Origin of the sequence: Paenibacillus cymbidii (assembly GCF_004764705.1) — a bacterium.
Classification (GTDB): Bacteria; Bacillota; Bacilli; order Paenibacillales; family NBRC-103111; genus Paenibacillus_AN; species Paenibacillus_AN cymbidii.
In genome coordinates this window covers 115,344-164,241 of sequence record NZ_SHLX01000018.1, presented here as the reverse complement: position 1 = coordinate 164,241, position 48,898 = coordinate 115,344, and the positions used below count along the sequence as shown (strand labels likewise).

Annotated in this window: 46 protein-coding genes and 1 tRNA gene (1 of these 47 running past the window's edge); 35 read left to right on the top strand and 12 right to left on the bottom strand. The window is 55.4% G+C overall.

Annotated features, from left to right (window positions below):
* On the top strand, window positions 1-224 hold a 224-nt coding region (locus EXY20_RS39545; RefSeq protein ID WP_207671327.1), incomplete at its 5' end, for a hypothetical protein.
* 529 nt (window positions 225-753) lie between these two features.
* Here the strand turns inward: EXY20_RS39545 and EXY20_RS23860 are convergent.
* The 9 genes from EXY20_RS23860 to dnaA all read right to left on the bottom strand — a co-directional run bounded on the left by EXY20_RS23860 (window position 754) and on the right by dnaA (window position 13,001).
* Window positions 754-1,824, bottom strand: a complete 1,071-nt coding sequence (locus EXY20_RS23860) for an HD-GYP domain-containing protein (protein WP_135554629.1) — start codon at window positions 1,822-1,824, stop codon at window positions 754-756.
* Window positions 1,825-2,002: 178 nt separating this feature from the next.
* On the bottom strand, window positions 2,003-4,471 hold the full coding sequence (gene gyrA, locus EXY20_RS23855) for a DNA gyrase subunit A (RefSeq protein ID WP_135554628.1): 2,469 nt from the start codon (window positions 4,469-4,471) through the stop codon (window positions 2,003-2,005).
* 161 nt (window positions 4,472-4,632) lie between these two features.
* Window positions 4,633-6,537 (bottom strand): stalk domain-containing protein, encoded by a 1,905-nt coding sequence (locus EXY20_RS23850; protein ID WP_135554627.1) that lies wholly within the window; start codon window positions 6,535-6,537, stop codon window positions 4,633-4,635.
* Between the two features lie 177 nt (window positions 6,538-6,714).
* Complete coding sequence (gene gyrB, locus EXY20_RS23845) at window positions 6,715-8,625, bottom strand: DNA topoisomerase (ATP-hydrolyzing) subunit B (RefSeq protein WP_135554626.1); 1,911 nt, start codon at window positions 8,623-8,625, stop codon at window positions 6,715-6,717.
* Between the two features lie 35 nt (window positions 8,626-8,660).
* Window positions 8,661-8,909, bottom strand: a complete 249-nt coding sequence (remB, locus tag EXY20_RS23840; protein ID WP_135554625.1) for an extracellular matrix regulator RemB — start codon at window positions 8,907-8,909, stop codon at window positions 8,661-8,663.
* Between the two features lie 49 nt (window positions 8,910-8,958).
* A complete protein-coding gene (recF, locus tag EXY20_RS23835; protein WP_135554624.1) occupies window positions 8,959-10,074 on the bottom strand; it encodes a DNA replication/repair protein RecF in 1,116 nt (371 codons plus the stop codon).
* Window positions 10,074-10,289, bottom strand: coding sequence for a S4 domain-containing protein YaaA (gene yaaA, locus EXY20_RS23830; RefSeq protein ID WP_135554623.1), 216 nt, complete (start codon window positions 10,287-10,289; stop codon window positions 10,074-10,076). Before yaaA ends, recF begins: the two co-directional genes overlap by 1 nt.
* 14 nt (window positions 10,290-10,303) lie before the next feature.
* Window positions 10,304-11,446 (bottom strand): DNA polymerase III subunit beta, encoded by a 1,143-nt coding sequence (gene dnaN / locus EXY20_RS23825; RefSeq protein WP_135554622.1) that lies wholly within the window; start codon window positions 11,444-11,446, stop codon window positions 10,304-10,306.
* Window positions 11,447-11,648: 202 nt separating this feature from the next.
* Window positions 11,649-13,001, bottom strand: a complete 1,353-nt coding sequence (gene dnaA / locus EXY20_RS23820) for a chromosomal replication initiator protein DnaA (RefSeq protein WP_135554621.1) — start codon at window positions 12,999-13,001, stop codon at window positions 11,649-11,651.
* Window positions 13,002-13,661: 660 nt separating this feature from the next.
* On the opposite strand from dnaA, the gene rpmH reads away from it, so the two are divergent.
* The 12 genes from rpmH (at window position 13,662) to EXY20_RS23760 (ending at window position 24,880) form a co-directional block, all read left to right on the top strand.
* Window positions 13,662-13,796, top strand: a complete 135-nt coding sequence (gene rpmH, locus EXY20_RS23815) for a 50S ribosomal protein L34 (RefSeq protein WP_135554620.1) — start codon at window positions 13,662-13,664, stop codon at window positions 13,794-13,796.
* 246 nt (window positions 13,797-14,042) lie between these two features.
* On the top strand, window positions 14,043-14,411 hold the full coding sequence (gene rnpA / locus EXY20_RS23810; protein ID WP_135554619.1) for a ribonuclease P protein component: 369 nt from the start codon (window positions 14,043-14,045) through the stop codon (window positions 14,409-14,411).
* Window positions 14,412-14,505: 94 nt separating this feature from the next.
* On the top strand, window positions 14,506-15,234 hold the full coding sequence (locus EXY20_RS23805) for a YidC/Oxa1 family membrane protein insertase (RefSeq protein ID WP_135554618.1): 729 nt from the start codon (window positions 14,506-14,508) through the stop codon (window positions 15,232-15,234).
* 15 nt (window positions 15,235-15,249) lie between these two features.
* Window positions 15,250-15,876, top strand: a complete 627-nt coding sequence (gene jag / locus EXY20_RS23800; protein ID WP_135554617.1) for an RNA-binding cell elongation regulator Jag/EloR — start codon at window positions 15,250-15,252, stop codon at window positions 15,874-15,876.
* A gap of 47 nt (window positions 15,877-15,923) precedes the next feature.
* Window positions 15,924-17,294: a tRNA uridine-5-carboxymethylaminomethyl(34) synthesis GTPase MnmE gene (gene mnmE, locus EXY20_RS23795; RefSeq protein WP_135554616.1), complete on the top strand. Its 1,371-nt coding sequence runs from the start codon at window positions 15,924-15,926 to the stop codon at window positions 17,292-17,294.
* 118 nt (window positions 17,295-17,412) lie between these two features.
* Window positions 17,413-19,302 carry a tRNA uridine-5-carboxymethylaminomethyl(34) synthesis enzyme MnmG gene (mnmG, locus tag EXY20_RS23790; RefSeq protein WP_135554615.1) on the top strand — a complete coding sequence of 630 codons (1,890 nt, stop codon included), beginning with the start codon at window positions 17,413-17,415 and terminating at the stop codon, window positions 19,300-19,302.
* Between the two features lie 5 nt (window positions 19,303-19,307).
* Window positions 19,308-20,048, top strand: coding sequence for a 16S rRNA (guanine(527)-N(7))-methyltransferase RsmG (rsmG, locus tag EXY20_RS23785; protein WP_135554614.1), 741 nt, complete (start codon window positions 19,308-19,310; stop codon window positions 20,046-20,048).
* A 441-nt stretch (window positions 20,049-20,489) separates the two neighbouring features.
* Window positions 20,490-21,317: a nucleoid occlusion protein gene (noc, locus tag EXY20_RS23780; protein ID WP_135554613.1), complete on the top strand. Its 828-nt coding sequence runs from the start codon at window positions 20,490-20,492 to the stop codon at window positions 21,315-21,317.
* Between the two features lie 133 nt (window positions 21,318-21,450).
* Window positions 21,451-22,224, top strand: coding sequence for a ParA family protein (locus EXY20_RS23775; RefSeq protein ID WP_135554637.1), 774 nt, complete (start codon window positions 21,451-21,453; stop codon window positions 22,222-22,224).
* Entirely contained in the window at window positions 22,205-23,065 is an 861-nt protein-coding gene (locus tag EXY20_RS23770) for a ParB/RepB/Spo0J family partition protein (RefSeq protein WP_135554612.1), read from the top strand. The genes EXY20_RS23775 and EXY20_RS23770 overlap by 20 nt, the downstream gene beginning before the upstream one ends.
* A 117-nt stretch (window positions 23,066-23,182) precedes the next feature.
* A complete protein-coding gene (locus EXY20_RS23765) occupies window positions 23,183-24,355 on the top strand; it encodes an aminotransferase class V-fold PLP-dependent enzyme (RefSeq protein ID WP_135554611.1) in 1,173 nt (390 codons plus the stop codon).
* 9 nt (window positions 24,356-24,364) lie between these two features.
* Window positions 24,365-24,880 carry a DUF4446 family protein gene (locus EXY20_RS23760; RefSeq protein WP_135554610.1) on the top strand — a complete coding sequence of 172 codons (516 nt, stop codon included), beginning with the start codon at window positions 24,365-24,367 and terminating at the stop codon, window positions 24,878-24,880.
* Here EXY20_RS23760 and yyaC read toward each other — a convergent pair.
* The gene (gene yyaC, locus EXY20_RS23755) at window positions 24,840-25,466 is read right to left on the bottom strand and encodes a spore protease YyaC (RefSeq protein WP_135554609.1); all 627 of its coding nucleotides are present in this window, start codon (window positions 25,464-25,466) and stop codon (window positions 24,840-24,842) included. The two genes, EXY20_RS23760 and yyaC, sit on opposite strands and share 41 nt — an antisense overlap.
* A gap of 187 nt (window positions 25,467-25,653) precedes the next feature.
* Here yyaC and EXY20_RS23750 point away from each other — a divergent pair, with 187 nt between their 5' ends.
* From EXY20_RS23750 to EXY20_RS23725, 6 genes are all read left to right on the top strand, one after another.
* Window positions 25,654-25,905, top strand: a complete 252-nt coding sequence (locus tag EXY20_RS23750) for a DUF3343 domain-containing protein (RefSeq protein WP_135554608.1) — start codon at window positions 25,654-25,656, stop codon at window positions 25,903-25,905.
* A gap of 44 nt (window positions 25,906-25,949) precedes the next feature.
* Window positions 25,950-26,831: a mechanosensitive ion channel family protein gene (locus EXY20_RS23745; RefSeq protein WP_135554607.1), complete on the top strand. Its 882-nt coding sequence runs from the start codon at window positions 25,950-25,952 to the stop codon at window positions 26,829-26,831.
* A 27-nt stretch (window positions 26,832-26,858) separates the two neighbouring features.
* Window positions 26,859-27,086, top strand: coding sequence for a DUF951 domain-containing protein (locus EXY20_RS23740; protein ID WP_135554606.1), 228 nt, complete (start codon window positions 26,859-26,861; stop codon window positions 27,084-27,086).
* A 107-nt stretch (window positions 27,087-27,193) separates the two neighbouring features.
* Window positions 27,194-27,284 (top strand) — tRNA-Ser (locus EXY20_RS23735).
* A gap of 229 nt (window positions 27,285-27,513) precedes the next feature.
* Entirely contained in the window at window positions 27,514-28,152 is a 639-nt protein-coding gene (locus EXY20_RS23730) for an RNA polymerase sigma factor (RefSeq protein ID WP_135554605.1), read from the top strand.
* A complete protein-coding gene (locus tag EXY20_RS23725) occupies window positions 28,097-28,978 on the top strand; it encodes a hypothetical protein (protein ID WP_135554604.1) in 882 nt (293 codons plus the stop codon). The genes EXY20_RS23730 and EXY20_RS23725 overlap by 56 nt, the downstream gene beginning before the upstream one ends.
* A 66-nt stretch (window positions 28,979-29,044) precedes the next feature.
* Here the strand turns inward: EXY20_RS23725 and EXY20_RS23720 are convergent, their stop codons facing one another.
* Entirely contained in the window at window positions 29,045-29,296 is a 252-nt protein-coding gene (locus EXY20_RS23720) for a hypothetical protein (protein ID WP_135554603.1), read from the bottom strand.
* A gap of 39 nt (window positions 29,297-29,335) precedes the next feature.
* A complete protein-coding gene (locus EXY20_RS23715; RefSeq protein WP_407944935.1) occupies window positions 29,336-29,533 on the bottom strand; it encodes a YjzC family protein in 198 nt (65 codons plus the stop codon).
* A gap of 274 nt (window positions 29,534-29,807) precedes the next feature.
* Between EXY20_RS23715 and rpsF the strand changes: the two genes are divergently transcribed.
* From rpsF to EXY20_RS23635, 16 genes are all read left to right on the top strand, one after another.
* On the top strand, window positions 29,808-30,095 hold the full coding sequence (gene rpsF / locus EXY20_RS23710; RefSeq protein ID WP_135554601.1) for a 30S ribosomal protein S6: 288 nt from the start codon (window positions 29,808-29,810) through the stop codon (window positions 30,093-30,095).
* Between the two features lie 44 nt (window positions 30,096-30,139).
* Window positions 30,140-30,655, top strand: a complete 516-nt coding sequence (gene ssb, locus EXY20_RS23705) for a single-stranded DNA-binding protein (RefSeq protein ID WP_135554600.1) — start codon at window positions 30,140-30,142, stop codon at window positions 30,653-30,655.
* Window positions 30,656-30,680: 25 nt separating this feature from the next.
* Entirely contained in the window at window positions 30,681-30,971 is a 291-nt protein-coding gene (gene rpsR, locus EXY20_RS23700; RefSeq protein WP_135554599.1) for a 30S ribosomal protein S18, read from the top strand.
* A 186-nt stretch (window positions 30,972-31,157) separates the two neighbouring features.
* Window positions 31,158-32,174 carry a LacI family DNA-binding transcriptional regulator gene (locus tag EXY20_RS23695; RefSeq protein ID WP_167859467.1) on the top strand — a complete coding sequence of 339 codons (1,017 nt, stop codon included), beginning with the start codon at window positions 31,158-31,160 and terminating at the stop codon, window positions 32,172-32,174.
* Window positions 32,175-32,231: 57 nt separating this feature from the next.
* Window positions 32,232-34,706, top strand: coding sequence for a GH116 family glycosyl hydrolase (locus EXY20_RS23690; protein ID WP_135554597.1), 2,475 nt, complete (start codon window positions 32,232-32,234; stop codon window positions 34,704-34,706).
* Window positions 34,707-34,873: 167 nt separating this feature from the next.
* Window positions 34,874-36,676, top strand: coding sequence for a cache domain-containing sensor histidine kinase (locus EXY20_RS23685; protein WP_135554596.1), 1,803 nt, complete (start codon window positions 34,874-34,876; stop codon window positions 36,674-36,676).
* A gap of 212 nt (window positions 36,677-36,888) precedes the next feature.
* The gene (locus EXY20_RS23680) at window positions 36,889-37,866 is read left to right on the top strand and encodes a Gfo/Idh/MocA family protein (RefSeq protein ID WP_167859466.1); all 978 of its coding nucleotides are present in this window, start codon (window positions 36,889-36,891) and stop codon (window positions 37,864-37,866) included.
* Between the two features lie 33 nt (window positions 37,867-37,899).
* Window positions 37,900-39,297 carry an ABC transporter substrate-binding protein gene (locus EXY20_RS23675; RefSeq protein ID WP_167859465.1) on the top strand — a complete coding sequence of 466 codons (1,398 nt, stop codon included), beginning with the start codon at window positions 37,900-37,902 and terminating at the stop codon, window positions 39,295-39,297.
* 117 nt (window positions 39,298-39,414) lie between these two features.
* Window positions 39,415-40,341 carry a carbohydrate ABC transporter permease gene (locus EXY20_RS23670; RefSeq protein WP_235886166.1) on the top strand — a complete coding sequence of 309 codons (927 nt, stop codon included), beginning with the start codon at window positions 39,415-39,417 and terminating at the stop codon, window positions 40,339-40,341.
* 6 nt (window positions 40,342-40,347) lie between these two features.
* Window positions 40,348-41,166, top strand: a complete 819-nt coding sequence (locus EXY20_RS23665; RefSeq protein WP_135554592.1) for a carbohydrate ABC transporter permease — start codon at window positions 40,348-40,350, stop codon at window positions 41,164-41,166.
* 11 nt (window positions 41,167-41,177) lie between these two features.
* Complete coding sequence (locus EXY20_RS23660) at window positions 41,178-42,791, top strand: response regulator (RefSeq protein WP_328592586.1); 1,614 nt, start codon at window positions 41,178-41,180, stop codon at window positions 42,789-42,791.
* Window positions 42,792-42,991: 200 nt separating this feature from the next.
* Entirely contained in the window at window positions 42,992-43,894 is a 903-nt protein-coding gene (locus EXY20_RS23655; protein ID WP_135554590.1) for a DUF2232 domain-containing protein, read from the top strand.
* Window positions 43,895-44,001: 107 nt separating this feature from the next.
* Window positions 44,002-45,963 (top strand): DHH family phosphoesterase, encoded by a 1,962-nt coding sequence (locus tag EXY20_RS23650; protein ID WP_135554589.1) that lies wholly within the window; start codon window positions 44,002-44,004, stop codon window positions 45,961-45,963.
* Window positions 45,960-46,406: a 50S ribosomal protein L9 gene (gene rplI / locus EXY20_RS23645; RefSeq protein ID WP_135554588.1), complete on the top strand. Its 447-nt coding sequence runs from the start codon at window positions 45,960-45,962 to the stop codon at window positions 46,404-46,406. Before EXY20_RS23650 ends, rplI begins: the two co-directional genes overlap by 4 nt.
* A 564-nt stretch (window positions 46,407-46,970) precedes the next feature.
* Window positions 46,971-48,323, top strand: a complete 1,353-nt coding sequence (gene dnaB, locus EXY20_RS23640) for a replicative DNA helicase (protein WP_135554587.1) — start codon at window positions 46,971-46,973, stop codon at window positions 48,321-48,323.
* Between the two features lie 143 nt (window positions 48,324-48,466).
* Window positions 48,467-48,898: the 5' end (the start) of an adenylosuccinate synthase gene (locus EXY20_RS23635; protein WP_135554586.1), read on the top strand. The gene runs 855 nt beyond the window's last position; the window shows 432 of its 1,287 coding nt (coding positions 1-432); the start codon lies at window positions 48,467-48,469; its stop codon lies off the right edge, out of view.

Genomic DNA, 48,898 nt, shown 5'->3' with positions numbered 1-48,898 from the left:
CGTTCGTCCTGAGCCAGGATCAAACTCTCCATAAAGGTAGTTCGAACTTGCTCTTCAAAACACTAGCTTACGATCCGAAGATCGCTGTTGCTTGCTCACTCGTTGTTCAGTTTTCAAAGGGCAATGATAAAGCTTGGTGTCGCCCGAAAAGTCAAGCCGCGCAAGACATTGTCGTGATGTTGCCATCTTGTTGCGAAGCGTCTTGCCGGTGGGCTGTCGTTTAACGGCGACTTTTATATCATACCACATCGCCGATCACGATTGCAAGCTTTATTTTTTTCTTCTTCTTTCGTCCGCCGCGCTTCCGGACAAGCCTTCCAAGCGGCGAGTACTAATGTATCACAGATGCAAAAATGAAGTCAAGCAATTTTTTTAATTTTTTTTCTCGCGAGAAACAAGGACGATAAGCTTCACTTGGCTCCGTTCCGACGAAGCGTTTTGCAGAATAAGCCATGTTTGATTGCCTATTTCTCCAAAAACAGATGGCCCTCCAAAATAACCAGTAAAATCACTGGCTATTTTGGCTAAAACACCTGATTTTGAGTCCTGTCAAAGCGAATAAGCCATGTTTTGGCTGGCTATTTTCGACGAGGCACCCCAAATCGGGCAAATAAGCCATTTTTCACTGGTTATTTCCGTTACCCGGTCCGTCATGATGATGCCGCGGCCGCAGCAAGCGGTTCAAGCCAGACACATAAAAAAAGAACGGCGCCGCAGCGCCGCTCCGGGCATGATGCCCATCGTCAAACCCGACTAATTGAAATTAAACAACACTTCCTGGATGTAAAGATTGCGCTCCATCGACAAATTGACGATTTTGCCGTTGACATTGACCCAGGGCCGCGTCGGGTTGGCGCGGTCGGAGAAGACGATTTCGCCGATCCGCTCGTCGCTCAGTCTGACAACCGTACCGTTATGAAAGGCAGTAACACGGTAAACGAACGTCTGCACCAGCAGCGGGTCGAGCTTGCCGAACGATTCCTTGACAAGCTGCTCGAGCACAAGGTAAGGGGATTCCGCCTTCTTGTAATGCCGATTGCTGGTCATGGCGTGAAAAATATCGGCCACGGCAATAATTTTGGCGTACAGATGGATCTTGTCGCCCTTCACGCCGAGCGGATAACCGGAGCCGTCTTCGCGCTCGTGATGCTGCAATGCGCAAAGCTTCGCCCCCTCGTTGATAGCGGGTACATTTTTTAAAATGTTATAGCCGAATATCGTATGCTTCCGCATCTCCTCGAGCTCGAGATCGGTGAGGCGCGTCTTCTTCTCGAAAACGACGTCGTCGATCTTAACGTTACCGAGATCATGAAACAGGCCGCCGAGCGCGATCTGCATCAAATCTTTCTGCGGCAGTCCATGCCACTTGGCGAGCTGGTAAGCCGTCAAGCTGACCAGCACACTGTTATGGATCAAATACTCCTTTACATTCGTGTTCTTGCTTGTGACGGACAAAATATTGTAATGGTCGATCAGCTTAAGCAGCGACTCCAGCCGCATCCGGATATCGAGAATCGGAATCGTCTGGTTCGTTTGCGCCAAATTAAACACACGTTTGAGCAGGGACGTCATTTTGTCGAGCTCAAGATAGAACGGCAGTACGGATTGCGAGGGATCCTCGGGCGAATTGTCGCCGTCTTCCTCCGTTTCCGTTCCGGCTTTCGACTCGATGGCAACAATCGGAATCAGGAAAGCCCGCAATATTTCGATTTCCCGGGCGGTGAGCTGCCTTCCCTTCTCAAACAGGAGACTGCCTCTCTTGGTAATCACCTGTTCGGCAAGCTTCTCGCCGGTCTTCAGCTGTGAGACGGAAACGTTAAGCATACGATCCCTCATTCCCGTAAGAGGTTGTTCAAAAAGTCGGCTTTTGATCACGAAGATTGGGCAGGAAGCGCAAGCCCGTCTTTTTGAACTCGCACCGTAAGTAAGTCTGCCGCCGATCAAGAGGCTCGAAAGCTCCTGCCGGCTTGCCATTCCCGAACGCGGACTTCATAAGCGAAGCCTATTCGTTCGCGTCCTCGCCCGATTCGCCCGATTCGGCGGACTCTTCGCTCTTCTCCACGCGCGTCAGTGTGGCGACTTCGTCGTCGTCCTTGATATTGATCAAACGGACGCCCTGCGTATTCCGGCCCATCATGGAGATTCCCTCCATGCTCATCCGAATAATCGTGCCTTGCGCCGTAATAATCATCAAATCTTCGTCTTCGCGCACTACCTTAAGCCCGACGACCGGTCCGTTCTTCGGCGTAATATGGAGCGTCTTGATCCCTTTGCCGCCGCGGGATTGCACGCGATAATCGTCGACCGGCGTTCGTTTGCCGAAGCCTTTGGACGTAACGATCAACACGCTGTTGTCCGGCTGGATGACGTCCATATCGATTACCGCATCGTCATCGGTAATTTGGATGCCTTTGACGCCGGTTGCGGAACGGCCCATCGGGCGAACGTCCGTTTCCGGGTAGTGAATGGACATCCCCGTGCGCGTCCCCATAATAATCCCTTGCTTGCCGTCCGTCAGCTTCACGCCGATCAATTCGTCGTCCTCGCGCAAATTGATGGCGATCAAACCGACTTTGCGGATGTTGTTGTAGTCTTCGAGCGGTGTTTTCTTAACGATGCCGCTCTTGGTAGCGAAGAACAAATACTTGTCCGGATCGAAGCCTTGGACGGTAATGACCGCGTTGATCGTCTCGCCCTGCTCGATCTGAATCAGATTAATGATTGGCGTCCCTCGCGACGTACGACTCAAATCCGGCACTTCGTATGCCTTCAGCCGATACACCTTGCCACGGTCGGTAAAGAACAGCAAATAATGATGAGAGTTTGTTACGAACAAATGTTCGACAAAGTCATCCGTCTTCGTATCCATGCCGATGACGCCTTTGCCACCGCGCTTCTGCGACCGGTACGTGGTGACAGGCAGCCGCTTGACATAGCCGGAATGGGTGATCGTAATAATCACTTCTTCCTGCGGAATCAAATCTTCGTCGTCGATGCTTTCCTCGCCGATCGTAATTTCCGTCCGGCGCTCATCGCCATACTTGTCTTTGATCTCCTGCAGCTCTTCGCCGATAATGGCCAGAATGCGCTGTTCGTCGGCCAGAATGGCTTTATATTCGGCGATCTTCACCATCAGCTCGTTGTATTCTTCTTCGATCTTCTCGCGCTCCAAGCCGGTAAGGCGCTGCAGCCGCATATCGAGAATCGCCTGCGCCTGTTCCAGCGACAAGCTGAACCGCGTCATCAACCCTTCGCGCGCTTCTTCCGTCGTCCGCGACGCGCGGATGAGTGCGATGACTTCGTCCAGATGATCGAGCGCGATGCGCAAGCCTTCGAGAATATGCGCCCGGGCTTCCGCCTTGCGCAGATCGAACTCCGTGCGCCGGCGCACGACTTCCTGCTGATGCAGCAAGTAGTGGCGCAGCACCTCCTTCAGGTTGAGCACCTTCGGTTCCTTGTTGACGATCGCCAGCATGTTCACGCCAAAATTGGACTGCATTGCCGTCTGCTTGTACAAATTGTTGAGCACGACGTTCGCGTTGACGTCGCGGCGCAGCTCGATGACGACGCGCATGCCGTTGCGGTCCGACTCGTCGCGCAAGTCGGTGATGCCGTCGATCTTCTTCTCGCGAACGAGATCGGCAATGCTGACGATCAGCCGCGCCTTGATCACCTGATAAGGCAGCTCGGTAACGATAATGCGCGCCCGTCCGTTCGTCTCTTCGATCTCCGCTTTAGCCCGCATGGTGATGGAGCCGCGCCCCGTCGTATACGCCGAACGGATGCCCGAGCGGCCGAGAATGTAGCCGTAGGTCGGAAAATCGGGCCCCTTGATGTACTGCATCAGTTCAAGGGATGTAAGCTCGGGATCGCGAATCAGCGCCTGAATGCCGTCGATCACTTCGCCCAGATTATGCGGCGGAATGTTCGTCGCCATGCCGACGGCAATGCCGGTGACACCGTTCACAAGCAAATTCGGAAAACGCGACGGAAGCACGACCGGTTCCTGCTCTTCGCCGTCGTAGTTGGGAGCGAAATCGATCGTTTCTTTGTTGATGTCGCGCAGCATCTCCATGGCGATCTTCGACAGTCGGGCTTCCGTATACCGCATCGCCGCCGGCATGTCTCCGTCGATCGAGCCGAAATTGCCGTGGCCGTCCACAAGCATATAACGCATCGAAAAATCCTGCGCCATCCGCACCATCGTTTCATAAACGGCGGAATCCCCGTGCGGGTGATATTTGCCGATGACTTCGCCGACGATCCGGGCAGATTTCTTATAAGGTTTATCGGGAGCCATCCCGAGTTCCGACATCGCAAACAAAATCCGGCGGTGAACCGGTTTCAACCCGTCTCTTACATCGGGGAGCGCCCGGCTGACGATAATGCTCATGGCGTAATCCATGAACGACTCGCGCATTTCCGAGCCGATATCGCGTTCTTTGATCTGATCTCGCATTTCTTCTGCCATTGTTAACCCCCCAAGGATGGACGCCTTTCGGCTTGGGCGCGCTGCCCCAGGCATAAAACAACTGCGGAAACTTGACTTCCCGCCGGCGTTCCGGCAAGATTCGCATCAAATTCTATTATATTACTTTCACATCATCAGTACAATTTAAACCTTGGCGCACGTTAATTGATCCGCTCTCCGTTGCGATAAACCGCATCCTCCACATAAGTGCCGTCGAGCCGATAAATGACGCCTCTCCCGTCCGGCTTGCCGTTCGAGAAATCGCCGACGAACTTATAGCCGTTGCTGAAGTAAAGCGTGCCTTTACCCGAAAACTTGTCGCTCGCGAAGTCGCCTTCGTAGAGCAGGAAACGGTCCGCCAGCGTATACTTGCCCCGCTTGAACGATCCGGCCTCGCTTACTCCTTCGAATGTGTCGCCATTGGGTAAATAATAGGTGCCTGGCCCGTCTATCTTGCCGTCCGCAAACGAGCCTTCGTATCGCAGTTTGTCGTCGGTGCCGTATTGTTTGCCGCTGCCGTTCAGCTTGTCGTCTTTAAAGGTGCCGACCGCTTTGCCGCCGTTGCTGTAATACAACGTGCCTTCCCCGTTCATTTTGCCGCCTTCCAATTCCCCGGTGTAAATAAGCTTGTAATCGCTATAGATGTTGCCTTGGCCGCCCGCCTCGCCGTACACGACTTCCCCGACGTAACGGTTTCCTCTGCCGGCATACGTAACGATGCCTTGTCTGCGCGGCGTCGCGGCTCCATACTGCCGGCCCAGGTCGGCGCGCCAGGTCGACTCCAGCTCGTCGGGCGTCTTCCCGGTCAACGTCAGGAGCGCGTTCGCAAAAGGAGCTTTGGCGTAATACAATTCATTCGTCTTGCTTTCGCCGTAAGTATCGACCAGATAACGATAGAACGATTGCGCTTCCGCATAAATGAGCTGTACGTTGCTGTCGTCCCAATCCGCGTTGCTCTCGGGAATCTCTTTCCACGCCAGCAATTTGTTTTCTTTCCAGGCCGCATACAGCACCTTCTCCCGGCTCAGGTCGAGATAAGGACCGATCGTTTCGTAGTAGCCGGCTACCGCTTCGGGAAACCAGCTCGGTTCGCCGTATAACCCGGACTCCGTAGTGGAAAGCGTCAGCGCGTGCGTCATTTCATGCCGGAATGTCTCCAGCAGCGAATCGAGACTCCGATCGGGAGCGATCCGAACGAACATCGTTTGTTCTCCCAGGTTCCAATGCGCCGCGCTGAACGAAATATCTTTGTGACTGGCCTTATAATCTTCTTCGTTCATGAAATAGACCGGCACCCGATAAAACAGCTGCCGTCCGAACACCCCGGCCAAGTGCCGGTAAATGTCGTCAAATCGGGTGGCAATCGTCATGACATCCGCTTCGTCCTCGTAATAATACACTTGAAAATACGAGGTGGTGAACGTTTTCCACTGCCTTCGCATGTCGAACCAGTGCGGCGTGTTGTAGGCGCTCTTCACGGCCGGATAAACGGCCGGCGGCTTGGCAGGCGTTATGGCCGTCCGGTCCGGTTCGGCCACCGGCTCCAACAGCGGATAGGACCGATCCTGGCCTTTCGGGCCAATGCCCGGCAAACCGGTTCGAATCGATACCGTCCGGGTTTCGCCATCCCAGCCGACTTCGGCGCCGAACGCCGTGCTCACGAAACGAAGCGGCACCATCGTGCTCCCGTTCACCAACATGGCCGGTTGGTCGAGCGTTTTTTCCGTGGAGTCGATGAATGCCTGCGTCTTGCCGATCGTCAGCGTCACTTGCTTGAATTCCTTGCGCGCGATTACGGTGCTCGTCTGTGTATCCCATTCGATGCGGGCGCCCAGCGCTTCGAATATCGCGCGCAGCGGCACCATCGTCGTGCCGTCGACGATGACCGGCGTCTGCTCGTAGCGTTGCACGATGCCGTCGATCGTCACCGTGGCGGTGTCGTCGTCGGCCGCCTGTACGGCAGACAGCTTCCAGCATGCGGCGAACAACAGCGCCAGCCCGATCAAGACGAACCGGATTCGCCGGAAGCGCCCCGGCATCTGCACCGCCATTGCGTCTTTGCCCATAAACGGATCTCCCTTTCTCCGCGATAACGTTCAACCCGGCTTGCTTCCCCGTCATTTCCTGCGGCGGTAAACATATCCAATCCCGAAGAGGAAAAAAAGAACCGCGAGCGCCTGAATTCCTAACGTTCGGGTTCTTCGTTTCTTTCTCATGTTCGTGAATCGAAGCTGCGGCAGAAACTATACATCAAGATTTTTCACATATTTGGCGTGTTGTTGGATGAAATCGCGCCGCGGCTCGACGTTGTCGCCCATCAGCGTGTCGAACACCAGGTCCGCCTCGATCGCATCCTGAATGCTGACCTGCAGGAACGTGCGTACCGCCGGATCCATCGTCGTGTCCCACAGCTGCGCCGCGTTCATTTCGCCAAGTCCTTTGTACCGCTGGATGTTCACTTTGGCTCCCTCGCCGAACTCCTGCATGTACTCGTCACGCTGGCGCTCGTTATAGGCGTAACGGACGACTTTGTTGCGCTCGAGCTTGAACAGCGGCGGCTGAGCGATATAGACGAACCCGCTCTCGATCAGCTTGCGCATGTAGCGGTAGAAGAACGTCAGCAGCAGCGTGCGAATATGCGCTCCATCGACGTCGGCGTCCGTCATGATCACGATCTTGTGATAACGCGCCCGCGCAATGTCGAAGTCGTCGCCAATCCCGGTGCCGAGCGCCGTAATGATCGCCCGAATTTCCGTGTTGGCCAAAATTTTGTCCAGCCGCGACTTCTCGACGTTCAATATTTTCCCCCGCAGCGGCAAAATCGCCTGGAAATGGCGATCGCGGCCCTGTTTGGCCGATCCGCCTGCGGAGTCGCCTTCGACAATGTAAATTTCGCTGATCGAAGCGTCCTTGGAGGAGCAATCGGCCAGCTTGCCCGGCAGTGAACCGACGTCGAGCGCACTCTTGCGCCGCGTCAGTTCTCTCGCCTTGCGCGCCGCTTCGCGGGCACGGGCTGCCTGGATGCCCTTCTCCATGATCTTCTTGGAGACGGCGGGATGCTCGTCGAGAAACTCCTGCAGCTTCTCGGCGAACAACGATTCGACAATCCCGCGCACCTCGCTGTTGCCGAGCTTCGTCTTCGTCTGTCCTTCGAATTGCGGTTCCGGAATTTTGACCGAAATGATGGCGGTCAGCCCTTCGCGCACGTCGTCGCCGGACAAATTGGCGTCGTTCTCCTTGATGGCCCCCGACTTGCGCGCATATTCGTTCAGAATGCGCGTGAGCGCGCTTTTGAAACCGGATTCGTGGGTGCCGCCTTCATGCGTGTTGATATTGTTCGCAAACGAATAAATATTGTCGGTGTAGCTGTCGTTATATTGCAGCGCGATTTCGACGGAGATGTTCTCCCTCGTCGCTTCCACGTAGATTGGCGTTTCATGAAGCGCTTCCCGGTTGCGGTTCAAATATTCGACGAAGGAGACGATGCCGCCCTCGTAAATATAAGTGGCCGACAGGTCGGTGCGCTCGTCGAGCAGCGTAATTTCGATGCCCTTGTTCAGGAACGCCAACTCGCGCAGGCGCGATTGCAAAATATCGAAATCGTATTCCGTCGTTTCGGTGAAAATTTGTTCGTCCGGCTTGAACGTAATGATCGTTCCCGTCTCCTCGGACTCGCCGACTACGCGAAGTTCGTACTGCGGCACGCCGCGGTGGAACTCCATCTGGAACACTTTGCCTTCCCGGCGCACTTCGGCAATCAGCTTCTCGGACAGCGCATTGACGACGGAAACGCCGACGCCGTGCAAGCCGCCGGACACCTTGTAGCCTTCGCCGCCGAACTTGCCGCCGGCGTGAAGCACCGTCAGCACAACTTCGAGCGTCGATTTCTTCAGCTTGGCGTTCTCCCCGACCGGAATGCCGCGGCCGTTGTCGATTACGGTAACGCTGTTGTCCTTGTGCACGATGATATCAACGCGCGTGCAGAAGCCGGCCAGCGCTTCGTCAATGCTGTTGTCCACAACTTCCCAGACGAGATGGTGAAGCCCGCGGCCGCTCGTCGAACCGATGTACATCCCCGGCCGCTTGCGGACCGCTTCCAATCCTTCAAGCACCTGTATCTGACTTTCGTCGTACGTATTCGAATTGACTGACATTGCGAGTTCACCCACTTTTCATAATGAAAACGATACTAATTCACCATCAGCTGGTTGGCCCTTTTCTTGAGCGTCGAGGACGAGATCGGCGAATAGATCAGCTTGCCCACCGTTACGACGAGCGATTTGCTTTCTTCTTCGCCGATGACCTCGACCTTCTTCTCTTTGGCCATATGGGCGATGAATTGTTTGGATATTTTTGAATGGTTCTCGATGGAAATGTCGAAGATGGCGACCAGCTCCGCCGCACGAATGATCTTTTCCCCGCCTACATGGATAAACATACTCTCATCCCCTGTCTCCGTCTCGATTCCAATCGTTAGCCCCATCCGCTCAATCGGAACGGACGGCACCGTCGCTGACATGAAAGATGGCCGCGTTGCGCAGCCGGCTTGCATTGACATTCTCCATCCCCGTGGACGTAATGAATGTCTGCACTTTATCCTGAAACGTCTCGATCAGCTGGGTTTGGCGGTACTGATCGAGCTCGGAGAGCACATCGTCGAGCAGAAGCACCGGGTATTCGCCTACCTCTTCGCGAATCAGTTCCAATTCGGCCAGCTTCAGCGACAGCGCCGTCGTGCGCTGCTGGCCTTGCGAGCCATAGGTTTGCACTTCCCGGCCGTTGATCGTGAACCGCATATCGTCCCGGTGCGGTCCGACGAGCGTCGTGCCCCGGCGCAGCTCCTGATCTTTGTTCTGTGATAACTTTACCATAAATCGGTCGAATATAACAGATTCCTCATCCGTTTCGTCGACGGCGAAGGAAGGGTCGTAATCGATGACTACCTGTTCGCTTCCGTTCGTGATGCCGGCATGGATGTGCGACGCCCAATTTTGCAGCTTATGGATAAAGCTTTGACGCTTTCGCATGATTTTAACACCGAAGCCGGCGAGTTGTTCGTTCCACACTTCCAGCATCGGCGCGTTCGAAGCCGAGTTGGCCGAAGGCTGCTTGAGGAAATTGTTCCGCTGCGCGAGCACTTTCTGGTACTGCGCCACATCGTACAAATAGCCGGGATTCACCTGGCCGATCTCCATGTCGAGAAACCGCCTGCGCATGCCCGGCGAACCTTTGACGATTTCCAAATCCTCGGGCGCGAACATGACCACATTAAGCGCGCCGATGAAGCCGCTCAGCTTGCGCTGCTCGAGCCCGTTCAGCCTGGCCTTCTTGCCTTGCGGCGAAATCGTCAGCTGAAGCTTGCATTCCCCGTATTTCTTCGTCACTTCTCCGTACAGCTGGGCTTGATCGCCGTTCCAGCCGATCAGTTCCTTGTCCTGATGGGTGCGATGCGACTTGGTCAGCGCCAGCACGAAAATCGATTCGAGCAAATTCGTTTTGCCCTGCGCGTTCGGTCCGAGGAACAAGTTCACCATGCCCGCGGTGGTGAGCTCTTGCTGCCCGTAGTTACGGAAATTGGTCAAGTGCAGCTTGTGTACGAACATCAGTTCCGCTCCACGCGAAAATCGCCACAGCCGGCGACTCGGACGAGATCGCCTGCATACAGCTTGCGGCCGCGGCGGTTCTCAGGCGCGCCGTTGACGGTAATTTCCGTCTCCTGCAGGAACGATTTGGCCTGTCCGCCGGTCGCAATGCAATCCGCCAGCTTCAGGAATTGACCGAGCGCAATGTACTCCGTTTGGATGGAAATGGTTTTCAACGTATCGACGCTCCTTAGCCTGTCGTGCGGTAAGGAAGAATGAGCTGCAGCAAGCTGGTGCCGTCTTCCGGCCGAATAATGATCGGGCTCATCGCGCCCGTAAAGCCGAACCGGATGTAGTCGCACTCGAATACTTTAAGCGCGTCGAGCATATATTTGGAGTTGAACGAAATGCGCAGCAGATCGCCGTTCAATTCGGTGGTCGGCAGCGTCTCCGTCACTTTGCCGAGCTCGGACGAAGTAGACGAAATTTCTACGGTGCCGTTCTCTTTCATGATCATTTTCACGATATTCGACTTGTCCTCGCGGGACAACAAGTAGGCGCGGTCGATCGCGTCGGCAAGCATTTTCGCGGCGATGACCAGCTCGGTCGAGTGCGATTCCGGAATAAGCTTCGCCGTGTCCGGGTACGTTCCGTCGAGGACACGTGTGTAAAATAAAATATTTTCCAATCGAAACAGAACTTGGTTGTCAGAAACAATGACATCGACGAGCATGTTTTCGTCGGGAAGGATTTTGTTCAATTCGCCGAGCGTTTTGCCGGAAATGACGGCGTTGGGCAGCCGCTGGTCTTCCGCCAGCTGCATGTCGATGTCGCGCGACGCGAGCCGGTGGCGGTCACAGCCGACCAGCTTTATCTTCTGCCCGGTAAAGTTCCACAACACGCCGGTCAAAACAGGGGTCGTTTCGCTCGTGCTGACGGCAAACGACGTTTGGCGAATCATCGTTTTGAGCAGATCGCTGGCAATGGAGATGCGGCTGTTCTCATCGACGACGGGCAACATCGGGTATTCCTCCGGATCGAGACCGACCATCTGAATTTCCGACGTTCCGGAGCGGATCGTTGCCTGGAAGGAGCCTGACGTTTCGATCTCCACTTCGTTCGATGGGAGCTTGCGCACCATTTCGGACAAAAATTTGGCCGGAAGTACGGCGCTTCCCGCCCGCTGGAGCTGCATCGTTTGAATTTCCGCCCGTTCGGCCGGAACAAACGATTGAATCGTGACTTCCGTATCGCTAGCGGTTAAAGTCAGTCCTTTCTCCGTCGCATCGAACTTGATGCCGCTGAGAATCGGAATCGTCGCCCGGCTGGAGATCGCTTTCGAGACGTGCTGAATCGCTTCGTTGAATGCGTCTTTCAATATCGTAAATTTCATCGGATTCACTCCCGTTGCCCTTCATTGTTGCCGTTTGCGGGTTGAAGTTGGTTCTGATTGTCCGGGTTGCCGCATACGGTATATTATAGGTTTTTTTAAACAGTAGTAATAGTAGGCGCGCTGAATATGTGGATATGTGGACGAAACCCGCAAAAGAGCAAGCCTATCCACATGTGTATAAAGTGTGCATAGGCTGCCTTGTCTATTGTGGGGTTTTGATTTTCTCCATGATGTTGCGGATGATCTTGGACAGCTCCTGGTCGCTCTTGAGCGAGTTCGTAATTTTGTCGTGCGCGTGGATCACGGTCGTATGGTCACGGCCGCCGAACGCTTCGCCGATCTTGGGAAGCGAGAAGTCGGTCATTTCCCGGGAAAGGAACATCGCCACCTGGCGGGGGAAGGCGACTGCCTTGGTCCGCTTGCGCGCTTTGAAGTCCTCGAGCCGCAGCCCGTAAAACTCGCCGACTTTCTGTTGAATATCCTGAATCGTGATGACGCGCGGCCGGCTTGACGGAATGATGTCCTTGAGCGCTTCCGAAGCGAGATGGGCCGATACGTCTTCGTTGATGAGCGAGGAATAGGCGACAACGCGGATCAGCGCGCCTTCCAGCTCGCGAATGTTCGTATCGATCTGGTTGGCTATGTAGACCATCGCTTCGTTCGGAATGTCGAGATTTTCGGCCTTTGCTTTCTTGCGGAGAATGGCGATGCGCGTTTCCAGATCGGGCGGCTGAATGTCGGTGATCAGTCCCCATTCGAACCGCGAGCGCAGCCGTTCCTCCAGGGTAGGAATTTCTTTGGGAGGCCGGTCGCTGGAAATGATGATTTGTTTGCCTTCTTCGTGCAAGGCGTTGAAGGTATGGAAAAATTCTTCCTGCGTCCCGTCTTTGCCGGCGAGGAACTGAATGTCGTCGATCAGCAGCACGTCGATATTGCGGTACTTGTTGCGGAAGCTTTCGCCGCGGTTGTCGCGGATCGCGTTGATGAATTCGTTCGTAAATTTCTCGGACGAAATGTACAGCACACGGGCGCTCGGATTCTGCTCCTGAACGAAATGGCCGATCGCATGCATGAGGTGCGTCTTGCCAAGCCCGACGCCGCCGTACAGAAATAGCGGATTGTATGCCTTGGCCGGCGCTTCGGCTACCGCCAGCGAGGCCGCATGGGCAAAGCGGTTTCCGGCGCCGATGACGAACGTGTCGAAAGTGTATTTTGGATTCATGACGCTGACGATCGGATCTTCAAGCGGTTTCGGAACCGGGGCCGGCGGTTTCTTGGCGGTTTCGGCCGCTGCAGCCGCTGCAGGATCCCGGATGATGACCTTTACTTCCACTTCACGATCGAGGCATTCGTAAACAGTTGTTGCTATAAAATCCAAATATTTACCCTCGAGCCATTCCTGGGTAAAGTCATTGGGGGCTGCGAGCACGAGTTGGTGTTCATTGAAAACGATTGCTTTGGTCGGTTTCATCCAGGTATCGTAGCTGGGACGGCTGAGTTTCTTCTCAATGGCAGCAAGAACACGCTGCCACAGTTGTTCCACGTGGCTCTCCACAAACGGTCACTCCTTCTATAAGAGGTAGTTCAAAAAGTCGGCTTTTGATCACGATGCTTAACCAGGAAGCGTATTCGGCATCGAATCTTGCGTTCACCCTCGAAGTCCGTTGCTCATTTAGGTATCGCCTAAACTCCGCTACTCCTTCTTCAGGTTCTCGCAACCTTCTCGGTGCTGAAAAGCCGTCTTTTTGAACCCTCACTATAACGCTTCCGTAGCAGAAGCCAAGAACGTTGTTCGGTGTGCAAAAGTGATGAAAACGGGCTGGTTATTCACATTAATCAGAAAATAAGTGGAGGAGTTAAACAGAAATGAGGATTTTGTTAACAAAGATACCCACAAATTGTTGATAACTCGGTGGTTTGAGGAATCTATCCACAAACGAAAACACTATAAATATATCAAAACGGGTCTGTCATTTCAATTGAATTATTGATTCTATCCACAATTTCAACTGCTTGTGTACAGATCCTGTGCACAACACTAGATATTGTTCATAATTTGTTTACATTCGGATTCGAGGAGCGATTTTGCCGATTTGTGCATCCACAGCCCTGTCCGAAATTTTGCGGCACGCGGGTTTGCCTTGACTTTTGCGCTTGAAAATGATTCAATATACAAAGGTATTTTTCGGTGTAATCCGCAGGGAGGTGCAAAGAGATGGGTCCGACGTACAAACCAAATGTAAGAAAACATAAGAAGGTGCATGGCTTCCGCGCCAGAATGAGCACGAAGAACGGTCGCAAGGTGTTGAAAGCCCGCCGCCAGAAGGGCAGAAAAGTACTGTCCGCTTAATCGCAGGAAACGGCCAGCCGCTGGATCGTCGAAACGGCTTGGCCGTTTTTAGGGACGGCGCCGTTTCTTCGTAGAATGTAAGATCGCGAACCGTTCTTATATTTCCGGACGAAACCACTTGCGAGTGGTTTTTTTTCTTTTCCGTGGGAAGGCAGATTCATTGGCGCGGGGGAGTACGGGCAGGTTTTAAAAGCCAGTGAAATGTGAACGCTGGAGATTAGCATGTCATGCGATGGAGCGTTGGCGGTGCAAAAGGAAAACCGTTTGGCCAGAAGAGAAGATTTCAATAAAGTATACCGGTACGGCAAATCGGTTGCGAACATGCAATTGGTGCTGTACACACTGCCGCGGCCGCAGCAGACGCAATTCCGGCTGGGCGTGTCCGTCAGCAAGAAACTCGGCAACGCCGTAGTCCGCAACCGGATCCGCCGGCTGCTCAAGGAAATCGTCCGGCACCATGGCGACTCGTTGCCTGGCGGCATCGACCTGATTTTGATCGCGCGCAAGCCGGCTGTCGATCTGACTTATCAGGAGCTGGAGAAATGTGTGCTGCATGTGATGAAACGGGCATCGTTGCTGTCGAAACGGCCGATTCGGGCCGAGGTCAAAAGTTGACCGGTTTGGTTTCTTTGTCTTGGAAGTTGTGATATATTTTAAGATGTATATCTGCATGCATATTTTGGGCTGGAATTTAAGGAGGATATGAATTTTGAGTCGTCGCTTGCTTCGCTTTGGGCCGCTGCTTCTGCTTGTTCTGTTCTTGTCCGGGTGCTCTTCGGTGATGAGCGAGCTTCCGCCGGCGGGGGAGCGTCACGGATTCTGGGTCACGTATTGCGTCGGGCCGCTGTCCGACTTGCTCGATTGGTTCGCCGAGATTTTGTTCGATCAATATGGCCTCGCCATTTTGCTGCTGACGCTGATTGTTCGGTTCCTGATTTTGCCGCTTACGCTGAAGCAGTATCGCAGCTCGAAGCAAATGCAACTGCTGCAGCCGGAACTGAAGAAGATGAAAGAGAAGTACAAGGACGACGTCAAGAAGCAGCAGGAAGAAACGATGAAGCTGTTTCAACAGCACGGTGTCAATCCTCTTGCCGGCTGTTTCCCGCTGATCGTGCAGATGCCGATTCTGATCGCGTTGTACCAGGCCATTATGCGGAACGAAACGATCAAGGAGCACGCGTTCTTGTGGCTTAAGCTGGGCGAGCCCGATCATTTGTATATTTTGCCGGTCGTTGCCGCGCTGACCACGTACTTGCAGCAGAAGGTCATGGCGACGCAGATGAATCCGCAGATGAAAGCGCTCATGTTCATTTTCCCGATTATGATTTTCTTTATGTCGCTTAACTTTGCCTCGGCATTGCCGCTTTATTGGGTATACACGAATACGTTTACCGTTGTTCAATCCTATCTTCTCTATCGTCGTCCATCTAAAAAGTAGGGGTGGCCATATCCAATGAAAAAAATCGTGGTTACGGCGAAATCGATTGAGGAAGCGATAAAAAACGGACTGGCGCAATTGAATGTGACGGAAGATCGAGTAACGATCCAAGTGCTTGAGCAGCCGGCGAAAGGCTTATTCGGCCTGATTGGGGTCAAGGAAGCCAAAGTCGAACTGGAGCTCAAGATGGATGCGGTAGACATTGCGGAACAATTCCTGGGGGAAGTGTTTCAGACGATGGCGCTGCAAGTGGCGATTGGACGGGAGCAGGATCAGGACGGCGTGTTGCTCAATTTGACCGGTCAAGACCTGGGGATTCTCATTGGACGAAGAGGGCAAACGCTCGATTCGCTGCAATATTTGGTCAATATTGTGGCGAATCGTCATCGGGACACGCCGACGCGCATCGTCATCGATGCGGAGCAGTTCCGCGTGCGCAGAAGAAGGACGCTCGAGCAGCTCGCCGATCGCTTGGCGGGCCGTGTCATCAAGTACAAGAAGGAAGTCATCCTGGAGCCGATGTCGCCGCAGGAGCGGAAGATCATTCACTCCTATTTGCAGAATCATGCGGTAGTGCGCACGTTCAGCAAGGGCGACGAACCGAACCGCCGCGTTGTCATTGCAATGCGGTCGCAAGGTTAAACTAAGCTGCAGGACTGAATGATAGCAGTTTGATTGCGAGGTAGATCATGGATACGATTGCTGCGATATCGACACCAATGGGCGAGGGTGGCATTTCGGTGATCCGCGTCAGCGGTCCGGAGGCGATAACGGCAGCGGATCGTATTTTCGCGTCCAAATCGAAGCTGGTCGACGTACCTTCCCATACCGTACATTATGGCCATATTCGCGATGCTTCGAGCGGGGAACGGATTGATGAAGTACTGGTGACCGTTATGCGGGCGCCGCGGTCTTTTACGATGGAAGATGTCGTGGAAATTGGGTGCCATGGCGGTATGGTGTCGGTGAAGAAGACGCTTGATGCGTTGTTGTCGCACGAAGTGCGATTGGCCGAACCCGGCGAATTTACGAAGCGGGCGTTTCTGAACGGGAGAATTGATCTTGCGCAGGCGGAAGCGGTCATCGACTTGATCCGGGCCAAATCGGACAAGGCGTTTTCGATTGCACTCAAGCAAGTGGAAGGAACCTTATCGAAGAAAATTGGGCGAATTCGGTTTGCGTTGATCGAGTTGATGGCGCATATCGAAGTAAATATCGACTATCCGGAGCATGACGTCGAGTCATTGACGAATGCCTTTATTAAAGATAAATGCGCCGCGGCGATCCTGGAAGTCGGAGGATTGTTGAAGGCGGCTAACCAAGGAAAGCTGATTCGGGAAGGGATCGAGACGGCGATCGTCGGCAGTCCGAATGTCGGCAAGTCGTCGCTGCTTAACACGCTTGCCCAGATGAACCGGGCGATTGTGACGGATATTCCGGGAACGACGCGCGATGTGATTGAAGAATATGTCACGATTGCGGGTATTCCGTTGAAATTGCTCGACACAGCCGGGATTCGGGAAACGTCGGATGTTGTCGAACGGATCGGCGTGGAGCGGTCCAAAGCGGCGTTGGCGGAAGCGGATCTTGTTTTGTTGGTGTTGGATGGAAGTCGGGCGATGCTGCCGGAAGAGAAGGAACTGCTGGAGCGGCTTCGCGAGCGACAGTTGATTGTGATCGTCAACAAGTCGGACCTGACCCAGGAGCTCGATCTTGCCGAGGTGCGGGAGTTGGCATCCGCTGCACAGGTGGTTGAATTGTCGGCGCTTACGGAGAACGGGCTAGAATCGCTTGAGAAAGCGATAGCGGATTTATTTTTCAGCGGCAGTCTGGAAGCGGCGGATTTCACTTACGTCAGCAATGTAAGGCATATTCAGCTATTGAAAGCGGCGCTCGCTTCGCTGGAGGAAGCGGTGCAAGCGGCTGAGTTATTTACGCCGATCGACATGATTCAGATTGATATTCGGACAGCATGGGAGAAGTTGGGCGAAGTGATCGGCGATTCGGCTCCGGATTCACTGTTGGACCAGATTTTTTCCCAGTTTTGTCTCGGTAAATGATGAAGGAGCGGAAGGTTTGGCAGGCAAAGTTTGTGGTTTAAAAACGACTTATGAACTGCCTCTAATTGATTTTTTATAAAGCCGGCTTTTTTGAATTAACGTTAAAGGAGGGAAAGTGATGAGTTACGTTGCGGGAGAATACGATGTGATCGTGATCGGCGCCGGCCATGCCGGGTGTGAGGCAGCGCTTGCCGCTGCACGGATGGGCTGCGAAACGCTGCTGCTGACGATCAATCTGGATATGGTGGCGTTCATGCCGTGCAACCCGTCGATTGGCGGCCCTGCCAAAGGGCATGTCGTTCGGGAAATCGATGCGCTTGGCGGCGAGATGGGACGCAACATCGACAAAACCTACATTCAATTGCGGATGCTGAATACGGGCAAAGGTCCGGCCGTTCATGCGCTGCGTGCGCAGGCGGACAAATTTCTTTATCAACATACGATGAAGGAAACGATCGAACGCCAGCCGAAGCTTACCTTGCGCCAGGGGATGGCGGAGGAATTGATTGTGGAGGACGGCGTATGCCGCGGCGTGATAACGAAGACGGGCGCCAGGTATTTGGGGAAAGCGATTGTGCTTACGACCGGTACGTATTTGCGCGGTAAAGTTATTATCGGCGAACTGATGTACGAAAGCGGTCCGAACAACCAGCAGCCTTCGGTCAAACTTTCGAGCCATTTGAAAGAATTGGGGTTTGAACTGGTGCGATTCAAAACCGGGACGCCTCCGCGCGTGCATAAGGATTCGATTGATTTCAGCAAAACGGAAATCCAACCGGGCGACGAAAAACCGAAGTTTTTCTCTTACGAAACAACGGAGGAAGTACCGAATCAAATTCCTTGTTGGCTGACGTACACGACAGGGGAGACGCATCAAATTATTCAAGACAACCTGCATCGGGCGCCAATGTTTTCGGGGGCGATCGAAGGCACGGGACCGCGTTATTGCCCGTCGATTGAAGATAAAATCGTTCGCTTCAGCGACAAGCCGAAGCATCAAATTTTTCTGGAGCCGGAAGGGCGCAATACGTCGGAGTATTACGTCCAGGGCTTGTCGACGAGTATGCCGGAGGACGTGCAACTGTCGATCCTGCGATCGGTTACCGGTCTGGAAAAGGTAGAAATGATGCGCACCGGTTATGCCATCGAGTACGACGCCGTGGTGCCGACACAACTGTGGCCGACGCTCGAAACGAAACGGTTGCCGGGGCTGTTCACCGCCGGTCAAATCAATGGCACCTCGGGATACGAGGAAGCGGCGGGGCAGGGCATCATGGCCGGTATTAATGCAGCACGCAAAGTGCTGGGCAAAGAGCCTGTCATTTTGGACCGTTCGCAAGGATATATCGGGGTGTTGATCGACGATCTGGTGACGAAAGGGACGAGCGAACCGTATCGTTTGCTGACGTCCCGTGCCGAATATCGGTTGCTTCTTCGCCATGACAATGCCGACTTGCGATTGACGCCAATCGGTTACGAAATCGGATTGATTTCCGACGAACGTTATGAGCGGTTTTTGACGAAGAAATCGCTCGTTGAGCAGGAGATTGAACGTTTGCAGACGGTTAAGGTGCGTCCGGAGCCATGGATCCAGCAGTTGCTGAAGGATGCGGGTACGGTCGAATTGAACAACGCCGTCGAAGCCTTGTCGTTGCTCCGCAGACCGGAGCTCGACTATCGCCACATCGAACAGATGTCGCCATCTCCATTTGGACTGACGGACGAGATGAAAGAGCAAGTGGAAATTCAGATCAAGTATCAGGGCTATATCGAAAAGCAACTGCTCCAAGTGGAACGGTTGAAGAAGATGGAGCAGAAAAAAATTCCGGCGGATATCGATTACAATGCCATTCACGGCATTGCCAATGAAGCAAAGACGAGACTGGCAAACGTCCGCCCGATCTCGATCGGGCAAGCGTCGCGCGTATCGGGCGTGAATCCGGCTGACATCTCCATCTTGCTTGTTTATTTGGAGCACTACAATAAAGCTGTTGCGGCTCGAGGATAATGGAGATGGACAAGGTTCACGAATCATTCGCCAAGTTATTGTCCCAACATTCGCTTGCTATCGAGACGCAACAACTTGCTCAATTTGAAACTTATTACCGGGAGCTTGTTGCCTGGAATGAGAAAATGAATTTAACAGGGATTACGGAAAGGGAGCAGGTGTACATCAAACACTTTTATGACTCCCTTTCGGTTTCTTTTTTCATGTCTTTCTACCCGATTTATTCGGTTGCCGACATTGGATCAGGCGCCGGCTTTCCCGGCATTCCCCTCAAGATTATGTTTCCGCATTTGCAACTGACCATCGTTGATTCTTTGAAGAAGAGAATCGGTTTTCTGCAGCATATCGTTCAAGAGCTGGGCTTGCATGGCGTGACGTGTGTGCACGGAAGGGCGGAGGACGCTGCCCGACTGCCGCAACTGCGCGACAATTTCGATCTCGTTACCGCGAGAGCGGTTGCGAAGCTGCAAGTGTTGAATGAGTTGTGCTTGCCGTTCGCGAAGAAGGACGGCATGTTTGTTGCCATGAAAGGCGCCGATCCGTCACAGGAGATTGACGCGGCTGCCTTCAGTTTGCGAGAGCTGCGTGCGGAACTGACGAAGGTTGTACCGCTGCAACTGCCTATGGATGAGGGGGAGCGCCATTTGATCGTCATTCGCAAAACGGGCAGCACTCCTGCTCGTTACCCTCGAAAAGCCGGGCTTCCGCTGAAAGAACCGCTTGAAGTGAAAGTGAAATCATTTTGAACGTTTGTTTCACGTGGAACAAAATAGTTCGTTCGACAGGCAAGTTGTGCAGGAATATGGAACGCATATGGAGAATTTTAATAAGAGTAAGAACGGCGTTTTATTCGTTTTAGTGACTATCGGAAGATATGTCTGGAACGGAGCCATGCTTTACGGAATAGTTGAATTCTAATTGACGATAGAGGTTACGGACCACTGCCGAAGTCTCCGCCGGGCTAAAAACTTCAATTCTTTACGGAGGAGCCATTCGCGATGTTCGGCCCACGTACAGCGGAAGAAGTAGCAACGATCGAGTTCAACTTGATGCGGACAAATTTTGCTCCAAAGTTCCCCGTCACTTTGTGGGATAGGATAGCGGTCGCTCATTTGAGATGCTTCGATTGAGTTTTTTCGTTTCTTACTTACAGCAAGAACATTGTCATTTAGGGTGGATAAAGGCGTATGAAGGAACAAATTTCGCGCATATTTGGCTTTTCCGAACGAATCAACAATGATGAAGTGAAGCAAATTCCGGTATCCGAAATCGTTCCGAGTCCTTATCAGCCTCGTACGATATTCGATGAAGACCGAATCGATGAGTTGTGCCAAACGATCAAAACGCATGGGGTCATTCAACCGATCATTGTGCGTATGCGTGATGATCGGTATGAAATCATTGCCGGCGAACGGCGTTGGCGTGCCACTAAGAAGTTGGGCTATGAAACGATCCCGGGAATCGTTCGGGAAATCAACGACTCGCAGGCAGCTTCAATCGCTTTAATAGAAAATTTGCAACGAGAAGGACTTACTGCTATTGAAGAAGCCGCGGCCTATCAACAATTGATGGAATTGCATCAGCTAACACAGGAGAGCTTGGCACAGCGGCTGGGCAAAAGCCAATCGACGATTGCAAATAAGATTCGACTGCTGCAGCTGGGCGAAAATGTGCGTCTGGCGTTGATGGAGCGGTCGATCACGGAACGTCACGCAAGAGCTTTGCTTTCTCTTGATAGTGAGGAACTGCAAACGAAAGTGCTGGAAGAAATCATCGCCAAAGAACTGAACGTCAAACAAACCGAGACGCGCATTCGCTACTACTTGGAAGCCGCGAAACTGAAACGCTCGAAGCGGCTTTCGTTTACGAAAGATGTGCGATTGGCTTTGAACACAATACGGCAGTCCGTCGAAATGATTACCAACACCGGGATGCAAGTAAGCACGAATGAAGTTGATCATGCCGATCGATATGAAATCATTATTACGATCCCCAAGAACAAATCGGCGCAATAATACGACCAGGTTGAATACATCGTCAATCAGGCATAAGGGCAGTTCCTTGGGACAACTGGGGACTGCCCGCAACATTTTTTGTTGGACGGTATTGCCGTCAGAGGGATTTTCATTTTTTACTGAGGTGAATTCGGTGACCAAAATTATTGCAGTAACGAATCAAAAAGGCGGTGTCGGCAAGACAACAACATCCGTAAATTTAGGTGCATCTTTATCGCAATTGGGCAAGCGTGTCTTGCTGGTCGATATTGATCCACAAGGAAATACGACGAGCGGAATCGGCATTAATAAAGCGGATGTCGTATACTGTATTTACGATGTTATTATCAATGATATTCACCCGAAAGATGCGATCATGGATACGAATTTGCCCAATCTGAAAATTATTCCGGCGACGATTCAATTGGCTGGTGCGGAGATTGAGCTTGTTCCTACTATTTCGCGGGAAGTCCGATTGAAAAAGTCGTTGCACCTGGTTAAGCATATGTTTGATTATATTTTGATTGACTGTCCGCCATCATTGGGCATTCTTACCGTCAATTCATTGACTGCAGCGGATTCCGTGATTATTCCGATTCAATGCGAGTATTATGCATTGGAAGGGCTTAGCCAGTTGTTGAATACGGTGCGGCTGGTGCAAAAGCATCTAAACACTTCATTGCAAATCGAAGGTGTTTTGCTTACGATGTTCGATGCAAGAACGAATTTGGGCATCCAAGTAATAGAAGAAGTGAAGAAATATTTTCAGCAGAAAGTTTACCAGACGATTATCCCTCGTAACGTTCGTCTGAGCGAAGCGCCAAGCCATGGCCAATCGATCATCACCTACGATCCGAAATCGAAAGGTGCCGAAGTGTATATGGAACTTGCGAAGGAAGTGATCAGTTATGAGCAAGCGGCTAGGTAGAGGTCTTGATGCCCTGATTCCATCGCTGAACATTAACGAAGACGACAAGGTTGTGGAAATCCCTCTTGCACAATTGCGGGCGAATCCGTATCAGCCCCGCAAGTCGTTTCATGAAGAGAGCATTCACGAGCTTGCCGCATCGATAAAAGAACATGGCGTTATTCAACCGATTATTGTAAGAAGCGTTTTGAAAGGTTTTGAGATTATTGCCGGTGAACGCCGGTTTCGCGCCTCGCAAGAAGCAGGTTTGGCTACAATTCCAGCAGTTGTGCGGAAATTTTCCGATCGTCAAGTAATGGAAATTGCGCTGATTGAAAACATTCAACGGGAAGATTTGAATGCGATGGAGCTTGCCGTGGCATATCAATCGTTGATGGATTCATTTTCTTTGACACAAGAGGAACTTTCGGTTAAAGTCGGGAAAAGCCGCTCTCACATCGCAAATTTTCTCCGACTGCTGCAGCTGCCGGAAGAAATCAAACACCATGTTTCACGTGGAACAATTTCGATGGGACATGCCCGGGCGATTGTGGGTGTCAAAAGCGACAAGCTGAAGAAAGAGTTGGCCGATCAAACGATCCAATCGCAGTGGAGCGTACGCGATTTGGAAGAGGCGATTAAGAAAGCCGAAGAAAGCGGCGGAAAGCCGATCGCGGGCAAACAAAAAACGAAGAAAAAATCAGATCCGTACATTGTGCAGATAGAAGAAACGCTGCGCAATCATTATCACACAACCGTCAAAATCAAACACGGCAACAATCGGGGCAAGATAGAGTTGGCGTATTATTCCAAGGATGATTTGGAACGGCTGCTTGAATTGCTGCAAGGAAAAATATCGTGAACCGAACGAATTGTTTGCAGGGAACAATAAGCATGCCGGTTGTTTCGAGCAAACAGCCGGCATGCTTTGTTTTCGCCTGAACGATACGGAAGGCGAGTGGAAAGGGGAGAGGACAAGGTGGAGCGCATCTATTATTTCGATCATGCGGCAACATCGTGGCCCAAGCCTCCGGAAGTAACGGAAGCGATGAGCGCATGCATGCAGGAGTACGCGGCAAACCCGGGGCGTGGCAGCCATCGAATGGCGGTTAAATCGGGACGCGTCATTATGGAAACGAGAATGCGGTTGGCCAAGCTTTTCGGTATAGCGAACCCCAACGATATTTCGTTTCAGGCCAGCACAACGGCGGCGTTGAATACGGCAATCAAAGGGTTCGTCAAAAGCGGCGACCATGTCATTTGCACAGGCGTAGAGCATAATTCCGTTCGCCGGCCGTTGGAATATGTCAAACGAACCCGCGGCGTGGAATTGACTTATGCCAAAACAGATGCGTATGGAAACGTCGATCTGGAGGACCTGAAAGCTCAACTCAAATCGAACACCAGGCTGGTTGTGTGCAACCACGGATCGAACCTGCTCGGAACGATTGCGCCAATTCGTGATATTGCGGCCATATGCCGCCGCGCAAGCTCAGCATGCAAGTTGCTTGTCGACGCTGCGCAGACGGCGGGAACGGTGCCGATCCATGTGGGGGAAATGGGCATCGATATGTTGGCGTTTCCCGGGCATAAAGGCTTGCTCGGGCCGCAAGGAACAGGCGGGCTGTATATTGCCCCCGATCTTGAAGTGGAACCGCTGCTGCACGGAGGCACCGGCAGTCAGTCGGAAGCCGTGGATCAACCGACGATTCGGCCGGATCGTTATGAGTCGGGGACGTTGAACACACCCGGAATTGCAGGGCTGGGCGCGGGGGTCAAATTCATTTTGGCGGAAACGGTGGAAGCTATCGAACGTAAGGAAAGGGAAATGATTGCGAAGCTGCATGAGGGGCTGCAGGGAATTGCAGGGGTGCAAGTACTGGGTCCGCCGTTAGGGAAACCTAGAACCGGATTGATTTCCTTCCTTATGAATGGCATCGATGCATCGGAGCTTGCCTTCATTCTCGATCAATCGTTTCGTATCGCCGTACGCGCAGGCTTCCACTGTACGCCGCTGGCGCACCAAACGGCAGGGACGCTGGAAACGGGCGCCGTGCGGGCGAGCATTGGTTATTATACAACCTCGGCGGATATCGACGTCTTTATCCAAGCCATCCAACAAATCGCAGATCAATACCAGACGCAAGGGTGAACGAAAAAGATGGATCAGGGAACGTCGGAACTTGTGTTCGGCATGGAGATGGAAAGTGTGTTTGCGATCGTCATTCTTGTTATCGCTGTTATGGCGATCGCTGTCATCGTATTATTCATTCTGTTGGCGCGCATGCGCGGGCGTTATAAACGGATGATGGCGGGAGCGCAAGGGAATGTGGAAGAGATGCTGATCGCCATGCAAGCGAATGTAACGAACTTGAAGGAACAAGCTTATGTCAACAACAGTAGGCTCGAAGAGATTCGCAAAACGATGAAAAAAATGAAAGCGAGAATCGGCATTGAACGATACAATGCGTTCTCGCAGCATGGAAGCGATATGAGCTTTTCGATCGCCATTCTGGATGAGGAACAGAACGGCATCGTACTAACGGGAATCCATAGCAGGGAAGAGACGTATATTTACGCCAAACCGGTTGAGCAAGGACAGTCGTCCTATGCATTGTCTCCCGAAGAACGAAAGGTCATTGATCAAACCGCGGCACAGGCGAAGACGACGGTTTAGCGAATACGGCAATTCGTTTCGCATTGATTAAGGCGGCATAAATCGATTTGGCCATCATATCGGCCATATTCATGACCAGACTGAGCCGGGTATTCTGCAGCACGAAATATTCCATGAAGCCGCCCACATTCACGATACCGGTCAAGTGAATGTCCCCAACGGGAGGGAGTTCCTTGTTCACGCCGGCTCCTGGCTTCAGCGGGCCAAGCCCGAGTTGGACGCTGCCGACGCTCGTCAGTTGACCCAGACAAGCATCGACGCCGACAATATAGGGATTAAAATAGTCCCGCTGCACATCGCGAAGCGAATCGCCGAGGTTTACGGCATGAACCGGTTCGTCCAGCGTGCCCGAAACGAAAATATCGGAATACGTATATTTTTTCAGTTTCGAACCGACTAGCGGCCCAAGCGCGTCGCCTGTCGAACGATCGGTGCCGATGCACACGAACACGATGGGGCGATGGTCGGGAATTTCGAGGAAGATGGATTGCAGTTGCCTGGACAGCAGATAAACGGCATTCGAATCATTATGGCGAATCTTGAAGGGTGTAGCCTCAGCAGCTTGCAAGCCAAAAGACAGTTTCATCGAAATTCCCCCAACCCGAGCTTAGGATGAAACAACCCTATCGACGGCTAGCAATGTATCAAAATGTATCGATAGATTGTTTTTTACTAGTATATGAACCAACCCGAAATTTTATACATCCTGGGTGTTAATTCCCGTCACCTATTTTCGAAAAAAATGTCGGGTGTCGGTTGCAAAGGGGCTTGCCATGACAGGGAATTGGCTGCTGGCATTCGATTCGACGCAGCAGGCGCTGCGGGCGGAAATGCTGCTGGAGTACGCGGATATTGACATTGACTTGTGCCCGACTCCCAAAGAAATTACAGCCGGGTGCGCGCTTTCGATCGGTTTTCCCGAAGAAACGCTTGAACTCGTGAAACAAATCGTATCGAACGAACGTGTGGAATTGCGCGGCATCTTCGTTCGCCAAGAGGGCAAGTACGTGCCGTACGAAGGATAACGAAACTAACGAGCAGCCGGAAAAGAAGGGAAGGTGAGCCTGCCATGCACCTTACGGCAACACTGGCCGACAGTTTGATGGAATCGGAACAAGTGCAGGCGGGAATCGGGTATTGGACGAAAGTGGAGAATTACGTCACCGATCCGGAGTTATGGAGCAGTATCATTACGGTTGTCATTAAAATCATCGTCATCTGGGTTGTCGGCCGCCTGGTAATCAAGTTGTCGAACAAGGCCATCGACCATATGTCAAGGGAACGCGAGCGCAATCTGCTCAAGATCGATCAGCGGCGTTCGAAAACGATCAGCCGGCTTGTCGGCAATGTGGTCTCGTGGACGGTCAATTTTATTACGCTGCTGCTGGTGCTGAGCCAGATGGGATTCAATTTGGGACCGTTGCTCGCTGGTGCCGGCGTGCTTGGACTGGCTATCGGTTTCGGGGCGCAAAGTTTGGTCAAAGATGTGATTACCGGATTTTTCATCATCTTCGAAGATCAATTTGCCGTCGGAGACGTGATCCAGATCGGGGCGCAGAAGGGAACGGTCGAGCAGATCGGATTGCGCGTCACCCGCATCCGCAGTGCCCTCGGAGAAGAGTATATTATTCCGAACGGCTCGATCGGACAGGTGACCAACTTTTCCGTTCATAATGCGACAGCCTTGATCGATATACTGGTGCCATACAAGGAAGATGCGGAACGGGTCGTCGGCATTATCAACGAAACGCTCAAAGGCTCCGATACCCGCATTCCCCACCTGGTAGCCGAACCGAAGGTGTTGGGCGTGCAAACGATGGCAGCGGCCGATATTTCGATTCGGGTGGAGGCAGAATGCGAGCCGAATACGGACGCCATGGTAGCGCGTATGCTGAACGCGGAAATCAAACAAGCGCTTGACGCGCACGGCATCAGAAAGGCGCCGGCTTAGCGCGAGGGGAGAGGGGGAGCACGAAGCATGGAACGCAAACAATTTCAATTGGGCGATATCGTCATGATGAAGAAGCCGCACCCATGCGGAACGAATGAAATGGAAATCATCCGGATGGGAATGGATATCCGGATTCGCTGCGTCGGCTGCAAGCACAGTGTGCTGGTGCCGCGGGCGAAGTTCGAGAGCAAGCTGAAGAAGGTGCTTCGTTCCAACCCGGATGCCGCAACGGAAAAGAAGATTTACGAACCTTAACAGGCTGCGATAACGGGTAAAAAATTTTTGGCCAAGTTATTGCGCTGGTCCCATGGGGTATGGTATTATAGTTTTTGTCGGCTCAAGGCTGACCGGGCCAGGATCAAGGAGAGGTACCCAAGAGGCCCAAGGGGGCTGACTCGAAATCAGCTAGGCGTGTCAAAGCGTGCGTGGGTTCGAATCCCACCCTCTCCGCCACTTATACAAACGACAAGCGGTTCCCATCGGGAGCCGCTTTTTTGTTTACAGAATCAGAAAGTATAAGCTTCGGAGTGGAACTTCCTGATTCGGCATAAAAAGTTACCGCTAAAGCCGGGCCAACTTCTTCGAATTGCTTCGATAGAAGCTTTTCTTATTACGGCTTGAAAGGCCGTCACAAACGATCAGTTGGGGTGTTATATAGATAAATCGGAAAGGAGGGAGAGCGATGGAGCAGGAACGGACAGACGAAGTGTCCGACGAAGTGTTGGTCCGTGCCGTCAGGGACGGGCAAGTCGAGCTGTACGCGGCACTGATTGAAAAGTATCAGCAGCGGTTGTACGTCTATTGCTATCATCTGCTCATGCAGCGGGAGGAAGCGGAGGATGCGATGCAAGACGTGCTGATCAAAGCATACGAGAAGCTGTCGCTGTATGCGTACCATCAGTCTTTTTCGGCGTGGCTGTACAAGATGGCCTATCATCACTGCCTGAACCTGCTCAAGAAACGGAAGAGGGCGGCGCTGTTGACCAAACTGCTCAAGCCGCTCGGTTGCGAAAACACGGCTGAAGGGGTTGAGACAACGATCCGCAAGGAAGATTTGGCCCGAAGCTTGCTGGCTCTCCGGCGGCTAACGGCTGCCGAACGATCGTTGATTGTGCTTCGCGTAATGGAAGGAAGATCGTATGAGGAAATCGGACAAGCTTTTCCCCAGTCCCCCGCGGCATTGCGCAAAAGAGTGGAACGAGCCACAGCGAAGCTAAAGAAAATCTGGGGCGAAATGGAGATGGACGAGGAGGAGGAGGTAGCCTATGGATTGGCGCGAGAATCTGAAATTGTGGGAAGATCGGTTGCCCCGCATCGATAGAACGGAACGAATCATGGACGCCATTCGAAGCCAAAGCGAGATCGCTCCCAAACAAGAGGCGCAGCAACCGGCAGCGAAGTCAAAGCGGGCCAAAGCGGGGTACGCTGCCTTGATGACGGCGACCGTCATTTTTGCATGCGGCTTCGGTTTTGCGGCGGATTCGTGGAAACTGTTTGCCCCTGACGGATCGCTTGCCTTGGAATACAGAAGCTTCATGCCGGGCGACGAACCGGTTGCCGGAGTCGACACTGCGGCGCTGCAGCGGATGCTCGCCGAAGGACAGGCGGCTATCTTTTATTTGAAGCGTCAGGATCGTTATATCGGCCTTGCAAATGAGCGGCAGTATGCCGATTATTCGCAGTTTGCCGCCGAAGCCGGCAACTATGCCCCGCGGAACGAAATCGGGCAGGGGTTCGCGTTTCAATCGGGATCGTTCATACATGAGTTGAACGGCGGGATAGCGGGAGAGTATCACGCGGAAGATTCGAAGACAACGGAAGAGATCAGCTACCGGACGGTACCGCTTGGCCGGACGGTTGGCTATTCCGCAAGCTATAAGGACGAACGCGGCTATGAAGTAGCCTTAACTGTGTGGTTTCATCTGCCGGGCCAGACGATTTATACCAACGAAATGAATGAATTGAACATGGAAAAAGTCCGCGTCGACGAGGCGGTGGAAGCATTTTATTTGAAGGGAAAAGACAGCGATGTACAACGAATTTCTTGGGGTGAAGGCGATAGTTACTATCGCTTGGACGATCTTACCGGCGGGCAGTTGTCGCGCGAGCGTATGGTCGAATTGGCATTATCGCTGATCGGAGGGTAGACGGGGGCTGCGACAGGCTTGCCGGGAGGCAGGCTGAGGCAGCCCGCCCGGGTCGGAACGTGCCGATTACCGGCTCGTACGGCGCATACGGCTGCGTTCGACGAGCCGGTCGACAATATAGCCCATCACGAACCAGGACGCCACTGTCAGGGCGTAGGCAAGGAATATGTTGATGCTGTTGATATCGGCGAAGAGCGGCGCGAACCAGAGCGGCACGCTGAACGAGAACAGCAGCATATTCTTCGGATCGAGGCCGGCATAATGGATCAAGCTCAGGACGGCTCCAATCACGGTAAACAGGGATGCGAACAAGCGCATAGGTTTTCACCTCTTCCGGATACGGCTTGCGGCTCGGGATCAGTGCGGCGTCGATTTTTTGGTCCACTTGCGATTGTGGTTGCTTGTGTTCGGAAACGAACTGCCCTTCTTCAACTTGACGGATTGAGGGTTCATAATGCCCATGTGAAAATCGTTTTCGCCAATCTCCACGTATGTCCCATCCGTGGGCACTTCTTCACCGGGACGAAATTCGGTACGCTCTCCCAAACGATTCACCTCCTGGTCGTATTAGGGTTAATATGAACCGGGATGACCGAAAGCATGTAATCGCGCCAAAAGGCAAATATAGGAGCCCCGCCCGCCCGTCCGCACGCGGCTGCCGCGAAGACTTCGACTTGTTATTTGACACTCAGTTTGATATAGTATTTGGGTGCGAGTTTTTTGAACCTATGCAAAGCCTCGCTCCTTGCTCCCTTTCATGCCCGTCCGGCATGCGGTGCTGCACCGTCCGTGAAGGGGGCCGCTCAGACCAAAAGGAGGTGAATCGAACATGCGTAAATACGAAGTGATGTACATCATTCGTACGGATGTGGAACAGGAAGTTGTTCAGGCCACTATCGAGAAATTTCAAGCCATCATTAATAACGGCGGCGAAATTACGAAATCCGACGTGATGGGCAAGCGTCGTCTTGCGTATGAGATCGACAAGTTTCGCGACGGGATTTATGTCCTGGTTAACTTCAATGGAACACCTGAAGTTGTTGCCGAGCTTGAACGGGTGATGAAGATTTCCGACGAAATCATCCGTTATCTCATCGTCAATGATGTCGTTGCTTAATCGATGCTAGCTTTCAGAAGGAAGCCAGTGGGGGAGGATGTCGTATGTTAAACCGTGTGATTCTGATCGGCAGACTGACTCGCGATCCGGAGCTGCGCTATACGCCGGCCGGTGTTGCGGTGACCCAGTTTACGATCGCCGTAGACCGTCCGTTCAACCGGGAGCAAAAGGAACAACGGGAAGCCGATTTCATACCGATCGTGACGTGGCGGCAACTGGCCGAAACGTGTGCGAACTACTTGCGCAAGGGACGACTGACCGCGGTAGAAGGCAGAATTCAAGTACGCAACTACGACAACAACGAAGGTCGCCGCGTCTATGTGACCGAAGTCATTGCCGATAACGTACGGTTCCTCGAGTCACCCAACGCTCAAGGCGGAGGCGGAAACGTCGCCAATCGCGACGATGTACCGCCGCCATCTTACGGAGGCGGTGGAAGCGGTAACGGCAGCGGAGGCCGCGGCAATAGCGGCGGCGGAGGCTCTCAGCGGGACAACTACGATCCTTTCGCGGATGACGGAAAGCCGATCGATATTTCCGATGATGACTTGCCATTTTAACGAGAGAAAGGACTGAAACAACAGCATGGCTTTCAAACCGAGAGAGAACAACGATCGCGAAGACCGCGGCGAGCGCAAGTTCGGCGGACGCGGCAAAGGCGGACGCAACAAGCGCCGCAAGGTTTGCTACTTCACGGTAAACAAGATCACTCACATTGACTATAAAGACATCGACACGCTGAAGAAATTCATCAGCGAGCGCGGCAAAATTTTGCCCCGTCGTGTCACAGGTACTTCCGCGAAGTACCAACGCGCGCTGACGATTGCGATCAAACGCGCTCGTCAAATCGCATTGCTGCCTTACACGACAGAATAAGTCGACGTATCGCAAAAGTAAAGCCAGTCGCCCGGATGCGAGTCCGGATCGGCTGGCTTTTTGACTTTTCAGAGAGGAGGGGCGGCTGCTTCTTAAATCGGAAATTGAATAAACATTTAATAAATATTTACTAAATCTATTTACAAGAAAGCGATGGCGATTTATGATGATTCCAGAGGTGAGTGCATGACGGAAATGAAGGGACGGAAAAAGAAACCGACGGTCAAAGCGATCGCCGATCGTACCGGGTTCTCGCCGGCCACGGTGTCGCTGGTGCTCAACGGGAAAGGTTCGTTCATGGAGGAAACGAGGCAAGCGATTGTAGCGGCGCTGTCCGAGCTCGGGGGAGTCCAGCCGGATTCAGGTGAACGCGCCGCCGCAGGAAAGAGCGACCGGCCGTTTGTGCGGTTGTTGATTGAAGAGACGGATGCGTTGTTCACGACCGATCCGTACAATAGCGAAATCATCATGGGGATCGAGCAGGAATGCAGAGCGGCCGGCATCGACATGATGCTGTCGTTCGTGCGGGCGGACAGCGATCCGCTGCAGGCGGCGGCAGGCGCGTCCGGGCTGATTGCGATCGGAGGCGGGTTAATCACCGACTCGTTCGTGGAGCGTCTGCAGCATACGGGCGTGCCGCTGGTGCTCGTCGACAACTACACGCACCGCGGGCACGCCGCATCGGTTCACGCCGATCACTACGGCGCCGGGTTCCTGGCGACGCAACATCTGATCGCGCTGGGCCACCGCCGCATCGGCTTCATCAGCGGGCCGGCCAAATACAAGCCGCTCGTGGACCGGTTTGCCGGCTACTGCGCCGCGTTGGCCGGACACGGGCTGCCGCTGGAGCCGTCGCTGATCGCGACTAATGTGGATCGGCGGTTCGTCAAAGGCTACGAGGAAATGAAAGCGCTGATGTCGCTAGAGGAGCGGCCGACGGCGGTGTTTGCCGTCAGTGACCGCTCGGCGCTCGGCGCCGTCGAAGCCTTGAAAGACATGGGCCTCGCGCATGGCCAAGATGTGGTGTTGGTCGGCTGCGACGACATCGCGGCCATTCGCGACGTCGAGCCCCCCATCGCCACCGTGCATGTTCCCCGTCAAGAGGTGGGGCAGATGGCGGTACGGTTTTTGCTGGAAGGGCTCAAGGGCAATATGATGAGCGGCCGGTTCGTCATTCCCGGCTGGCTGGTGGACCATCCATAGATTAGTAGAGAGAGTTTAGCAAGCTAAACTTCCTATATTAGGAGGAACGGATCGCTTATGGGGACATCGTCACTGCAATCGCCTCAATCGCCTTACAACGCCGTCTACCGGGACGGCCGCAATGAAAGAATCGCGTACCCGCTCGGCGGGCTTGGCGCGGGGATGATCGCTCTGGAAGGGACGGGCGGCTTCTCGCACGTGTCGCTGCGCCATACGCCCGACGTTGCGCACGAGCCGCTGATGTTCGCGGCTGTCTGCGTCAAGGGCATGGAAGGCGCCGCCGTCGCCCGCGTGCTGGAAAGCCAGGTGCCGCGCTGGAAGGTGCTCGGCAAGACGGCGCCCGGCTTCGGCGGCGCCAGCAACGGGCATTCCGGCAAGCACTACGGGCTGCCGCGTTTTGCCGCGAGCGCCTTCACGGCGCGCTTTCCGTTCGGCACCGTTGCGCTGAGCGATCCGCAACTGCCGATCACGGCGGCGATTACCGGCTGGAGCCCGTTGATTCCGCTGCAGCTCGACGATTCCAGCTTGCCGGCGGCAGCGCTTGAATATACGTTTACGAACGTGACGAACGAACCGGTCGAGCTCGTCTTCTCGTTCCATGCCGCCAACTTCATGTCGGCCGGCGCAAAGTCGCACGGCACGCTGCCGATTGAAGGCGGCTTCGTGCTGCATCAGCCGGCGACCGTGGAGAAGCCGTGGGAGGAAGGTTCCTTCGCCGTTCGCACGAGCGAGCCGGCGGTGCGCGTCGACCACGCCTGGTTCCGCGGCGGCTGGTTCGATCCGGTGACGATGGTTTGGAATACAGTCGAGTCGGGAGAGTCCCAGGCGAAGCCGCCGATTGCCGAAGGCGATCCCAGCCCGGGCGGCAGTCTGTACGTTCCGCTGTCGCTGGCGCCCCGGGAGAGCCGCACGGTGAAGCTGCAGCTCTCCTGGTATGTGCCGCGAACCCGTCTGGCCGCGGGTCAACCGGCCGATCCGGTCAGAGCGGCGGGCGTCAAAGAGAACGCGCCGTATGAAGCCGACCATTTCTACGTGCCCTGGTACGCGCGACGATTTGCGGATGTGCAGGAGGCTGCGGGCCACTGGAACCGCGAGTACGACCGGCTGCGCGCCGAAAGCGCCGCGTTCGCGGACACGATGTACGGAACGACGATGCCGCCGGAGCTGACGGAAGCGGTGACGGCGAATCTCGCCATACTCAAGTCGCCGACGATTCTGCGGCAGCACGACGGGCGCATGTGGGCATGGGAGGGCTGCCACGATAAGGGCGGCTCTTGCCACGGCACGTGTACGCACGTATGGAATTACGCGCAAGCGATCGCGCATTTGTTTCCGGAGCTGGAGCGCGGGCTGCGCGAGACCGAACATCACGAAGGCCAGGACGAGCGCGGGCACCAAAACTTCCGCGTGCCGCTGCCGATCTCGCCGGCGACGCACGGGTTCCATGCCGCCAGCGACGGTCAGCTCGGCGGTATCATGAAGGTATACCGGGAGTGGCGGATCGGCGGCGACGACGAGTGGGTGCAGCGGCTGTGGCCGAAGGTGAAGGCGAGCCTCGACTATTGCATTGAGTCGTGGGATCCGCAGCGCCAAGGCGTGCTGGTCGAACCGCATCATAATACGTACGACATCGAGTTTTGGGGCGCGGACGGCATGTGTTCGTCGGTGTACCTTGGCGCCTTGAAGGCGGCCGCGCGAATGGCGAACGCCCGGGGCGAAGCGGAAACCGCAGCGGCTTACGAAACGCTTTATCAGCGCGGCCGAACGTATCTGGAGACGGAGCTGTTCAACGGCGATTATTTCGACCAGCATGTCGTTTGGGAAGGGCTGCGTACGCCTGCCCCAACAGACGCCGGCTACTCGCCGGAAGCGCTGGAGCTGCTGCGCCGCGAAGGGCCGAAGTACCAGTACGGCAAAGGCTGCCTGTCCGACGGCTTGTTCGGCGCCTGGTTGGCCGAGATGTGCGGCCTCGGCGACATCCTCGACCGCGACAAGGTACGCCGCCATCTGCTCAGCGTGTACAAGTACAACTTGAAACGCGACTTGTCCGAGCATGCCAATCCCCAGCGCCCCGGTTATGCGTTCGGCCGGGAAGGCGGGCTGCTGTTGTGCACATGGCCGAAGGGCGGGCAGCTGTCGCTGCCGTTCGTCTACTCGAACGAAGTGTGGACCGGCATCGAATACGAAGTGGCGTCGCACCTGATCGCCATCGGCTGCGTTGAAGAAGGGCTCGACATCGTGCGCGTCTGCCGCGACCGTTACGACGGAAGCGACCGCAACCCGTTCGACGAGTACGAATGCGGCCACTGGTATGCGCGCGCGCTTGCCTCCTACGGACTCATCCAGGCGTGGAGCGGCATTCGCTACGACGCTTGCGAGCGCACGTTGTACATCAAGCCGCAGGCCGACGGCGATTTCCGCAGCTTCCTGTCCACGGCCGCCGGCTATGGGATCGCCGGCATCCGCGACGGCGAGCCGTTCGTCGAAACGACCGCCGGCCGCATCGAGGTCGACCGCATCATTTTCGGCTAACGCACCGCCATGCACCGCCATGTACAACCGCCAAACCAACTGAAGCTGCCCTCGCGGGCGGCTTTTTTCATGTAGCCATACGCCAAAAAAATGCCGATGTTCAACAGTGTTGAATCGTTGTATGATGAGGATGCCGACTTGCGAGAGCAGCGAAGGGGGACGCATCCATGCTGGGCCGATTCGCCTGGAACCGACTGTACGGGACGAGCATCAAGACGAAAATTTTCGTCTATTATGCGTCGCTGATTGTCATTATTTTTATCGCGTGCAGCTTCTTTCTCTATACGTACATGCAGTCCTACACCAGAAACCTCGTCGGCGACTATACCAGCTCGGCCACGCAGCAAACGAGCGCCAAGCTGGACGCCTGGATGCAGGAAATCGAAACGCTGTCGAAGGCGATCATGTGGAACGCGAACGTGCGCAACATCATGGTGTACTACGAGCAGAACGGCGTCGACTCGAAGGACCGGTCGGAGCTGTACAACTACCTCACGCTGCTGATGACGCCCCGCGACGATATTTATTCCATCCAATTCGTGGAGAACAACTCGTTTCCGATCCGGTTCGGGAACTATTTTGACGATATGAACGGCATGCTGCCGACGCTGGAAGCGCTGGACCGCAGCAACAAGGACTACCAGGGGGGAAGCATGGTGTTCACCGGCTCCGTCCTCCGCCACGCCGCCGACAACGGCAAGATGACGTTCTTCGCCGCCCGCAAAATATACGACAAATTCACCTTCACCACGATCGGCGATATGGTGATCGAAGTCGATTACAGCAAGCTGCGGCAAGTGATGCGGCAGCTCGACAATGGGAAGAGCAAGGCGCACTATTTGCTTGATCCGACCGGGCGCGTCATCTACAGCGACAACGAAAAGGAAATCGGCCAGCAAGCCGCGCCCGAATACGCCCAATTTCTGGCCGAGCCAGGGGCTCCGGCCAACTTCACCCGCACGATCAGCGCCAACGTCCTCGCCGCGTTCAGCCAATCCGACTATACCGGCTGGTATGTCGTTTCCGCTACGCCGCTCAGCGAAATCGTTTCGCCGTTTCAGCGCATCCAGCAGATGTTCCTGCTGGTCAATCTGATCGGCATCTCGATCGCGCTCATTCTCGCCGCCATGCTGTCGCGCAGCATCACCCGGCCGCTGACCAAACTCGTCGGCAAAATGAAAGGCATCCGCATCGGCAATATCAAGCTCGACAGCAGCCAAAGCTTGCTGCCCGTGCAGCAAGGCTACAACGAAATCCAGAAAATCAACGATACGTTCAACGACATGATCGCCAGCATCAACCGGATGATTCAGGAGAGCTACGAGGCCGAATTGAAGCAGAAGGAAACCGAGCTGAAGGTGCTGCGGGCGCAGATCAACCCTCACTTTTTATACAACACGCTTGACGTGATCAACTGGAAGCTGGTCATCAACAACCAGAACGACATCAGCAAGCTCGTGCGCGCGCTGACGTCGATTCTGCGCTACAACATCGCCGAAAGCGGCAAGCCGGTGCGGCTGCGCGAAGAAATTGCCCAGATCGACAACTATTTGAAAATCCAGCAAGCCCGCTTCGAGGACCGCATCGAGCTGGTCGTCGACATCGATCCGGAGGTGATGGAGCTTGTCGTCTGCAAGTTTCTGCTGCAGCCGATCGTGGAGAACGCCGTCATGCACGGCTTCAAGCAGCGGGAGGAAGGCACGATCACGATCCGCGGGCAGGTGCGGGACGGCACGCTGACGCTGGAAGTCGGCGACAACGGCGGCGGCATCGACCGGCAGACGCTGGACAGCCTGCAGCGGAGCCAATCTTTCAGCTCGAGCAACAGCACGGGCATCGGCATCCATAACATCAGCCAGCGCATGGCGCTATATTACGGCAACGAATACGGCATCCGCTTCGCCAGCGAACCCGGGCTCGGCACAACCGTCACCTTGACGCTGCCGGCTGCGGCAGGGGCGGACGAATAAGTCCCAATGCAAGCGAACCTTTTCCAATTCAAGTGTCATTCCCCCGGATTGGTCCGGCTCCTACAATGGAAGCAAGGGCAAGTCATCCGCAAAGGGGGATCGCGCAACACCAATCACGCCCGGAAGGCAGCTTGCCGCAACAAGATTTGGTCCGCAACAGCGGGTGTTAAATGCAGCAAGCGCCATAAATGGCGGCACAGGGGGAACCGGATATGAACGGATTGAACATTGCTGTAGTCGGCTGCGGCGCTTTGGCGTCCAAACGCATTTATCCGTATCTCGCGGCGGCGGGAGGCAAGCTGGTGGGCGTATGCGACCTCGATCTGGACAAGGCGAAGGAAAAAGCGTACTTGTACGGAGGCACTCCCTACGGCGACGCGGAGGAAATGGCGGAGCGGGAGCGGCCCGACGCCGTTATCGTATGTATCGGTCCGGAGCAGCATCACGCGCTGGCGACTGTCCTGATGCGGAGCGGCATTCCCGTCTACACGGAGAAGCCGCCGGCGCCCAGCGCGCAAGAGGCGCTGGAGCTGGCGCGATTGTCGCGGGAGACGGGCGTGCTGTGCACGACGGCGTTCAAGAAGCGCTACAACCACGCGTACAGCCGGGCGAAGCAATGGCTGGGCGGATTCGACGCCGGCCAGTATGTATCGTTATCCGTCGACTATGCGTCGGATTTCTATCACAACACGGTGCCGCGCAACGAGTTTCTGCTCGATTTTGCCATCCATCTGATCGATGTAACCGCTTACCTGTTCGGAGACGCGGAGCAGGTATGCAGTTTCGCCAAAGGCAAGGACGCGTACGCGGTGAGCGTGAAGTTCCGCAGCGGCGCGGTCGGTTCGCTCAGCTTCAACGACGCGCGTTCGTTTACGGTGCCGACGGAGGAAGTGGAGCTGTCGGTAGCGGGCGGCAATTTCATGACAATCCACAATTCGTCCGTCTGGCGCATTACGGAGAACGGCAAACCGTCCGAATGGCGCGAGCCCCCAACGTTCGTCAGCGGCGGCGACAGCGGGTACGACACGGGACATTTTGCCGAAATCGCCGATTTCTTCGCCGCGGTGAAGGAAGGGCGGACGACGCGCTCCAACATTTACGAAAGCTACAAAACGATGGTGCTGTACGAGGCGATCAAACGCTCCGCGGAGACGGGGGCCATCGAAGCCGTTTCCTACGAGTCGTTGTAAGTTGTAATGCCGATCACAATAGGAGGGATTCGCATGATTCGCAACTATCGCAAGTATCGGATGAGCTTGCTGCTTCTCATAACCGCCATCGTCTGGGCGATGACGGGCTGCTCCTCGAAGGACAACAAGACGGGCGGCGCGTCGGCATCGCCGGCGGCTACGCAAGCGGCTTCGAGCCCAAGCGCCGCCGCATCGGTGAAGCCCAGTGCGGCTCCGAGCACCGGCGCCAAAACAAAAGTGACCTACTGGACGATCCGCACGCAAGACCAGGTCGATCTGATCAAGTCGAAGATGCTCGGCGAGCTGCTGAAAGAAATCGACCTCGACATCGTTCCGGTGCCGGCGGCCGATTACGAGAACAAGCTGCGCATCGCGATCAGCGGCGGCAATGCGCCCGACATGTTCGACGTCGACGGCGTGTACACGTCCAACTACGCCTACAGCGGCGCGCTGCTGGCGCTCGACAAGTATTGGGATAAAGCCGATTACGACGATTATGTGCAGCCAGCCAAGGACAAGACGGGCTACAACGGCAAAATTTACGCCGCATCGCTGCACGACTCGAGCCTCGTGCTCTATTACAACAAGGATTTGTTCGCCAAGGCGGGCATTACGAACGTGCCGACGAAGGTGTCCGACGCCTGGACGTACGCCCAGTTCCTGGACGCCGCGAAGAAGCTGACCGTTACCGACGCATCGGGCAAAATCACGCAATACGGCGCGATCCCGGACGGCTGGCTGGCTCCCGACAACAGCACGGAAGGCGCTTCGTTCACGCGTTTCCTCTGGGTGTGGAACCACGGCGGCGAGGTGCTCGATCCGCAGAACAAGACGGCAAACGGCTATCTGAACAGCGACAAAACGCTTGCCGCGCTTCAGGAGTATCAGGATTTCTACCAGAAATACAAAGTGTCGCCGCTCGAAGCGATTACGAAAGACCAGTCCGGCTTCGAGAACGGCAAGCTGGCGATGTACATTTCGAACATCGGCACTACGGCAACGTTGAACACGAAATACCCGGATATCAAATACGGCGTCATGCCGCTGCCGAAAGGCGAGAAGCAGTACGGCTCGTCGGGCGGCTGGAACGTGGGCATCTACGCGAAGTCGAAAAACCCGGACGCCGCCTGGAAAGTCATCAACGCCATCACCGGCAAGGCCGGCCACAAGCAGTTCACGGAGCTGTTCAACTTCATCCCGTCGCGCAAGAGCACGCTGGAAGCGCGCACCGATCTGGCGCAATATCCGCTCAGCATGGCGAAAGAAGAGATGAACAACGCCCGCGCCCGTCCGGTTACGCCGGCATACGCCGAGGTGTCGCCGATTTTTGCGGAAATGATGAGCTCGATCGCCTACGGCGGCAACGTCAAGGATTTGGCCAACAAGGCGGTCGACAACATCGACAAGGCGCTCAAGAAGTACGCGCAGTAAACGCCGGCACGGCAAGAGGGATATAAGCAAAGCCGACCATATCGGACGATGGGGAAAAGCGGGCCGCCCGCTTTTTCCCGTCTGCCGGCGCGCGGCAAGGAAGGAGACGCCTGGGTGATGGAAGCGGGAATCGGTCAAGCGGCAAACAGCGGAAAAAGGCGGCTTCCGTCGCGTCATCGACTGGCGCAGTATCGCGACGGGTATTTGTTTATTTTGCCGGCCATGATCGTGATGTTCCTCTTTACGGTATACCCTTCGATTCGCGTGTTCTGGATGAGCATGAACCGGTATCGCATGATCGAAGGCGTGCAGCATACGAAATTCATCGGACTCGAAAACTACAGCGGCGCGTTCGACGATCACCTGTTTCTGAAAACATTGTGGAATTCGTTCTACTTTCCGCTCGTCATTACGCCGCTGCAGACGGCGCTGGCGCTGTTCATCGCCGTGCTGCTGTGCGGCCGGATCAAGTTTCCGAGCTTCTTCCGGACGATATATTTTATCCCGGTCGTGCTGTCGTTCGTCATCGTCGGCATGTTCTGGAAGGAGATGCTGAACACCAACTCCGGGGTCGTCAACGACTGGCTGGGCGCGCTCCATATCGCGCCGAAGCGGTTCCTGACCGATCCGAAGCTGGCCAAGCTCAGCATCGCGTTCGTCAGCATCTGGAAATCGTGGGGATGGTACCTGGTCATCTTCATCGCCGCGCTCAATCAAGTGCCGAAGGAGCTGCAGGAAGCGGCCAACATCGACGGCGCGAACGCCTGGCAGCGATTCTTCCGCATTACGCTGCCGCAGATTCGGCGCACGATGCTGTTCGTCATCGTCGTGTCGACGATGAACTGCATCAAGCTGTTCACGCCGATCATCGTCATGACCGGCGGCGGCCCGGCCGACTCGACGCGCACGATCGTGCAGTACATCTGGACGTCGGCCTTCCGCATGAGCGACTTCGGCTACGCCGGGGCGATGGCGGTTATTCTGTTCTTCATCGTGGTCGCCATCTCGTTCATCCAGTACAAGTTTATGAAAAGCGAGGAGTGAGGCATAATGGTAGTCAGACAAACCGGCGCCGCGCTCAAATATGCCATGCTGCTGCTCCTTGTCGTTGTCGTGCTGCTCCCGCTCGTGTATGTGGTGCTGAAATCGTTCACCCCCAACGCGCTGATGGGCGTCAATATGTTCTGGCCGGACCGCTTCACGACGGCAAACTATCGGGCGGTCATGTTCGATACGCCATTCTTTCATTACCTGGGAAATACCGCGTTCCTGGCGGTGACGATCACGCTCGGCAGCCTGCTGTTCGACTCGCTGGCGGCCTACGGCTTCTCGCGCATCGCCTTCCCGGGGCGGGAACTGTTGTTCCTGACGGTCATCGCCATGCTCGTCGTTCCCGCCGAAGTGCTGCTGCTGCCCAAATATATCCTGATGCGCGATTTCGGCTGGGTCGACGATTACCGGGCGCTCGTCATTCCGTCGCTCAGCTCGGCGTATTCGATTTTCTTCCTCCGCCAGTTTTTCCTTGGGCTGCCGAAGGAGCTGGAGGAATCGGCGGTCATGGACGGCTGCTCGCGGATCCGCGTTTACGCGCAGATCATGCTGCCGCTGGTCAAGGCGCCGCTGCTGACGATCGGGCTGCTTGTGTTCTTCGGCGTCTGGGACGATTTCCTGTGGCCGCTGACGATCATATCGTCGCCGTCCAAATACGTGCTGCAGGTGGCGGTAAGCCTGCTGGACGACGAATTCTCCACGAATATCGGCGCCAAGTTCAGCAACGTGGTGCTCAGCTCGCTGCCGATCGTCATTCTGTTTCTGGCGATCCAGCGGCAATACATTTCCGGCATTACGTCCGGCGCGATCAAAGGCTGACCGGCTGACGGCTGTTTGGGCCGCTTGGCAGCGCGAATCGAAGGGAGGCGGGTCCGATCCGTATTCTGATCGTCGATGACGAATATATGGTGCTCAAAGGGATCGAGACGCTGGTCGGCCGATCCGGGCGCGATTGGCAGATCGCCGGCAAGGCCGGCAACGGCAAGGAAGCGCTGGCTCTGCTCGAAACGGAAGACGTCGATCTGGTCATCACCGATATCATGATGCCGGATATGAACGGCATCGAAATGATCGAGGAGATGGCCCGCCTCGGCCTGACGTGCGAATGCCTGATTTTGACCTCGTATCCGGATTTCGAATTCGCCCGCAAGGCGGTCAAGTTCGGCGCGCTCAATTATTTGCTCAAGCCGGTCGACCCGGACGAGCTGATCGACAATATCGCCCAGGCGGAGCAAGCCGTCGAGAGCCGCAAACGCCACTTGATCGAACAGGAGCAGATTACCCGCAACCGGCAGCTGATGACGAACATGATGTTCGCGCGGCTGCTGTTCGGCTATGACCACGACGAGTCGAAGGTGCGGCGGGAGCTGGAGCAGGCGGGGCTGCGCATCGGCGAGCTGGCGGTCGTGACGGCGGCGCAGCCGGACTGGATGGACGACGCGCGCTGGGGCGAAACGAAGCGCGGCGTCGCGTCCGTGCTCGGCGAAGAAGCGGGAATCCGCGCGGAGGACGTGTCGTTCGAGGAGCGCTTCCTCGTGCTGGCCGTCTGGACCGCGGAAGGCGCCGGCCTTGCCGATCGGCTGGAGGCGGCGCTGGCGGACATCGCCGCGGCGGCGCAGACGGAGCAGACGGGCAAAGGGCCGCTGTTCGGGCTGAGCGAGGCGTGCTCGAAGCCGGCCGACATTGCGGCGGCGCTCAACCAGAGCATCTGCAACCACGATTGGGCGGTGCGCACCGGCAGGCCGGTCGTGCGCTTCCGCGACGTCGACGAGAACGACCACATGATCCAATACCCGTACGCGCTGGAGCACAAGCTGCTGTTCGCGTTCAAGTCGGGCCAGCTGGACGACGTGCACCGGTTGACGGAGCAGCTGGCGGAAGGGCTGTTCGAGACGAACCGGCTGAGCAATCTGTACCACATCGTCATGATCTCGTCGCGAACGCTGGCCGCCTTCAAACGGCTCGTCGTGGAGATGAACAGCAATCTGGAGCAGATCATCCGGCTCGACGCCGACGCCCAGGCGCATCCGCTGCGGTTCACCAACATGGACACGGTCAAGGCGTGGTTTCTCCAGAGCATGGCGCACATTACCGAGCAGATCGTCGGCAGCCGCAAATTCAAGAGCCGCAAAATCATCGAACAAGTAAAGACGATCGTAGCCGAGCGCTACGCCACCGATATCCAGATCCGCGATATCGCCGACGAGCTGTACATGAACGCCAGCTACCTGAGCGATCTGTTCAAGCAGACGACGGGCATGACGTTCACCGAGTTCGTCATCGAGCACCGGCTGCAGCAGGCGAAGGCGCTGCTGCTCCGCGATCCGCAAGCGAAGCTGTACGAGATCGCGGAGAAGGTCGGGTACAAGAACCCGAAGCATTTCAGCCAATTGTTCAAAAAGCACGTCGGCGTCCTGCCCGGCGAATTCCGCGAGCTGCGCTGAGCCGCCGCTCGCGGCTTCAGGCGCGGCATCCCCGTCTCGTTACGGCCCGTCCCCGCAAATCGGCCAAATTCCCCCTCTCACGGCGTCCCTTTTTTTGTGTTATAATTATCGAAGCAAATCAGCAAGGCCACGTTTCCGAAGCCTGAAGCTTTTTTCCAAGTGTGGAATGCCGGTAGTACATACCTCTGAGGTGACGCGGATTGAAAATAAAAAGCTGGCAGCCGTACTTGTGGTCGGTGCTTTACGTGCTGCTCCTGTACAGTTTTTTTACGTCTTTCAACATCATCACGATCAATCTGGTCATGGTTCCCGCCATTGTGCTGTTCATGAAGCTCGATGCGCGGCGATTCGTCTTTTTCTACGCAGCCGTCATGGCGGTGCTCCTGATTATTGACGTGAATGCCGGCCTGGTGCTGATGATCGTGGCGCTGTTCTTTTTGCCTCCGGTCATTGCGATGGGCTATTATTACAAGAAACGCAACGCCCGCACCGCCGTGATCGCCGGCATCCTGGCGCTGCTGGCCGAGTTTCTGCTGATGCTGGCCATCAGCTACGCCATCGGCGGCAACCCGATCTCGTCGCTCGAGTCCTACGTCGACGACATGATTCTGACGCTTCCGCCGGTTGCCCGCGAGCTGATTCCGAGCAACTTCACCACCTTGATCGTGAAGATCATTCCGCTTTTCATGGTTTCCTTCGCCGTGTACTACATTATCATTTCGCATGCGATTACCCGCTGGATCATGCGCCGCTCGAACGAGACGCTGCCGGCGCTGCCGCCGCTGCGCAACTGGAAGCTGCCGCGGTCGATGGTATGGTACCTGCTGATTGCGGTCGTGCTCGAATTCACCGTCGACCCGGGCGCCGATACGACGATGTCGATGATCGCCGTCAATCTCGCTCCGCTGCTGACCGCCGCTTTTGCCGTGCAGGCCGTTTCGCTGTTCGCTTATATTGGCCATATCAAAGGCTGGGGCAGGGCGCTGCCGATCGTCAGCGTGATCGTCATGATCCTGATCAGCCCCGCGATTTACTTGTTCTGTCTGGTTGGATTGCTGGATGTCGTCTTCCCGCTTCGCGAGAAGATCGCGAAGAAATCATAGCTTGATTTGCGGGAGCTGCACCTGCCAAGCTGCCGGCGGCGCGCCATAATGCCGGGCAGCGCCTGTTCGGCGCGGGACGCCCCATTCCAGATAAGGAGACGAAGGGCATGCCGAAGTTTCTGCTCAAGCGTTGGCACGGGCTGCACATGCTGTGGGCGTTCGTGTTCATGATCGTGCTGGTCGCCGTATTGTCCGCTTATCAGCTCATTCTGGGCATTGTCGCGCTTCTGATCAGCGCCGGGCTTGCGTACTACACGATCATGGCCGAGCGGGCGTTCCGCAAAGATTTGAACCGCTATGTCGGCACGCTGTCGCATCGGGTGAAGCGGGCGAGTCACGAAGTCATTACGGAGCTGCCGATCGGCATCCTGCTGTACAACGAGGAGCGGGTCGTCGAGTGGCATAATCCGTATGTGGCGAAGATGCTGGAGAAGGAATCGGTCATCGGAGAGCCGCTGCACGATGTGCTGCCGATGCTCAAGAACCGCAAGGAGAAGGAAGCCAGGCTCGATATTACGATCGGCAAGAAGCTGTACCAGGTGCAAGTGAAGGCCGAGGAGCGGCTGCTGTTCTTCCAGGACATTACGACGCAATCGGATCTGTACCGGCGCTATCAGGAAGAGAAGATCGCCATCGGCATCGTCATGCTCGACAATCTCGACGAGGCGACGCAAGGGATGGACGACCAGACGAGAAGCATTACGCTGGCCAAGGTAGCCGGGGAAATCAGCGAATGGGCGACGCGGCACCAGATTTATTTGCGCCGGACGTCGTCCGACCGGTTCTTTATCCTGATGGATCAGAAGGGACTGCATCAGCTGGAGCAGACGCGGTTCGATATTCTCGACGAAGTGCGCGACTCGACGATCGAGCTGAAGGTGCCGTTTACGCTCAGCATCGGCGTAAGTGCGGGAGCGGCCGGCCTGATCGAGCTCGGCTCACTGGCGCAGTCCAGTCTCGACATGGCGCTTGGGCGCGGCGGCGACCAGGCGGCGGTCAAGGTCGGCCAGCGGCTGTCGTTCTACGGCGGACGCTCCAATGCGGTGGAGAAGCGAACGCGCGTTCGGGCGCGGGTCATTGCGCACGCGCTGCGCGATTTGATTCGCGAGAGCGACAACGTGTTCATCATGGGGCACAAGCTGCCGGATATGGATTCGGTCGGCGCGGCGATCGGCCTGAAGAAGGTCGTCGAGCAATGCGGCAAGCAGGGCTATGTCGTCATTGAAGGCGTCAACCCGTCGATCCAGCGCTTGATGGAGGTCGTGCAGCAGGACGAGAAGCTGAAGAAGTGGTTTATTACGCCGGAGCAGGCGCTGCAGCTGATGAAGCCGCGCAGTCTGGCGGTCGTCGCCGACACGCACAAGGCGTCGCTCGTCGCCGAGCCGAAGCTGCTGCAGGTGGCGCAGCGCAAGGTCGTCGTCGACCATCACCGCCGCGGCGAAGAGTTCATCAACGACGCGGTGCTCGTCTACATGGAGCCGTACGCTTCGTCGACCTGCGAGCTGGTGACCGAGCTGCTGCAGTACGTGCAGGAGCGGGTGGCGCTCGACTCGCTGGAAGCGACGATGCTGCTGGCGGGCATCACGATGGATACGAAGAGCTTCAGCCTGCGCACCGGGGCGCGCACGTTCGAGGCGGCGTCGTTCCTGCGCCGGCACGGCGCCGATTCGGCGCTGATTCAGCGGCTGCTGAAGGAAGACCTGGCTTCGTTCGTCAACAAGTCAGAGGTCATCAAGCGGGCTGAGATTCTGTACGACCACGTGGCGCTGGCAGTGACGGAGCCGAACCGCAAATATTCGCAGTTGCTGATCTCCCAGGTTGCTGATACATTGTTGAATATGACGGACATCATGGCCTCTTTCGTCATTTCGGAGAGGCTGGATGGACAGATCGGCGTCAGCGCCCGGTCGCTCGGGCAAATCAATGTGCAAGTGGTGATGGAGCGGCTCGGCGGCGGCGGCCATTTGACGAACGCCGCGGCGCAGCTGGCGGGCACCGTGCAGGAAGCGGAAACGAAGCTGAAGCGGGTGCTGGCGGAAATACAAGCGGAGGAGGGGCTGTTCGAATGAAAGTGATTTTTCTCAAGGACGTCAAGGGCCAGGGCAAGAAGGGCGAAGTGAAGGAAGTTTCCGAAGGATACGCGGTGAATTTTCTGATCAAGAACGGTCATGCGGCGGCAGCGTCGGATTCGAATATAAAGGTGCTTGACCAGCAGAAGCAGTCGGAGCAGAAGAAGAAGGACCGCGAGAAGGCGGATGCGGAAGCGTTGGCGGCCAAGCTGGGCGAGTTGACGCTGCAGATCAAGGGCAAGGCGGGCGAAGGCGGACGGCTGTTCGGCTCGATCACGACGAAGCAGATCGTCGAGGAGCTGGAGCGGCAGACGAAGCTTGTCGTGGACAAGCGGAAGATGACGCTGAACGACCCGATTCGTACGCTGGGCGTAACGAACGTGCCGATCAAGCTGCATCACGATGTGAACGCTACGCTGAAGGTGCAAGTGACCGAGGAGTAGGGGAAGGTGACCCGGTTCGTCGCTTCGGCTGTTGCGCATGCGACGCTGTGGGGCGAGTTTAGCAGGCAGCACCCGTCTCGAAAAGAGTGAGATTCGAAATACGCCCTGTTTTATTGGCTATTTCGTGAAAAATGGACGACAGTAACGAAATAACCAGTGAAATCACTGGTTATTTCTTAGAAAAGTTCGGTTTTCGGGTTGTTTGGTCGCAATAGCCAGTGTTTTCACTGGCTATTGTCGTCGAAACGAGCTAAAAGGGGCAAATAAGCCATTTTTTGTGGGCTATTTGTGGAGGAAGCATGGGTGGCATCGTTTTGCACGGAGAGAATCGGCCTGCTCAGCATGAAGAGCATCCCCAGCACGCCTCTGGTTCCCCTATATGATATGCCGAAATGAATACACAAGCGTTATATTCGTAGAAACCCTCCATCGGATCCTGTTCGGACCCTATTGATACGATCTGTCAGCTGTCGTGCATCTTCAGCGGGAATTCGGCAAGTTCTTTCCACGCGTTAGGAGACCGGCAGGCGCAAGGCAAGCAAGCGACGAAAGGATGCGAGAAGCGTGGATTTACTCGACAGCCGCGTTCCCCCGCAAAATGTAGAAGCCGAGCAAGCCGTGCTCGGCGCCATCCTGCTCGACAGCGAAACGCTGACGGCGGCGATGGAGCGCATTGGCGGCGACGACTTCTATCGGTCGTCGCATCAACACATCTTTACCGCGATGATGGAGCTGGCGGAGGCCGGCGAGCCGGTCGACCTGGTCACCTTGACGTCGCGGCTCAAGGATAAGCAGCAGCTGGACGACATCGGCGGCGTCAACTACCTGGCACAGTTGGCGCAGGCGGTGCCGACTGCGGCCAACGTCGACTACTACGCTCAGATCGTCGAAGAGAAATCGCTGCTGCGGCGGCTCATCCGCACGGCAACGCAGATTGTCAGCAGCGGCTTCGCCGCCGAGGATCAGGCGTCCGAGCTGCTCGGCGACGCGGAGCGGCGCATTCTCGAAATTTCGCAACGCCGCGGCGGCAGCGGCTTCGTCGCCATCCGCGACGTGCTGATGGAAGTGTTCGAGCGCGTCGAGTTTCTGTCGCAGAATAAGGGCGGCACCACCGGCATCGCGTCCGGCTTCCGCGACCTCGACAAGATGACGGCCGGCTTCCAGCGGTCCGATCTCATCATTGTCGCCGCGCGTCCGTCCGTCGGCAAAACGGCGTTCGCGCTCAACATCGCGCAGAACGTCGGCGTGCGCGAGAAGGAGACGGTCGCGATTTTCTCGCTCGAGATGGGCGCCGCGCAGCTCGTGCAGCGGATGCTGTGCGCCGAGTCGAACGTCGACGCGACGCGGATGCGCACCGGCTACCTCGAAGGCGACGACTGGCAGAAGCTGACGATGGCGATCGGCGCGCTGTCGGAAGCGAACATCTACATCGACGATTCGCCGTCGGTGACGGTGACCGACATTCGCGCCAAATGCCGGCGCCTGAAGAAGGAGAAAGGGCTCGGCATGATCCTGATCGACTACTTGCAGCTGATCGCCGGCCGCGGCAAAGGCGACAACCGCCAGCAGGAAGTATCGGAAATTTCGCGTACGCTCAAGCAGATCGCCCGTGAGCTGGAAGTGCCGGTCATTGCGCTGTCGCAGCTGTCGCGGGGCGTCGAGCAGCGGCAGGACAAGCGGCCGATGATGTCCGATTTGCGGGAATCGGGCTCGATCGAGCAGGACGCCGACATCGTGGCGTTTCTGTACCGCGACGACTACTACGACAAAGAGTCGGAGAAGAAGAACATCATCGAAATCATCATCGCCAAGCAGCGGAACGGCCCGGTCGGCACGGTCGAGCTGGCGTTTCTGAAGAACTTCAACAAGTTTGTAAGTTTGGATCGGACGCATCAGGACGCGGCTTCCGGCTACTGATTTTGCTCTTATAAGCCAATATCCGAACGATCGTACAGCAACCTGTGCGATCGTTCGTTTTCGTTGACTTTATCTTGCTTGACTGATACACTGGAATTGCTGTGCTGAAAATGGGGCATCCTGTGCCTGACGGAGGTATGCGTATGTCAACGGTAGTTGTTGTAGGAACGCAGTGGGGAGACGAAGGGAAAGGCAAGATCACCGATTTTCTGGCGGAGTCGGCCGATGTGGTGGCGCGTTACCAGGGCGGCAACAATGCCGGGCACACGATTCTGATCCAGGACAAGAAGTATAAGCTGCACTTGATTCCTTCGGGAATTTTCTATACGAATAAAGTTTGCGTCATCGGCAACGGCCTGGTGCTCAACCCGGCGGCTTTGATCGAAGAGATCAACTACATTCACGAGAACGGCTTTTCGACCGACAATTTGAAAATCAGCGACCGCGCTCATCTCATCATGCCTTATCATCTGCTGCTGGACGGACTTGAGGAAGAACGCAAGGGAGATGGCAAAATCGGGACTACCCGCAAAGGCATCGGCCCTTGCTACGTGGACAAGGCAGCCCGCAACGGA

Coding starts and splice junctions, on each gene's coding strand:
- EXY20_RS23685 (WP_135554596.1), top strand. CDS start 34,874: ATGCTGGGCCGATTCGCCTGGAACCGACTGTACGGGACGAGCATCAAG.
- EXY20_RS23690 (WP_135554597.1), top strand. CDS start 32,232: ATGGGGACATCGTCACTGCAATCGCCTCAATCGCCTTACAACGCCGTC.
- EXY20_RS23725 (WP_135554604.1), top strand. CDS start 28,097: ATGGATTGGCGCGAGAATCTGAAATTGTGGGAAGATCGGTTGCCCCGC.
- EXY20_RS23670 (WP_235886166.1), top strand. CDS start 39,415: ATGGAAGCGGGAATCGGTCAAGCGGCAAACAGCGGAAAAAGGCGGCTT.
- EXY20_RS23745 (WP_135554607.1), top strand. CDS start 25,950: ATGCACCTTACGGCAACACTGGCCGACAGTTTGATGGAATCGGAACAA.
- gyrB (WP_135554626.1), bottom strand. CDS start 8,625: ATGTCAGTCAATTCGAATACGTACGACGAAAGTCAGATACAGGTGCTT.
- EXY20_RS23760 (WP_135554610.1), top strand. CDS start 24,365: ATGGATCAGGGAACGTCGGAACTTGTGTTCGGCATGGAGATGGAAAGT.
- EXY20_RS23730 (WP_135554605.1), top strand. CDS start 27,514: ATGGAGCAGGAACGGACAGACGAAGTGTCCGACGAAGTGTTGGTCCGT.
- rpsF (WP_135554601.1), top strand. CDS start 29,808: ATGCGTAAATACGAAGTGATGTACATCATTCGTACGGATGTGGAACAG.
- EXY20_RS23695 (WP_167859467.1), top strand. CDS start 31,158: ATGACGGAAATGAAGGGACGGAAAAAGAAACCGACGGTCAAAGCGATC.
- EXY20_RS23770 (WP_135554612.1), top strand. CDS start 22,205: ATGAGCAAGCGGCTAGGTAGAGGTCTTGATGCCCTGATTCCATCGCTG.
- noc (WP_135554613.1), top strand. CDS start 20,490: ATGAAGGAACAAATTTCGCGCATATTTGGCTTTTCCGAACGAATCAAC.
- EXY20_RS23750 (WP_135554608.1), top strand. CDS start 25,654: ATGACAGGGAATTGGCTGCTGGCATTCGATTCGACGCAGCAGGCGCTG.
- mnmE (WP_135554616.1), top strand. CDS start 15,924: ATGGATACGATTGCTGCGATATCGACACCAATGGGCGAGGGTGGCATT.
- EXY20_RS23860 (WP_135554629.1), bottom strand. CDS start 1,824: ATGCTTAACGTTTCCGTCTCACAGCTGAAGACCGGCGAGAAGCTTGCC.
- rplI (WP_135554588.1), top strand. CDS start 45,960: ATGAAAGTGATTTTTCTCAAGGACGTCAAGGGCCAGGGCAAGAAGGGC.
- dnaN (WP_135554622.1), bottom strand. CDS start 11,446: ATGAAATTTACGATATTGAAAGACGCATTCAACGAAGCGATTCAGCAC.
- EXY20_RS23675 (WP_167859465.1), top strand. CDS start 37,900: ATGATTCGCAACTATCGCAAGTATCGGATGAGCTTGCTGCTTCTCATA.
- mnmG (WP_135554615.1), top strand. CDS start 17,413: ATGAGTTACGTTGCGGGAGAATACGATGTGATCGTGATCGGCGCCGGC.
- EXY20_RS23680 (WP_167859466.1), top strand. CDS start 36,889: ATGAACGGATTGAACATTGCTGTAGTCGGCTGCGGCGCTTTGGCGTCC.
- jag (WP_135554617.1), top strand. CDS start 15,250: ATGAAAAAAATCGTGGTTACGGCGAAATCGATTGAGGAAGCGATAAAA.
- remB (WP_135554625.1), bottom strand. CDS start 8,909: ATGTTTATCCATGTAGGCGGGGAAAAGATCATTCGTGCGGCGGAGCTG.
- EXY20_RS23665 (WP_135554592.1), top strand. CDS start 40,348: ATGGTAGTCAGACAAACCGGCGCCGCGCTCAAATATGCCATGCTGCTG.
- ssb (WP_135554600.1), top strand. CDS start 30,140: ATGTTAAACCGTGTGATTCTGATCGGCAGACTGACTCGCGATCCGGAG.
- rpsR (WP_135554599.1), top strand. CDS start 30,681: ATGGCTTTCAAACCGAGAGAGAACAACGATCGCGAAGACCGCGGCGAG.
- recF (WP_135554624.1), bottom strand. CDS start 10,074: ATGTTCGTACACAAGCTGCACTTGACCAATTTCCGTAACTACGGGCAG.
- rsmG (WP_135554614.1), top strand. CDS start 19,308: ATGGACAAGGTTCACGAATCATTCGCCAAGTTATTGTCCCAACATTCG.
- EXY20_RS23740 (WP_135554606.1), top strand. CDS start 26,859: ATGGAACGCAAACAATTTCAATTGGGCGATATCGTCATGATGAAGAAG.
- gyrA (WP_135554628.1), bottom strand. CDS start 4,471: ATGGCAGAAGAAATGCGAGATCAGATCAAAGAACGCGATATCGGCTCG.
- EXY20_RS23650 (WP_135554589.1), top strand. CDS start 44,002: ATGCCGAAGTTTCTGCTCAAGCGTTGGCACGGGCTGCACATGCTGTGG.
- EXY20_RS23720 (WP_135554603.1), bottom strand. CDS start 29,296: ATGCGCTTGTTCGCATCCCTGTTTACCGTGATTGGAGCCGTCCTGAGC.
- rpmH (WP_135554620.1), top strand. CDS start 13,662: ATGGGTCCGACGTACAAACCAAATGTAAGAAAACATAAGAAGGTGCAT.
- EXY20_RS23850 (WP_135554627.1), bottom strand. CDS start 6,537: ATGGGCAAAGACGCAATGGCGGTGCAGATGCCGGGGCGCTTCCGGCGA.
- yyaC (WP_135554609.1), bottom strand. CDS start 25,466: ATGAAACTGTCTTTTGGCTTGCAAGCTGCTGAGGCTACACCCTTCAAG.